We start from the raw sequence: 57,671 nt of genomic DNA on the forward strand, positions 1-57,671 counted from the left end.
GCCGCCGCCCGCCCCGGCCGCGACCCCGCCCGCCCCGGCCGCGACCCCGCCCGCGGGCACCGCCGCGGCTCCCGCGGCGTCGAGCACCGGCCGCACGGTCAGCCCGCCGCCCGGGCGGTCGAGCACCAGGACGCTGGAGACCGACCCCGCGGCGAGGTCGAGCGGGACCTCGGTCGGCTCCCCGCCGGCGGTGATCCGCAGCGACGTGGCCCCGGCCGGCACGGGAACGGGGGCGCCGGTGCCGCCGAGGGCCAGCCCGGTCGCCACCGCCCGGCCGGCGACCGCCACGTCCAGGAGCGGCGCGGTCGCGGCGGCGGCGACCACGCGGACGCGCGCGGTGCCGGGCGGCGGAGGCGACAGGTCGTCGTCGACGACGGTGAGGTCCAGATCGGCGAACCGGCCGGCCGTGGCGACGGTCCGCGCGCTCCCGGCGGCCACCTCGACGCGGGTGGACAGCGCCGGGGGGCCGCCCGCGCCGGCCCCGGCCCGGCGCACGGTCACGTCGTAGCTGCCCGGCGGCAGCTCGCCGTACTCGGTGACGGTGCCGTAGCGGACCCCGGACAGGGTGGTCACCGGGGGAGCGCCGCCGGCCGGGCTGACCGACAGGTCGACGGCGGGGCTGTCCGGGGACAGGTGCGCCAGCCGCAGCAGGCCGCCGTCGGCCGCCCGCGCCGGGCTCCCCAGCAGGGCGCACGCCGCGGCGAGGAGGACGGCCGCGGCCAGCCGAGCCCGCCGGCGCGGGGCCGGTGGTGGCGGGGTGGAGCGGGTCAGTGGCGGCCGTTCACCGGCTGGCTGCCGGTGTCCGCGTCGGGCTGGCCGACCGCGGGCTGGACGAGGGTGGGCGGTCCGCTGGCCGGCGAGGCGCCTCCGGCCGGGCCCGACGAGGACACGGGGCGGATCACCTGCGTCTGCTGCGGGGACGGGCCCTCGCGTCCGGCGTCACCGGTGCCCTCACCGGTCCGGGCCGGGGCCGGCTGCACGGCCGGCTGGGTGGGCGGTGCCGGCGGACGGGTGGGCTGGCGGGCCGCGGCCGCCTCCCCGCTGCCGGCCTCGGCCGGGCGGGAGACGGCCGGCTGCGGCGCGGTCGTCGGCGGCCGGACGGCGGGCTGCTGCGCCGTCTGCGGTCCCACGGCCGGCTGCTGCGCGGTCTGCGGCCCGACCGGCTTGGGCGCGCCCTGCTGCGAGCGGGCGACGGCCGGCTGCGACGCGGACTGGCCGGGCACCGGCGGCCGCTGGCCGGCCGCGGGCTCGGGGCGGTCGCTGAGCTCGGGCAGCTGCTCGAGCACCCGGCGGGCCTCGAACAGCCGCCCGGTGAGCTCGTCGCGCACGGCGCGGATCGCGGCCGCAGCCGCCTCGGCCTCGCTGACCATCTGGGCGGAGTGCTGCTCGGCCGCGGCGACCCGCTGGCGGGCGGCCTCGGTGGAGGCGCGCTCGCGCTCCTCCTCGCGCTGCGCGGCCTCGTGCCGGCGGGACCGCTGGGCGAGCTCGAAGTCCTCCTCGACCTTCGCCCGGCGCGCCTGCGACTCGGCGTCCAGCCGGGCGACCTTCTCCTGCGCCTTGCTGACCAGCTCGTCGGCGCGGATCTGGGCCTTGCTGGCGATCTGCTCGGCGTTGTGCCGCGCCTCGGAGATCATCCGCTCGACCTCGGCGCGCCCGGCGGCGTGCCGCTCGTGCATCGCCCGCTCCTCGGCGGCGGTCTGCTCGCGCAGCGCCATCGCCTCGGCCTCGGCGGCCTGCCGGATGTCGGCGGCCTCCTCCTCGGCGAGCCGGAGCATGTGCGAGATGCGCTCGCTCATGTTCTCGAAGGTCGCCGGCCCGGCCGCCGCGGCCTTGCGACGCAGCGCGTCGATCTCGCCGTGCAGCGCCGAGAGCTGACCGGCGAGGTCCGCCGACCGCCCCGCGGCCGCGTCCCGGTCGGCGAGGGCGACGCGGATGTCGGCCTCGAGCCGCTCGATCGTCTCGGCGACCTGGTGGCGGTCGTAGCCGCGCAGCACGACGTCGAACGAGTGCTGGGCCTCGCGCATCGGCAGCAGGTCGCGACGGGGATCGGTCATGCGGTCATCCTCGCAGAGTCGGCGGTGGAGGTCGGCGTGTTCCCGCGGACTCCCAGCAGGGTGCCAGTCCTACCCGGCAACGCGCCACGTCCACGCCCCGGTCCGCTCGGCCGCTCCGGGAGCGGCGGTCAGGAGCCGTCGGCGGCCGGTTCGACGAGCTCCACGAGCACCCCGCCGGCGTCCTTGGGGTGCACGAAGTTGATCCGGCTGCCCGCGGTGCCGCGCCGGGGCCTGTCGTAGAGCAGCCGCATCCCGCGGGCCCGCAGGGTGGCAGAGGCGGCGTCGACGTCCTCGACCCGGAAGGCCAGCTGCTGCAGGCCCGGCCCCGAGCGGCCGATGAACCGCGCGATCGCCGACTCGGGGGTCAGCGGGGCGAGCAACTGGATGCGCGTCTCGCCGTCCCCGACGGAGAGCATCGCCTCGTGCACGCCCTGCTCCTCGTTGATCTCCTCGTGCACTGACGTGATCCCGAAGGCCAGCTCGTAGAAGGCGATCGCCTCGCGCAGGTCCGGCACGGCGATGCCCACGTGGTCGATGGTGGTGAACAGGCCGGCGGGGAGGTCGGCGCTGTCGGCGGGGGTCGTCACAGCGGCATCCTCCCCGCCCGGGCGGCGCAGCCGACAGCCGGGTGTGACAGGGGTCACGTCCGGCGTCGCGCGGGGTGGTATGGCGCTCCGCCGTCCTATCCTGTGGGACAGCCCGACGCCGCGCGCTCCCGCGCGGCGCGCACCACGCACACCGGACCGCCACTCCCGGTGGCCCTGCTACTGGAGGCCCCGATGCCCCGTTCCGTCATCGTCAGCGGCGCCCGGACGCCGATGGGTCGGCTGCTCGGCTCCCTGAAGGACTTCTCCGCCGCCGATCTCGGCGGCATCGCGATCAAGGCCGCCCTCGAGCGGGCCGGGATCGCCGGGGACCAGGTCGACTACGTGATCATGGGCCAGGTGCTGCTGGCCGGCGCCGGGCAGAACCCGGCCCGCCCCGCGGCGGTGGCCGGCGGCATCCCGATGTCGGTGCCGTCGCTCACGCTGAACAAGGTCTGCCTGTCCGGCCTCGACGCGATCGCGCTGGCCGACCAGCTCATCCGCGCCGGCGAGTTCGACGTCGTCGTCGCCGGCGGCATGGAGTCGATGACCCGCGCCCCGCACCTGCTGCTGGACTCCCGCACCGGCACCAAGTACGGCGACGCGAAGCTCGTCGACGCCATGGCCCACGACGGCCTGTCCGACACCTTCGACCAGGTGGCGATGGGGCTGCTGACCGAGCAGGCCAACGGCCGCTACGACCTGACCCGCGAGGAGCAGGACGCCTTCGCCGCGGCCAGCCACCAGAGGGCCGCGTCGGCGGCGAAGAACGGCCTGTTCGACGACGAGATCACCCCGGTGCTCGTCCCGCAGCGCAAGGGCGACCCGATCGAGTTCCGCGAGGACGAGGGCGTCCGCCCCGACACCACCGCCGACACCCTGGCGCGGCTCAAGCCGGCCTTCGCGGAGGACGGCACGATCACCGCCGGCACCGCCTCGCAGATCTCCGACGGCGCCTGCGCGGTCGTGGTCATGTCCGCCGAGAAGGCCGCCGAGCTCGGGCTGACCCCGATCGCCGAGATCGGCGCCCACGGGGTCGTCGCCGGCCCGGACGCCACGCTGCAGAGCCAGCCGTCCCGCGCGATCGCCCGGGCCTGCGCCCGCGAGGGCATCGAGCCGGCCGATCTCGACCTGGTCGAGATCAACGAGGCCTTCGCCGCGGTGGGCATCGTCTCCACCCGCGAGCTCGGCGTCGACCCGGAGAAGGTCAACGTCAACGGCGGCGCGATCGCGCTGGGCCACCCGATCGGCATGAGCGGCGCCCGGATCGTGCTGCACCTCGCGCTGGAGCTCCGCCGTCGCGGCGGCGGCGTCGGCGCGGCCGCCCTGTGCGGCGGCGGGGGGCAGGGCGACGCGCTCGTCCTGCACGTGCCCGCTCCGGCGTGACCCGGCCGCCCGCGCCCCTCGCGCAGGTGGAACCGGGTGAGGGCAGGATGGCGGGGTGAACGGGAGACCGGACGCCGTCGTCGTCGGAGCCGGGCCGAACGGACTGGCCGCCGCCCTGCGGCTGGCCGCCGCCGGCCTGCGCGTGCAGGTGGTGGACGCAGCCGAGCGACCGGGCGGCGGGATGCGCACCGAGGAGCTGATGCGGCCGGGCTACCGGCACGACGTCTGCTCGATCGTGCAGCCGATGGCCGCCGCGGCGCCGTTCTTCCGGGAGTTCGACCTGGCCTCCCGCGGCGTCCGGCTGGTCCAGCCGGAGATCAACTACGCGCACCCCCTGGACGGCGGCGGCGCGGCGGTCGCGCACCGCTCGATCGGCGAGACCGCCGCCGGCCTGGGGCGTGACGGCGCGGCCTACCGCCGCCTGTTCGAACCGCTCGTCGAACACGGCACCGACGTCGTCGACTTCTTCCTGACCAGCCGGCTGCGCCGGCTGCCCACGCGCAGCGTCGGGGCGATCACGAAGTTCGGGCTCAACGGGCTGCCGAACGTGCGCTGGCTGGCCCACCGGTACTTCGAGACCGAGGAGGCCCGCGCGCTGCTCGGCGGGGCGGCCGCCCACGGCATGCTGGACCTGAGCCAGCCGCTGACCTCGGCGCTCGGGATGCTGCTCACCATGCTCGGCCACCACGTCGGGTGGCCGCTGGTCGAGGGCGGCTCGCAGAACCTGGCCGACGCGATGGTGACCGCACTCGAGCAGCAGGGCGGTGAGGTGGTGACCGGCCACCTGGTCACCGACCTGCGCGAGTTCGAGGGCGTGCCCGCCGTCCTGCTGGACACGACGCCGGAGGCGTTCGTCTCGATGGCCGGCGACCGCGTGCACGAGGGTTACCGCCGCTGGGTGCGGCGCTACAAGCACGGCGCCGGGGTCTTCAAGGTGGACTGGATCCTGTCCGAGCCGGTGCCCTGGACCAACCCCGACGTCCGGCGGGCCGGGACGATCCACATCGCCGGGACCCTCGAGGAGACCATCGCCGGCGAACGGGCGCCCAACAAGGGGCAGCTCACCGACCGGCCGTACGTCCTCGCCGTCCAGCCGACCGTCCCGGACCCGACCCGTGCGCCCGAGGGCGGGCACGTCTTCTGGGCCTACGTGCACGTGCCGCACGGTGCCGACGTCGACATGACGGAGGCCATCGAGAACCAGGTGGAGCGCTTCGCCCCCGGGTTCAAGGACACCGTCGTCGATCGGGTCACCAAGGACGCCGTCGCCATGGAGAAGTGGAACCCGGCCTACATCGGCGGCGACATCTCCAACGGTCAGGCGACGCTGCGACAGATGCTGGCCCGGCCGGTGCCGCGCTGGAACACCTACAAGACCCCGGTGCGGGGCGTCTACCTCGCCTCGTCGGCCACGCCGCCCGGGCCCGCCGTCCACGGGGCCTGCGGGGACAACGCGGCGCAGGTGGCCCTCCGCGAGGTGTTCGGCGTCCGGCACGTGCCGCCGCTGCGTCCCGCGCCCCCCGCCTGACCTCCGCTCCCCGCGCCGACCGGCGAGCGACCGTGGTTCCCACGTCCCGGTGGCCACGACGGCTCGCCACTCGGTGCTCGGCGGCCGGACCGTAACCTCGCATCCATGGTCCGACCGCTGGGGTTGCCCTTCGATCCCATCGAGCGCGCAGGGGAGTCGTGGGAGCAGCGCTTCGGCCCGGCCGCCACGATGCGGGCCGCGACGTCGGTGTTCCGGGTCCAGCAGATCCTGCTCGCCCGCTACGACGAGGCGCTGCGGCCGCACCGGCTGACCTTCGCCCGCTACGAGGTGCTGGTGCTGCTCACCTTCAGCCGCACCGGTGAGCTGCCCCTCAAGGTGATCGGCAGCCGGCTGATGGTGCACCCGACCAGCGTGACCAACGCCATCGACCGCCTGGTCGCCGCGGGCTACGTCGACCGCCGGCCCAACCCCGCCGACGGCCGCGGGGTGCTCGCCGGCATCACCGAGCGCGGGCGGTCGGTCGTCGAGGCGGCCACCGCCGCGCTGACCGGCCTGGACTTCGGGCTGGGCGACGTCCCGGCCGCCGAGCTGGCGACGTTGTTCGACATCCTCAAGCGCGTCCGCCTCGGCGCGGGGGACGTCGCGGAGGCGGCGCCGGCGGTCCGCTGAGCACCCCCGACACCGCTCGCGACACGGTGGGATGATCGAGGTCATGCAGCCCTCCCGTCCCGGACGTCCCGACCCGCGCGCACAGGCCCAGCAGGCGCAGATGGCCGCCGCGATGGCCGGCGCGGTGGACCTCGCCGCCGTCAAGGCCCGCTCGGAGGCGGCGGCACGGGCCCAGGCCGCACCTGCGCCGAGCGCCGCCGCGCCGGCCGGTGCGCCGGGTGCCGCCGTCATCGACGTCACCGAGGAGACCTTCCAGGCCGACGTCCTCGACCGCTCCTTCCAGGTGCCCGTCGTGCTCGACCTGTGGGCCGAGTGGTGCGGGCCGTGCAAGCAGCTCTCGCCGGTGCTCGAGCGGCTGGCCGCGGAGGGTGCCGGGTCCTGGGTGCTGGCCAAGGTGGACGTGGACGCGAACCCCGCGCTCGCCCAGGGCCTGCGGGTGCAGGGCATCCCGGCGGTCAAGGCAGTCTGGCAGGGACAGCTCGTCGCCGAGTTCACCGGCGCGATCCCGGAGGAGCAGGCCCGCCAGTTCGTCAGCGAGCTGGTGCGTGCCACCACCGGGGGTGCGGTGCCCGGAGCCGAGGCCGGCGCCGGGGCCGAGGACGAGGTCGAGGACCCGCGGCTCGACGCCGCCGAGGCGGCCCTGGAGCGCGGTGACCTCGTCGCCGCCGAGGCCGCCTACCAGGCGATCGTCGACGCGGAGCCCGACCACCCGGTCGCTGGGCTCGCGCTGCGACAGGTGCAGCTGTTCCGCCGTGCCGACGAGGCCGGCCCGGACGCGCTGGCCCGCGCGGACGCCGCCCCGGACGACATCCCCGCCCAGACCCGCGCCGCTGACTTCCTGCTGGGCACCGGCGACGTCGAGGGCGCCTTCGCCCGCCTGCTGGACGTCGTCCGCCGCACGACCGGGGAGGACCGCGACGGAGCCCGCAAGCACCTCGTGGAGCTGTTCTCGGTGGTGGGCGACCAGGACCCGCGGGTCGGTGCGGCCCGGCGCGAGCTCACCCTCGCCCTCTACTGAGCCGGCCCCAGCGCGGTCAGCCGACGTCGCAGGCGGCGGAGCCCTCCAGGAAGCCGCTGCGGAACAGGTCGACCAGCTGGAACCCCGACAGTTGGACGTCGCCGAGCACCTGCGGGTCGTTGCCGTACTCGAGGAGGAACTGCACGCTCTCGTCGATGTCGCCGGGGGAGACGCGCACGGTGCTCAGCGAGCCGTTGTAGACCTGCGCGCCGTACCAGCCGGTGAGGCAGACCGCGGAGCGCGCCGCCGCCTCGTCGTCGGTGGACAGCCCCAGCTGGTCGCGGGCGGCCAGGGCGTAGGGGATCGACACGGCCGTGGGGAACGCGAAGTCGCCCAGCTGCTCGACGACCGGGCCGGTGAGGTCGCGCTCGTCGTAGGCGACCAGCCCGTCGTCCCCGCCGTCCCCGTCGCCGGGCGGGCAGTACACGAGGTCGGCGTCCCCGGCGGCCGCGCAGCCGGGTGCGTCCCCCGCGAAGGCGGTCAGCTGCGGCGGGGTGAACTCGCCCTCCAGGACGTCGCTGAACGCGCGGGTCCAGAACTCCGGCAGTGACTCCTGGACCAGCTGCTCCACCACCCCGTACGGGGAGTTGCCGCCGCTGCGGAGGTCGTCGTCGGAGGTGAACTGGCCCTGGGTGAACACCCGGTCCGGGCCGAACCGGTCGCGGCACGCCGTCGGACCGTCGTCGAAGCCCTCCTGGAAGGCCGACACCCGGTCGAAGTAGGAGCCGTGCGCCTGCTGCTCGGCGCGGCTGGTGCCCACCGGGTCGCGCAGCAGCAGGTAGCCGCGCAGCAGCTCGTCCAGCTCGGGCGCCCGGATGGTGGAGTGGGCCGCCTCGCCGTCCGCCACCCACGCCGTCCACGCCCCGGCGAAGCAGTCGGCCTGCGTCTCGGTCGCGATGGAGCTGGCCGGTGCGCCGACCCGGGCCTGGACGGCGTGCCCGAACTCGTGGGCCATGACCAGCGCGGGGATGAACCGGCCGTACTGGCCGGCCAGGTCCTCCAGGAACGAGCGGTCGTAGGTGATCGAGTCGGAGTTGGGTGCCTGCGGCGCCTGGCAGTAGAAGGCGTTGCCCTCCACCTCGCTGGGGTCGGCGCCGCAGCCGACGCCCTGCGGGTAGACGGCGGGGTCCACGGAGGCCGGGTCGACGCTGAAGTAGCCGCCGGCGAGCGGGGTGAAGCGGTCGCCGTACACGTCCGGGAACTGCTCGGCCCAGTAGTCCTCGAGGTCGGCGAGGGCGTTGCGGGCCAGGAGGTCGATCGGTCCCTCGACCGCGCCGACGACGGTGACCCGGCCCGGGGCGGCGTCGTCCGGCGGCGGCTGCGCGGCCCGCGGGCGTCCGACGACCACCACCGAGCAGCCGGAGACCACGAGCAGGGCGACGGCGGCGAGCAGCGCCACGGCCGCTCGGCGCAGGCGCAGGTCAGGCATGTCGCGCCGATCGTCTCACCACCGTGGCCCCTCTGCAGGGTCCCGCCGCGAGCCTGCGAGCGGTGGGGGGCAGAGGGGCCCGTTCACTCGTGCACGAACCAGACGGTGCCCAGCGGGGGCGCCGACAGCGTGGCCGAGTACGGCTGGCCGTGCCACGGCTGCTCGACGGCCTCGATCCCGCCCAGGTTGCCCACACCCGACCCGCCGTAGCCCTCGGCGTCGCTGTTGAGCACCTCGCGCCAGGTCCCGGGCCGGGGGAGGCCGATGCGGTACCCGTGGTGCGGCTGCCCGGAGAAGTTGACGACGCAGGCGAGCGCCTCGCCGTCGGTCCCCGCCGCGCAGCCCTCCGCCGTGCCGAAGCGCAGGAACGACAGCACGTTGCCCGAGGCGTCGTTGGCGTCGATCCACTGGAAGCCGGCCGGGTCGACGTCCTGCGACCACAGCGCCGACAGCTCCTTGTACCGGGCGTTGAGGTCGGTGACCAGCGACAGCACGCCGCGGTGCGCGGGGTCGTCCAGGTGCCACCAGTCCAGCGAGCGGCTCTCGGCCCACTCGGCGTCCTGGCCGAACTCCGACCCCATGAACAGCAGCTGCTTGCCCGGGTGGGCCCACATGTAGGCCAGGTAGGCGCGCAGGTTGGCCAGCTGCTGCCACCGGTCACCGGGCATCTTCCGCAGCAGCGAGCCCTTGCCGTAGACGACCTCGTCGTGGCTGATCGGCAGCACGTAGTTCTCGGAGTACGCGTACATCATCGAGAACGTCAGCTGCCCGTGGTGGTAGCTGCGGTACACCGGCTCGCGCTGCACGTAGGCGAGCGAGTCGTGCATCCAGCCCATGTTCCACTTGAAGCCGAACCCGAGGCCGCCCAGGTGGGTGGGGCGCGTGACGCCGGGCCAGGCGGTCGACTCCTCGGCGATCGTGACCACCCCGGGGACCTCGCGGTACACGGTCGCGTTCATCTCCTGCAGGAACGCCACGGCCTCGAGGTTCTCCCGCCCGCCGTGCACGTTGGGCTCCCACTCGCTGCGCGAGTAGTCGAGGTAGAGCATCGAGGCGACCGCGTCGACGCGGACGCCGTCGACGTGGAACTCCTTGCACCAGAACAGCGCGTTGGCGACGAGGAAGTTGCGCACCTCGGAGCGGCCGAAGTCGAAGACGTAGGTGCCCCAGTCCAGCTGCTCGCCCCGGCGGGGGTCGCCGTGCTCGTAGAGCGGGGTGCCGTCGAAGCGGGCCAGCGCCCAGTCGTCCTTGGGGAAGTGCGCCGGCACCCAGTCCACGATGACGCCGATGCCGGCCTGGTGGGCCCGGTCGACCAGGTAGCGGAAGTCGTCCGGTGAGCCGTACCGCGCCGTCGGCGCGTAGTAGCTGGTGACCTGGTAGCCCCACGAGCCACCGAAGGGGTGCTCGGCGACCGGCATGAACTCGATGTGCGTGAAGCCCGCGTCCACCACGTAGTCGACCAGCTCGTCGGCCAGCTCGCGGTAGGACAGCCCCTGCCGCCAGGAGCCGATGTGCACCTCGTAGACGCTCATCGGCCGCTGGTGCCAGCCGGCGCGCGCCCGGTCGGTCAGCCACGTGTCGTCGTTCCACTCGTAGTCGGACTCGGTGACGACGGAGGCGTTCAGCGGCGGCACCTCGGTGGCGAAGGCCAGCGGGTCGGACTTGTGCCGCCAGACGCCGTCCCGGCCGAGCACGTGGTAGCGGTACCGCGCGCCGACCCGGACGCCGGGGATGAAGATCTCCCAGACGCCGGAGGAGCCCAGCGACCGCATCGGGTAGGCGCGGGCCTCCCAGTAGTCGAAGTCGCCGGTCACCTTGACGCCCTGGGCGCTCGGCGCCCAGACCGCGAAGGAGACGCCCTCGACCCGCCCGCGCGGGGTGTCGTAGCGCCGCACGTGCGCGCCCAGCACGTCCCACAGGCGCTCGTGCCGGCCCTCGCGGATGAGGTGCTGGTCCAGCTCGCCGACCGTCGGCAGCCAGCGGTAGGGGTCGTCGACGGTGAACGTGTCGGTGCCGCCCTGGCTGTTGTCGTAGGTGACCTCCACGCGGTAGTCACCGGGCTGCCGGGGGACGGCGGCCTCGAAGATGCCCCCGTCGTGCAGCTGCCGGGCGTCGTGGCGGGCGCCGTCCTCGTCGACGACGGCCACCGAGACCGCGTTGGGTCGCAGCGTGCGCACGACCCAGCCCTGCGCGGCCGGGTGGGCGCCCAGCACGCTGTGCGGCGAGTAGGACCAGCCGTCGACGATGGCGCGCAGCTGCTCCTCGGTGACCTCGTGCGCCGACCCGTGCCCGCCCATCCCGACCGACCCGCCCGCGGCGACCGCGCCGGGCAGCGCAGGGTCGCTGGCCAGCCCGCCCTCGGTGTCGGCGGGCGGCGCGTCCTCCTGCCCGCCGGGGGTGGTGCCGTCGGTGACCAGGCCCGCGACCACGGTGCCGGCCGCGCCGGTGCCGTGCCGGATGCCGGTGTCGTGGTCGTCGGGGGCCTGCGGGGTGCTCGTGGGCTCCGGAGTGCTCGGGGCCTGTGGGGTGCTCGGCGTCGCCGGGTCGGCGTCCGGTGGCTCCGGCTGCCCGGCGGGGGCGCCACTCGGGCTCCCCGGCTGCGCGATGGGCGCGGGGGCCACCACCGGGGCCGCGGTGCCGCCCTGCTCCAGGACGACGTCCTCCTGGGCCGCCCGCGTGCGGGGCGCCCGCTTGGCGGCGGCCTTCTTGGCCGCCTTCTTCGCCGGGGCGGCCGGCCCCGCCGCGACGTCGCCGGGTGCCGCGGTCTTCGCCGGGGCCTTCTTCGCCGCCGCCTTCTTGGCCGCGGGGGCCTTCTTCGCGGCGGCCCGCTTGCGGGCGGGGGCGGCGTTGATGACCGGCTCCTGCTCGGCGGCCTCGGCGTCGGCGGCCTTCTGCTCGACGACGGCCTGCAGCTCCTCCTTGGTCGCCGGTGCGCGGTCGCCGGCGTCGACGGTGCGCTCCGGCGTGCCGGTCGCCAGGTCCTCGGTCGTCCCGTCGGGGGTCGTCATCGCGTCGCCGTCCTCTTCGTGCCTGTCGTCGGTGGTCGGGATTGGCCGCGGGTCAGTCCGCTGCCGTGAGCCGGGACAGCGACTGCAGCGGGATCATCAGCCAGTGCGGGCGGTTGCGCGCCTCGTAGACGCACTCGTAGACGGCCTTGTCCGCCTCGAGCGCCCGCAGCAGCGGGGAGTCGCCGCACGGGTCCAGACCGCTCGCGGCCGAGTACCCGGCGCAGAACGCGCTGCGGTTGCGCTCTGCCCACTCCTGGGCCCGGTATGCGCGCTGGGGGTCCCCCGGCTGCTCGACGAGCATGTGACGTGCGGCGTAGTCGAAGCTGCGCAGCATCCCGGCGACGTCCCGCATGGGGCTGTCCAGCTCGCGCCGGGCGGCCAGCGGGCGGGCCGGCTCGCCCTCGAAGTCGAGCACGATCCAGCCGGTGGCGGTGCGCAGCACCTGCCCCAGGTGCAGGTCGCCGTGCACCCGCTGCCGGACGACGGTCTCCCGGCTGTCGGCCACCGCGGCGTAGACCGCGCGGAGCCCGTCGGCGTGCTCGGCCAGTTGCGGGACGACCTCGATGGCCGCCTCCAGCCGGGCGGTCATCTGCTCGGCCACCGTGGCGAACCAGGCCGGGTCGGCGGGCTCGGTGGGCAGCACCTTGGCCATGTCCGCGTGCACCAACGCGGTCGCCGCGCCCAGCCGCTCGCTCTCGGCGGCGAAGTCCCCGCCCACCTCGTCGGCGTGCAGGTCGCCCTCGGAGAAGAGGTCGCGGACGCTGGCCGTGGCCAGCCGCCACCCGTCGCTGGCGTTCGGGACGAACGTCTGCAGCATGGCCACCGTGGCCGGCTCGGCCGAGGGGTCGAGGTCGTCGATCTCGATGTGCCCGAGCAGCGGCGCGATGTGCGGGTTCTCCGTCTTGCGCAGCGCCTCGTGGACCTCCACGTCCGGGTTGAGCCCGGGCTCGAGCCGGCGGAACAGCTTGAGGATCGCCTCCTGGCCGTAGACCAGGGAGGTGTTGCTCTGCTCGGTGGACACGATGTCGCCGGGCACGCCCTCGGGGATGGGGGCCACCCCCGCCGGGTGGAAGTGCATCGGCCCGACGGTCGAGGCGTGGACCAGGTGGACCAGCCACGGCGGGCTCGCGTCGCGGTCGCGCATCGCGTCGTAGGCGTAGGTCTCCCGGTCACCCGAGGGCACCGCGCCGACGAACGCGGAGCTGAGGTCGTCGGACGGGTGCTCACGCCACGACAGCGGCACCAGGTAGGTCTCGGTGGCGCCGTCGGCGTAGGAGACGCGGACCCGGTGCACCGACAGGACCGGGCCGGCCTGGTCGAGCAGGAACCCCTCCTCGGTGACGTCGGACCACTCCCGGCCCTTGCCGCCGAACCAGCGCTGGTGCGGCATCCACTCGCGGAGCAGGTCGGTCAGCGCGCTCATCGGTCTCCTCCGGGGGCGTCGTCGCCGGTGCGGGTGTCGCTGTCGCCGGGGATCTCCTCGGCGGCGGACACCACCCCGGCGGCGAGCAGGGACTCCGCCAGCGCGCTGGACGCGCCGCTCTCCGGCTCGGCCACCGGCGCGGCCGGCTTGGCGAGCTCGAACCAGTAGAAGCCGTGCCCGGAGAGGGTGAGCATGTAGGGCAGGACGCCGATCTGCGGGAACTCCACCCGGCCGGTGAGCTCGATGGGCGTGTAGCCCTCGAAGCGGCGCAGGTCCAGCTCCACCGGCTGCGGGAAGCGGGACAGGTTGTTGACGCACAGCACCACGTCGTCGCCGAACTCGCGGACGAACGACAGCACGGTCGGGTTGCGGGAGCCGATCTCGGCGTAGCTGCCCAGACCGAACGTCGGGTGCTCCTTGCGGACCCGGATCATCTGCCGGATCCAGTGCAGCATCGAGTTGGTGTTGCGCAACTGTGACTCGACGTTGGTGACCTGGTAGCCGTAGACCGGGTCCTGGTTCAGCGGCAGGTACATCCGCTGCGGGTCGGCGGTGGAGAAGCCGCCGTTGCGGTCCGGCGTCCACTGCATCGGGGTGCGGACGCCGTCCCGGTCACCGAGCCAGATGTTGTCGCCCATGGCGATCTCGTCGCCGTAGTAGAGGACCGGCGAGCCCGGCAGCGACAGCAGCAGCGCGTTGAACAGCTCGAGGGTGTCCATGTCGTTGTCGAGCAGCGGCGCCAGCCGGCGACGGATGCCGATGTTGGCCTTCATGCGGGGGTCCTTGGCGTACTCCGCCCACATGTAGTCGCGCTCCTCGTCGGTGACCATCTCCAGGGTCAGCTCGTCGTGGTTGCGCAGGAAGATGCCCCACTGGCAGTTGTCCGGGATGTCCGGTGTCTGGGCCATGATCTCCGAGATCGGGAAGCGCTGCTCCCGCCGGACGGCCATGAACAGGCGCGGCATCACCGGGAAGTGGAAGGCCATCTGGCACTCGTCGCCGTTCTCGCCGAAGTACTCGACGACGTCGCCGGGCCACTGGTTGGCCTCGCACAGCAGCACCCGGTCCGGGTAGTCGGCGTCGACGACCTTCCGGACGTGCTTGAGGAACTCGTGGGTGCGCGGCAGGTTCTCGCCGTTGGTCCCCTCTTCCTCGAACAGGTAGGGGACGGCGTCGAGCCGGAAGCCGTCGATGCCGATGTCCAGCCAGAAGCGCAGGGCGTCGATGATCGCCTCCTGCACTCGCGGGTTCTCGAAGTTGAGGTCGGGCTGGTGGGAGAAGAACCGGTGCCAGAAGTACTGCTTGCGCACCGGGTCGAAGGTCCAGTTCGAGCTCTCGGTGTCGACGAAGATGATCCGCGCGTCGGCGTAGCCGGTGTCGTCGTCGGCCCACACGTAGAAGTCGCCGTAGGGGCCGTCGGGGTCGCTGCGGCTGGCCTGGAACCAGGGGTGCTGGTCCGAGGTGTGGTTCATGACGAAGTCGATGATCACGCGCATGCCCCGGGCGTGGGCGGCGTGGAGGAACTCCGTGAAGTCCTCGATGTCGCCGAACTCGGGCAGCACGGCGGTGTAGTCGCTGACGTCGTAGCCGCCGTCGCGCAGGGGCGAGGCGAAGAACGGCGGCAGCCAGAGGCAGTCGACGCCGAGCCACTGCAGGTAGTCGAGCTTGTCGAGCATGCCGCGCAGGTCACCGACGCCGTCGGCGTTGCTGTCGGCGAAGCCGCGGACGAGGACCTCGTAGAAGACGGCGCGCTTGTACCACTCGGGGTCGGTGCCCGGTGTCGGCAGCGCCGAGTCGCCGGCCTCGGGGCGGCCGTCGGGGAGGTCAGGGACGGAAACGGTCATCGGGGGTGACGCCCTCGGTTCTGCGGGGGGGAGCGGGTGGGGGATCAGGAGACCGGCGGCGGGACCCGGACCGGCCGGTGGTGGGTGATCGCGAAGACGTGCGCCGGCTCGCGGTAGGGGTTGAGCTCCACGTAGTTGAACTGGCCCCAGTCGTAGCTGGCGCCGGTCAGCTCGTCGGTCACGGTGAAGCGCTCATACCAGTCGAGGCCGAGCGTCGGCAGGTCCAGGGCCGTCGTCCCGATCTGGGTGTTGTGGCTGTCCAGCGACACGACGACCAGGACGGCGTCCTGCGAGCCGGGGTCGGTCTTGGTGAAGCAGAGCAGGTTCGGGTTGTCGACGGAGTGGAAGTGCAGCGTCCGCAGCTGCTGGAGGGCGGGGTGCGCGCGGCGGATCTCGTTGAGCCGGCGCAGGTAGGGGGCGAGGCTGCGCCCGGACGCCTCGGCCGCGGCGAGGTCCCGCGGTCGCAGCTGGTACTTCTCGCTGTCCAGGTACTCCTCGCTGCCCGGCCGCACCGCCACGTGCTCGAACAGCTCGAACCCGGAGTAGACGCCCCAGGTCGGGCTCATCATGGCGGCCAGGACGGCGCGGATCTTGAACATCTGCGGGCCGCCGAACTGCAGCGACGCGTGCAGGATGTCCGGGGTGTTCACGAAGAAGTTCGGCCGCATGTAGTGGCTGCTGGCGGCCAGCTCGCGGCCGTAGTCCTCGAGCTCGCCGCGCTCGGTCCGCCAGGTGAAGTACGTGTAGGACTGCGTGTACCCGATCCGGGCCAGCTGGTGCATCATCGCCGGCCGGGTGAAGGCCTCGGCGAGGAACAGCACGTCCGGGTCGGTCTCCTTGACCGTCCAGATCAGCCAGTGCCAGAAGCTCAGCGGCTTGGTGTGCGGGTTGTCGACCCGGAAGATGCGGACCCCGGCGTCCATCCACACCCGGATGACCCGCAGGCACTCGGCGTAGATGCCCTCGGGGTCGTTGTCGAAGTTGATCGGGTAGATGTCCTGGTACTTCTTCGGCGGGTTCTCCGCGTAGGCGATCGTCCCGTCGGGCTTGGTGGTGAACCACTCGGGGTGCTCCTCGACCCACGGGTGGTCGGGGGCGGCCTGCAGCGCGAAGTCCAGCGCCACCTCCATGCCGAGCTCGCGGGTGCGGTCGACGAAGGCCCGGAAGTCGTCCATGGTGCCCAGCTGCGGGTGGACGGCGTCGTGCCCGCCCTCCGCGCTGCCGATCGCCCACGGCGAGCCCGGGTCGTCCGACCCGATCTCGTACGGGTTGCCGCCGGGGTACTGCGCCGTGTTCGGGCCCTTGCGGTTGACCGTGCCGATCGGGTGGATCGGTGGCAGGTAGACCACGTCGAAACCCATGTCGGCGACCGTGGGCAGCAGTTCGGCCGAGGTGGCGAAGGTGCCGTGCGTGGGCCGCCCGTCGACGACCGGGCCGGTCGAGCGCGGGAAGAACTCGTACCAGGAGCCGAACAGCGCCCGGGGGCGGTCCACCCAGACCTCGTACCGCGGCCCGGGGGTGACCAGCTCGCGGACCGGGTGCTCGTGCAGGTACTCCTGCAGCGCCTCGACCAGGGCCGGGGCGACCCGGGCCGGCAGGTCGCGGGTGGCGTCGCGCAGCGCGGCGGCCGCGTCGGCGACCCGCTCCGCCCACGGCGCGTCGGCCTCGGCGGCGACCCGGTCGAGCAACCGGGCGCCCTCCTCGAGGTCGTTGGCGAGCTCCTCGGGTCCCTGGCCGGCCGCGATCTTCACCTCGACGGCGTGGTGCCAGGTGGCCAGCGGGTCGCTCCACGCCTCGACCCGGAAGGACCACCGACCCTCGCGGTCGGGCACGACGGTGGTGATCCAGCGGTCGGGCTCGTCGCCGAAGCGGGCCATCCGGCGCAGCGGCTGGCGCTTCTCGTCCTCCCCGGGCGGGGTCCAGACCACGTTGGCCGCCACGGCGTCGTGACCCTCGCGGAAGACGGTGGCGGTGATCGGCACGTGTTCGCCGACCACGGCGCGGGCCGAGAAGGACCCGCAGGACACGACGGGGGCGACATCGGTGATGCCGAGACGGAGGTCAGCGCGGCCAGTCATCCGGGCCACGCTATCCATCTCTCGTCCCGCTCACACATCGGCGTCGGGAGCGCTCCCCGGGGCGCCGCGCAGCCCGGTGCGGCGCCGGTGGGCACTACCGGCGACGCTCTGTGCACGGCCTCCGACCTGGTTAGTCTCGGGCGGTGCGCGCTCTCCGCCGGTTCACCGTCCGGGCCTCGCTCCCCGAGGAGCTGATGCCGCTGTCCCACCTGGTGACCAACCTCCGATGGTCCTGGCACCCGGACACCCGCGACCTGTTCGAGGCGCTGGACCCGGACCTCTGGCAGACCTGCAAGGGCGACCCGGTGAAGGTCCTCGGCGAGGTGTCGGCCGAGCGGCTGGCCACCCTGGCCCGCGACCGGCGGTTCCTGCGCCGGCTGCAGGACGTCGTCGACGACCTGGAGGACTACCTGTCGGCGCCGCACTGGTACCAGTCCCTGGGGGAGGGGGCGCCGGCCACGGTCGCCTACTTCTCCGCGGAGTTCGGGATCACCGAGGTGCTGCCGCAGTACTCCGGTGGGCTGGGGATCCTCGCCGGCGACCACCTCAAGGCGGCCTCCGACCTCGGCGTCCCGCTCATCGGCGTGGGGCTGCTGTACCGCGCCGGCTACTTCGAGCAGGGCCTGTCGGGCGACGGCTGGCAGCTCGAGCACTACCCGTCGCTGGACCCGCACGGCCTCCCGCTCAAGCTGCTGCGCCAGCCCGACGGGTCCGCCGTCGTCATCGCGGTGCCGCTGCCCGAGGGACGCACCCTCCACGCGCACGTCTGGCGCGCCCAGGTCGGCCGGGTCTCGCTGCTGCTGCTCGACAGCGACATCGAGGAGAACGCGCCGGCCGAGCGCGGCGTCACCGACCGGCTCTACGGCGGCGACGAGGACCACCGGCTGCGCCAGGAGATGCTGCTGGGCATCGGCGGCGTCCGGGCGCTGCGGGCCTACTGCCAGCTGACCGGCACGCCGGCGCCGGAGGTCTACCACGCCAACGAGGGCCACGCGGGCTTCCTCGGGATCGAGCGCATCCGCGAGCTGACCGAGTCCCACGGGCTGTCGTTCGCCGAGGCGCTGCAGGCCGTCCGCGCCGCGACGGTGTTCACCACGCACACGCCGGTGCCGGCCGGCATCGACCGCTTCCCGCGCGCCCTCATCGAGCGCTACTTCGCCGGCTTCGGCGTTCCGCTGGACCAGCTGATCCCGCTGGGCGCCGAGGACGACGCGAGCAAGTTCAACATGGCGCACATGGGGCTGCGGCTGGGGCAGCGGGCCAACGGCGTCAGCCGGCTGCACGGGCACGTCAGCCGGTCGATGTTCCGCGACCTGTGGCCGGGCTTCGACGAGGGTGACGTGCCGATCGGCTCGATCACCAACGGCGTGCACGCCCCCACGTGGACCGCCCGCGAGCTGGTCGAGCTGGGCACCCAGGCCTCCAGCCAGGGCGACCCGGTCGAGGTCGAGGGCCCGGTGCACTTCGACGGCGTCGACCGGATCCCGGCCGGGGAGCTGTGGAGCACCCGCCGGCTGCTGCGCGGCCGCCTGGTCGAGGAGGTGCGCCGCCGGCTGCGCGACACCGCCCTGTCCCGGGGCAACGCGGAGTCGGAGGTGGGGTGGACCGACACCGCCTTCGACCCCGACGTCCTCACCATCGGCTTCGCCCGGCGGGTGCCCTCGTACAAGCGCCTGACCCTCATGCTGCGGGACCCCGAGCGGCTCAAGGCCCTGCTGCTGGACCCGCAGCGGCCGGTGCAGCTGGTCATCGCCGGGAAGAGCCACCCCGCCGACGACGGCGGCAAGCAGCTCATCCAGCAGATGGTGAAGTTCGCCGACGACCCCGAGATCCGGCACCGGATCGCGTTCCTGCCCGGCTACGACATCGGCATGGCCCGCTACCTCTACTGGGGCTGCGACGTCTGGCTGAACAACCCGCTGCGGCCGCTGGAGGCCTGCGGGACCTCGGGCATGAAGGCCGCCCTCAACGGCGGGCTGAACCTCTCCATCCGCGACGGCTGGTGGGACGAGTGGTTCGACGGCCAGAACGGCTGGGCGATCCCCACCGCGGACGGGGTGGCCGACCACGACCGGCGCGACGAGCTCGAGGCGCGGGCCATCTACGACCTGCTGAGCAGCCAGGTGTTGCCGCGGTTCTACGAGACCGACCGCGACGGCATCCCCACGCGGTGGGTGGAGATGGTCCGCCACACCCTGCGCGAGACCGGCCCCAAGGTGCTGGCCACCCGGATGGTGCGCGACTACGTGCAGCAGCTCTACGTCCCCGCGGCCGGGTCGGCGCGGGCGATGGCCGAGGGTGGGTACACCGCGGCGCGCAGCGAGGCGTCGTGGCGCTCGCACCTGCTCGAGCACTGGAGTGCGGTGCGGGTCGCGCACGTGGAGGCCACCGGCGCCGGCGACACCCCCGAGATCGGGTCGACGCTGGCGCTGCGGGCCGAGGTGGAGCTGCCGGGCCTGGCGCCGTCCGACGTCCAGGTGCAGGCCGCCTACGGCCGGGTGGACGACGCCGACGGGCTGCACGAGGTGACCACGCTGCCCATGGCGCACGAGCACGCGGAGGGGTCCCGGCACTGGTTCACGGCCACGGTGCCGCTGGAGCGGACGGGTGCGTTCGGGTACACGGTGCGGGTGCTGCCGCACTCGCAGCACCTGGCCGACCCGGCGGAGCTGGGCGTCGTCGCGACGGCGTGAGAGGGGCGGCCGGCGGTCACCACTGGCACATCCGCACCGCGGGTCGCACGGGTACCGGCAGCGACCTGGGGTTCCGGCGTGGCGGTGTCGCCGGGCCGCCCACACCCGCTTGACAACATTAGGCTGGACGCCATGCCCGACCGCTGTGAAGTACTGCCCGGAGACTCCGTCGTCGCCCGACGGGGAGGCGGCCTGCTCTGGGTCGACGCGCCGGGGTCCCCGGCGCTCGTCGCCGCGCTGCACGCCTGCCTCGGGGTCGCCGGCCCCGGCGCCGAGCGCGTGCTCGGCGCGGTCGCCGGTCAGGTCGCGGCCCTCGGTGGCGGCTCGGCGTCCTTCGCCCTGGTGCTCGTCGACAGCGCGGGCGGCTCGGGCACCGGCGTCGCCCTGTGGGCCGGCAAGGGCCAGCCCGCGGTGGACGGCGTCCCGGTGTCCGGCTCCTCCGTCGACGGGTGCACCGTCGCCAGCGGCTTCCAGCTGGGTCAGACCCTGTACGTCGGCCCGGGCCAGCCCGTGCCCTCCATGCCGCCAGGGGTCGCCTACGACCTGGTCGAGGGCACCGTCCCCGGCTCCGGGGCGATGCTGCAGCTCGCGGCCGCCGCCCACGTCTCCTCCGCCGCCCACCCGCAGACCGCGGCCGCCCCGGCGTCGTTCACCGCGGCGTCCGACGCCGGCTTCGGCGGCTCCTCCGGCTACGGCGCCACCGCCGCCCCGGCCGCGCAGGAGCCCGAGAGCGGTGAGGCGACCGCCTTCTGGAAGCCCGAGCCGCCGGCCGCGCCGATCCTGCGCTTCGACGACGGCCTGGTCGTCACCGTCGACGAGGACCTCGTCCTGGGCCGGCGCCCCGACAACCACGAGCTGGTGACCGCCGGCACCGCGCGGCCGGTGCCGATAGCCGACACCCAGAACGTGCTGTCCTCGGCCCACGCCGCGATCCAGCGCAGCGGGCGCGAGGTGTCGCTGGTCGACCTCGGCTCGCTCAACGGCACCCACGTCGCCGGCCCCGAGGCCACCGAGTGGACGCAGCTCGAGCCGGGCGTCGCCCACCCGCTCTCCGACGGCGACCGGCTGCTGCTCGGCTGGACCGTCATCACCTTCGAGCAGCAGCCCGACTGAGTGCATCGTCGGCCTACCGGCCGACACCGCGGCCAGGCGCCGTCCCCGATCTGCGCTGAGCCCGACCCGTCCCGCGGCGGGGGAGCCTCCGGCCCCCCGCGCCGCGGGACCCGCTTCGCGGAGTTGGGCCCGTCGCGCCCGGCGGGGACCCTCCGGGCCCGCCACCGGTCACGACATCAGGGGCGGCGGTGGACGCGGAGCAGCCAGACGGTGCGGGGCGGCATCTCCAGCGGCCCGGGGGCGACCACCGCGGGGCGGGGCGGCACACCGGTCGGGTACTCGGTGGAGAGGACGAACTCGTAGCCGTCCGACCAGGGCGGCCCCGGCAGGTGCACGGTCACCGGCGCCGGCCCGGCGTGCAGCTGCACGAGGTAGGAGTCGTCGACGACCGGCCGCCCGCGCTGGTCGCGGTGCCGGATGCCGCGGCCGTCGAGGTACATCCCGACCGTCTGCAGGCCGGCGTCGAACCAGTCCCCGGTCGAGAGCTGGCGCCCCTCCGGGTGGAACCAGGCCAGGTCGCGGGTGCCACCGGTGCCGGGGATCTCATGGCCCTCGAAGAACGCCTCCTGCCGCAGCACCGGCGAGTTGCGGCGCAGCCGGACCAGCCGGGTGACGAAGGCGGACAGGTCCTCGTCGACGGACTTCCAGTCCAGCCAGGAGATCTCGTTGTCCTGGCAGTAGGCGTTGTTGTTGCCCTGCTGGGTGCGGCCGAGCTCGTCGCCGGCGGTCATCATCGGCACACCGGTCGACAGCAGCAGCGTGGCCAGGTGGTTGCGCACCTGCCGGGCCCGCAGCGCCCGCACGTCCGGGTCGTCGGTGGGCCCCTCCACGCCGCCGTTCCAGTTCCGGTTGTGGCTCTCGCCGTCCCGGTTGTCCTCCCCGTTGGCCTCGTTGCGCTTGCGCTCGTAGGTGACCAGGTCGGCGAGGGGGAAGCCGTCGTGGGCGGTGACGAAGTTGATGCTGGCGAACGGCCGCCGCCCGTCGGAGCGGTAGAGGTCCGAGGAGCCGGTCAGCCGGTAGGCGAGGTCGCGCACCCCGACGTGGGCGCCGGACCAGACGTCGCGGACGGTGTCGCGGTACTTGCCGTTCCACTCGGTCCACAGCGGCGGGAAGTTGCCCACCTGGTAGCCGCCCTCGCCGACGTCCCACGGCTCGGCGATCAGCTTCACCTGGCTGACCACCGGGTCCTGGTGGACGACGTCGAAGAAGGCCGACAGCCGGTCGACGTCGTGCATGGAGCGGGCCAGGGCCGAGGCGAGGTCGAACCGGAACCCGTCGACGTGCATCTCGGTGACCCAGTACCGCAGCGAGTCCATGAGCAGCGCCAGCACCGCCGGACGGCGGACGTCGAGGGTGTTCCCGCACCCGGTGTAGTCGGTGTAGCGGGAGGGGTCCCCGCCGCGCAGCCGGTAGTAGCCGCCGTTGTCGATGCCCTTGAACGACAGCGTCGGGCCGGTGTGGTCGCCCTCGGCGGTGTGGTTGTAGACCACGTCGAGGACCACCTCGATGCCCGCCGCGTGCAGCGCCTTGACCATGGCCTTGAACTCGGTGACCTGTCGGCCTCCGGAGCCGGCCGAGCTGTAGGCCGCGTGTGGGGCGAAGTAGCCGAGGGTGTTGTAGCCCCAGTAGTTGGTCAGGCCGCGGCGGAGCAGGTGCGGCTCGCTGACGAAGTGGTGCACCGGGAGCAGCTCGACCGCGGTGACCCCCAGCGACCGCAGGTGCTCGAGGAACGACGGGTGCGCCAGGCCCGCGTAGGTGCCGCGCAGGGCGGGCGGGACGTCGGGGTGGGTCATCGTGGCGCCCTTGACGTGCACCTCGTAGATGACGGTGTCCGCCCACGGGGTCCCCGGCCGGCGGTCGCCGTCCCAGGGGAAGGAGTCGTGGATGACCACGCCGCGAGGCACGTACGGCGCGGAGTCCCGCGGGTCGGGGTTCGCGCCGTCGGCCGCCCCCTCCGGGAACCCGAACAGCGCCGGGTGCAGGCTCAGGTCGCCGTCGACGGCCCGCGCGTAGGGGTCGAGCAGCAGCTTGGCCGGGTTGTAGCGGGCCCCGGCGGCGGGTTCGTAGCCCCCGTGCACCCGGTAGCCGTAGTGCTGGCCGGGGGCGACGCCGGGCAGCCGGCCGTGCCACACCTGGTGGGTGGTCTCCTGCAGCCGGTGGCGGTGCTCGGTGCCGTCGGGGTCGAACAGGCAGAGGTCGACGCCCGAGGCGCCGGCCGACCACAGGGCGAAGTTGGTGCCCGTGCCGTCCCAGTGGGCGCCCAGGGGCGTGGGGGAACCGGGCCAGACCTCGACGTCGTCCGGGCTGTTGCGCACGGTGTGATCCTGCCAACAGGCGGCCCGCTCGGGTGGCAGGACGGGGCCCGGCGGCGGGTGTTGGTTGGATGGGGGGGTGTCGAACCAGCCGGTCGTCGAGATGCACGGTGTGGATGTCGTCCGCGGGGAGACGTTCCTGCTGCGCGGCGTCGACTGGGTCGTCCAGGCCGACCAGCGCTGGGTCGTCCTCGGCCCGAACGGCGCCGGCAAGACCACGCTGCTGCAGCTGGCCGCCGCGCACCTGCACCCGACGCGGGGCACGGTGCAGCTGCTGGGGGAGACCCTCGGCGCGGTCGACGTCTTCGAGCTGCGGCCGCGGATCGGGCTGACCAGCGCCGCCCTGGCCCAGCGCATCCAGCCCGGTGAGCGCACCGGGGACATCGTGCTGTCGGCCGGGTACGCCGTCCTCGGCCGGTGGCGGGAGCGCTACGACGTCCACGACCTCACCCGCGCGGCGATGCTGATGCAGCAGTGGGGGGTCTCGCCGCTGGCGCACCGCCCGTTCGGCACGCTCAGCGAGGGCGAGCGCAAGCGGGTGCAGATCGCCCGCGCGCTCATGCCCGACCCCGAGCTGCTGCTGCTCGACGAGCCGGGCGCCGGCCTGGACCTCGGCGGGCGCGAGGACCTCGTGGGCCGGCTGTCCGACCTCGCCCGCTACCTCTACGCCCCGGCGCAGGTGCTGGTCACCCACCACGTGGAGGAGATCCCGCCCGGCTACACCCACGCGCTGCTGCTGCGCGGGGGCCGGGTCGTCGCGGCCGGCCCGCTGGAGCAGGTGCTCACCCAGGAGTCGCTCTCGGACACCTTCGGCCTGGCCCTCCAGGTCCAGCGGGCCGACGGCCGCTGGACCGCCCGCCGGGCCGCCTGAGCCGGAGCCGGTGCCCCCAGGTCCTCCCCGGCCGGCCGGGACGACCGTGCCCGCGACCGGCCGCCGGTGGGCCGCCGCGCTGCCGATCGTCCTGGTGCTGGGCGTGGCGGTGCAGCTGGTCCCGCTGGTCGCCTTCCCGACGGTGCTCACCCAGGACGGGCCGGCGCACGTCGCCGGGGCCTGGGTGCTGCTGCACGCCGGGGACGGCGGGGCCGTGGGCGAGGTCCTGCGCGAGCACTACCGGGTGGACCTCACGCCGGTGCCGAACATGCTGGCCACCCTCCTGCTCGCCGCCCTCACGCCCCTGCTGGGTCCCGACGGTGCCGAGCGGCTGCTCGTCGCGGCCGCCGTCATCGGGCTCGTGGCGGCCCTCGCCTACGCCGCCCGCGGCGTGTCGCCCCGGGCCGGGTGGCTGGGCGTCGTGGCGCTGCCCCTGGCCGGCAGCTACCTGGTGGCCTACGGGTTCTACAACTTCGTCCTCGGGGTCGTCGGCGCGCTGCTGGTCCTGGGCGTCGCCCTCCGGCGGCGGGAGGGCTGGCGCGCGGGTGCGGTCGCGGGCCTGACGGCGCTGCTCCTGCTGACCTGGACCGCCCACCTGCTGCCGTGGGTGCTGGCCGCCGGGAGCGTGCTGGGGCTCGGGCTGGTGCGCGGGGCGGCGGCCCTCCGCGAGGGGACACCGCTGCCGGCGGCGCTGCGCCGCGACGTCGTGCCGGTGCTGCTCGCCGTCGTCCCGAGCGGGGTGCTGACCGCGGCCTACCTCGCCACGGGGGAGGGCCCCTCGAGCGCCGCGCTCAGCGCGCCCACGTCGGACCGGGTCCTGGCCCTGCTCAGCGGGCAGCGGCCGTTCGCCACCGGCTGGGGTCCGGAGTCGGTCCCGGTGGCGGTCACCGTGGTCGCGCTCGCCGTCCTGGCCCTCGGCGGGGCGCGGCGGCGGGCGCCGGGTGCGAGCGCGGACGGGGTCGCGCTGGCGCTGCTCCTCGGCGGCGTCCTGCTGGCCTACCTGCTGACCCCGCAGCGCCTCGGCGCCGACTTCGGCTTCCTGGTCGACCGGCTGGCGTGGTTCCCGCCGCTGCTCCTGGCGCTCTGGGTCGCCGGCCGCCCCCCGCCCGGCCCCCGGACCACGGCGGTCCTGGTCGTGGTCCTGGTGACCGCGGCGTCGGCCGCGGCGCTGGTGCGGCTGCCGGCGCAGGCAGCGGCCGCCGACGAGGTCGCCGAGGTCCTCTCGGTGACCGGTGCGATCCCGCCCGGCTCCACCTCGGTCGTCCTCCGGTTCAGCCGCTCGGCGGCCGCCCCGCAGCACGGCATCCCCGATCCGCTGCGGCACGAGTCCAGCCGGATGGCGGTCCGCGCCGGGAGCGTCGACGTCGGCCACTACGAGGCGGTCCAGGCCTACTTCCAGGTGGAGTTCCGCGAGCCCTCCCTCCGTCGCCGGCTGGCCCCGGACCTCACCGGCCTGGAGCGCGTGCCGCCGGTCGTGCGGCTCGACGCCGTCCGGGGCGACCTGGACGTCGTCGTCCTGGTCGGGCTGGACCGGGCGAGCGAGCGGGTGCGGCGCTCGGGACCCACCCGGGCCCTGCTGGCCGAGCTCGGGGCCCACTACACGCGGGTGGCCCGCTCGACCCCGACCGGGCTGGCCGAGGTCTGGCGGGCCGACCCGGCGGGGGCGGGAGGTTCCGGGGCGCGGCCGCCGGGGTAGCCGGGCGGGCGGGGCCTGAAGACGACGGACCCCGCCGCAGGACCGGCGCCGGCGCGCCGGAGAGCTGGGAGGACCCTTGCCCGCACCTCCGCCGCACACCGTCGTCATCGGCGCCGGGCCGGCCGGTCTCACCGCGGCCTACGAGCTGACCGACCGGGGGCTGCCGGTCACGGTGCTCGAGGCCGACTCGGTCGTCGGCGGCATCAGCCGGACCGTCGAGCGGGACGGGTGGCGGTTCGACATCGGCGGCCACCGGTTCTTCACCAAGGTCCCGGCGGTCGAGCGCTGGTGGCACCAGATGCTCGACGACGACGAGTTCCTGTCCCGGCCGCGGCTGTCCCGCATCCACTACGGCGGCCGGCTCTTCGACTACCCGCTGCGCCCGGTGAACGCCCTGCGCGGCCTGGGCCCGGTCGAGGCCCTCCGCTGCCTGGCCTCCTACGCAGCGGCCCGCCTGCGTCCGCCGCGGGACCAGAGCCACTTCGAGGGGTGGGTCTCGGCGCGGTTCGGCCGCCGCCTCTACGGCATCTTCTTCAAGACCTACACCGAGAAGGTCTGGGGCATCCCGGCCACCGAGATCCAGTCGGACTGGGCGGCGCAGCGGATCAAGGACCTCGACCTCGGCCGCGCCGTCCTGCACGCCCTGCGCCCCCGGGCCGGCCGCCCGCAGATCACCACGCTCATCGACCGCTTCCAGTACCCGTGCACCGGCCCCGGCCTGATGTGGGAGCGCACCCTCGAGCGGGTCCTCGACGCCGGCGCGACCGTGCACCTGCGCACGTCCTGCGTCGCCGTCCACCGCGAGGACCGCGGCGCGGTCGCGGTGAGCGTGCGCGCCGAGACCGGGATCCCGGCGGGGCAGGTGCGGCGGATCCCGGCCGACCACGTCGTCTCCTCGATGCCGCTGCCCGACCTGGTGCTGGCGATGGACCCGCCGGCGCCCCCGCGGGTCCTCGAGGCGGCCGCCGGGCTGACCCACCGGGACTTCCTCACCGTGGCGGTGGTGGTGCCCGAGGACGCCGGCTTCCCCGACAACTGGATCTACGTCCACTCCCCGCAGGTCCGCGTCGGCCGGATCCAGAACTTCGGCAGCTGGTCGCCCCACCTGGTCAAGGACGGCCGCACCTGCCTCGGGCTGGAGTACTTCGTCGACGAGGGCGACGACACCTGGGCCGCCGACGACGACGCCCTCGTGACGCTCGCCACGGCCGAGCTCGAGACGCTGGGGCTGGTCTCCGCGGACCGGGTCGAGCGGGGCTTCGTCGTCCGCATGCCGAAGGCCTACCCCGTGTACGACGCCGGCTACGACGAGCGGGTCGAGGTCATCCGGGCCTGGCTGGCCGGGGCGGTGCCCAACGTGCACCCGGTCGGCCGCAACGGGATGCACAAGTACAACAACCAGGACCACTCCATGGTGACGGCCATGCTCACGGTGGAGAACATCGCCGAGGGGACCGGCCACGACGTCTGGGCGGTCAACGTGGAGGAGGACTACCACGAGGGGGCCGCCGCCTCCCCGGCCGGCACCGCGACGTCCAGCACCGCCGGGGGGACGGGGCGGACCGCCCCGGTCCTGCCCCGGCGGGGGCCGCGCGCCCCCCATGGCCCCCCGCGGGGGGCCCCCCGTCCCCCCCCCGGCGGGGGGGGGGCGGCACCGTCCGGGGATCGGCCCCCGGCTCGGCGAGCGGTCGGCCGGCGGCGTCCTCGTCGCCGGGATCCTGACCGCCGCCGTGCTCGCCGGCGGGGTCGCGCGCTTCCTCGCGCCGCCGGACCTGTGGCTGGACGAGGCCCAGAGCGTGGCGATCGCCCGGCTGCCGCTGCCGGACCTGTTCGAGGCGCTCCGGCAGGACGGCTCACCGCCGCTGTACTACCTGCTGCTCTCGGCGTGGACGGGTCTGGTGGGGACCGGCTCGGCAGCGGTGCGCAGCCTCTCGGGCCTGCTCGCCCTGGCGACCCTGCCGCTGGCCTGGCGGGGAACCCGCCAGCTGGCCGGCCGCCGCGCCGCGGTCGCGGTGGTGGTGCTGCTCGCGACGTCGCCCTTCGCGATCCGGTACGCCGCCGAGACACGGATGTACGCGCTGCTGGTCCTGCTCACCGTGCTGGGCGCGATGGCGCTGCGCGCGGTGGTGCGCCGGTCCGGGCCGTGGCCGGTCCTCGGCCTCGGGGCGGTCACCGGGGCGCTGCTGCTCACCCACGTGTGGGCCTTCCACCTGGTCGCCGTGGTGGGCCTGCTCGCCCTGGCCGGGCTGCCCGCGCGGCGGCGGACGGCGCTGCGCGTCCTGGTCGGGCTGGGGATCGGCCTGCTGGTCTTCCTCCCGTGGCTGCCGTCGCTGCTGGTCCAGCTCGCCTCCACCGGAACGCCCTGGGCCCAGGTGGGGGGCCTGGTCGCGCTGCCGGTCGCGCTCGACGCCTGGCAGGGCGGCGGCGGGCTCGTCGCGCGCGGGCTCGGGGCCCTCCTGCTGCTCCTGGCGGCCCTGGGCGTGGTCGTCGTCCCGGCCGCCCGCCGGGCCGGCGCGGCCGTCCTGCTCGTCTCGTTCCGGCCGCGGCCCTCGCGCGGGCAGCTGCTCGCCCTCTCCGCCGGCACCCTGGTCCTCGCGGGGCTGGTCAGCCGGCTCACCGGCAGCGCGGTCTCGGGCCGCTACACCAGCGTGGCGCTGCTGCCGTTCCTCGCCCTGGCCGGACTGGGGCTCGCCGCCCTGCCGACCCCGCGCACGCGGATCGTCGGGCTCGCGCTGGCGGCCGCCCTCGGGCTCGGCGCGGCGCTGCCGGTCGTGGGCGACCCGCGGACGCAGGCCGGTGAGGTGGCCCGGGCCCTGCGGTCGGCGCCGCCCGGGGACGTCGTCGTCTTCTGCCCGGACCAGCTCGGCCCCGCCGTCCACCGGCTGGTGCCGCCCGCCCAGGGGCTCGACCTCGTCGTGTACCCCGACCTGCGCCCGGCCGACCGGGTGGACTGGACCGACTACGTCGCCCGGGTGACGGGCCGCCCGTCGGCCGAGGTGGCGGCCGACGTCCTCGAGCGTGCCGAGGGGGCGGGCATCTGGGTGGTGACCGGGCGCGGCTTCACCGTGCCCTCGCCGCGGCGCTGCGGAGACCTGGTCGAGGCGCTGGCCGCCGCCCGCGGGGAGCCGCGGGTCGTCGTGCGTCCCGACGCCGCTGTCCCCGAGGCCCTCCGGCTACAGCACCTCCCGCCCGGTCCGGCGTGACCGGCGCGGATCCCCGCCCGGGCCGCCGCCGGGTCGGGGTCCCTGACTAGGGTGCGGCGACGACGTCGTCCACCCCGCTGGAGGCCCCCGCATGGCAGCCCCCGAGTTCGTGACCCTGCAGGTGGCCGACGGGGTGGGGACGATCCGCCTCGACCGGCCGAAGATGAACGCCATCGACGAGCAGCTGCACCTGGAGGTCCGGGCCGCGGCCCTCGAGGCCGGCGAGCGGGACGACGTCCGGGCGGTGGTGCTCTACGGCGGGGAGCGGGTGTTCGCCGCGGGGGCCGACATCAAGGCCATGTCCCAGCTCGACGGGCGCAGCATGGTGGCCTGGGGCCGGGAGCTGACCACCTCCTTCACCGCGGTGCAGCAGATCCCCAAGCCGGTCATCGCCGCGATCACCGGCTACGCGCTCGGCGGCGGGTACGAGCTGGCGCTCTGCGCCGACTTCCGGGTCATGGGCGCCGGCGCCAAGGTCGGCCAGCCGGAGATCCTGCTGGGGGTCATCCCCGGCGCCGGGGGCACGCAGCGGCTGGCCCGCCTGATCGGCCCCGCCCGCGCCAAGGACCTCGTGTTCACCGGCCGCCACGTCGGCGCCGAGGAGGCGCTCGAGATCGGGCTGGCCGACGCGGTCGTGCCCGACGTCGAGGTCGAGTCGACGGCGGTCGCCATGGCGCGCAAGTTCGCCGCCGGCCCGCCGCTGGCCCTGGCCGCCGCCAAGCGCGCCATCGACGAGGGGCTCGACCTGACCCTCGCCGAGGGGCTGGTGCTGGAGAGCCGGTTGTTCGCCGAGCTGTTCGACACCGAGGACCAGCGGACCGGCATGACGTCGTTCCTGGAGAGCGGCCCGGGCAAGGCCACCTTCACCGGTCGCTGACCGGCGTCGCCGGTCGTCCACCCGACGGCCATCTCCCGGCGAGGCCGCCGACCCCCCACGGTGGCCGCCCTCTGTCACCATCCCGACAGCCCGCCCGGCGCGGGTCCACCACCACGAGGAGAACCGTGCAGCTGCACACCCGGGGCGGACGCCCCACCCTGCGGACGACGGCGGCCCTCTCGGCCGCGGCGCTGGTCCTGGCCGCCTGCGGGGGCGGGGACGACGGCGGGTCGGGCGGGGGAGGGGGCACCAGCGAGGCCGCCTCCGCCACGTCGCTGGAGGACTTCGGCGACCTCGACGCGCTGGTCGAGGCCGCCCAGGCGGAGGGCACGCTCAACGTCATCGCGCTGCCGCCGGACTGGGCCAACTACGGCGAGATGATCGAGACCTTCGGCGAGAAGTACGGCATCGAGGTGGTCAGCACCCTGCCCGACGGGTCCAGCCAGGACGAGCTGAACGCCGTCACCAGCCAGCGCGGGCAGGACCGCGCGCCCGACGTCCTCGACCTCGGCACGCCGTTCCACCACCAGGCGCAGGCGCAGGACCTGCTGGCCCCCTACCAGGTGCAGACCTGGGACGAGATCCCCGAGGGCCAGAAGGACCCGGAGGGCCACTGGGTCAACGACTACGGCGGCTACGTCTCGATCGGCTGCAACGCGGCGACCGTCGCCGTGTGCCCGACGACCTTCGCCGAGCTCCTCGACCCGCAGTACGCCGGCCTGGTCGCCCTCAACGGCAACCCCACCCAGGCGACCGCGGCCTTCTCGGGTGTGTGGGCGGCCTCGCTGGCCAACGGCGGCAGCCTGGACGACATCGGCCCGGGCGTCGACTTCTTCCGCCAGGTCAAGGACGTCGGCAACTTCAACCCGGTCGAGATCACGCCGGCGACGATCCTCAGCGGGGAGACGCCGATCTCCATCGACTGGGACTACAACAACGCCGGCCTCACCGACGACCTCGCCGACCAGGGCGCGCAGTGGCAGGTCGCCGTCCCCAGCGACGGGCTGTTCGGCGGCTACTACAACCAGGGGATCAACGCCTTCGCCCCGCACCCGGCGGCGGCCCGGCTGTGGCAGGAGTTCCTCTACAGCGACGAGGGCCAGAACATCTGGCTGCGCGGCGGGGCGCGCCCGGTGCGGCTGGCCGCGATGGAGGACGCCGGGACCGCCGACGCCGAGGCGCTGGCGGCCCTGCCCCCGGTGGAGGGCACCGCGGAGTTCCCGACCGCGGAGCAGGAGACCGCCGCCCGCGACGTGGTCGCCGAGCGCTGGAACACGGAGATGTCCGGCTGAGCACCTCGACCAGCACGACGCCCGCGGTCCGGGCCGGCGACCGGGAGGTCGCCGGCCCGGGCCGGGCCCGCGGACGCCGGCGGGCCGGGCTGCTCGCCGCGCTCGGCGTCGTGCCCTTCTTCCTCTACGTCGCGGTCTTCCTGCTGCTGCCGATCGGCGTGGTCGCGGTCGAGGCCTTCCGCGCCACCGACCCGGTGACCTTCGAGGAGAGCTGGTCGACCGCGAGCATCTCGGCGATCACCGGGGGCGCCTACCGGCGGGCCTACGTGGGCAGCCTGCAGCTGTCGGCGATCACCGCGCTGCTGGGCGCCGCCATCGGGCTCGTCCTCGCGGTCGCGGTGCTGCGCGCCCGCCGCGGCCGGCTGCTGCGTCGGCTGGTGCTCACCGCGTCGGGGGTGCTGGCCAACTTCGGCGGGGTGCCGCTGGCCTTCGCCTTCATCGCCACCATCGGCAACGCGGGCGTGGTCACCGCGCTGCTCACCGACACGCTCGGCTGGAGCGGCTTCTCGCTCTACTCGATGACCGGCCTGGCGCTGGTCTACCTCTACTTCCTGGTGCCGCTGATGGTGCTCACCATCACGCCGGCCCTGGAGGCGCTGCGCCCGCAGTGGCGGGAGGCGGCCGACAACCTGGGCGCCAGCGGCTGGCAGTACTGGCGCCACGTCGGGGGGCCGGTGCTCGCGCCGCCGGTCATCGGCGCGACCATGCTGCTGTTCGCCTCCGCGTTCGCCGCCTACGCCACCGCCCGGGCGCTGGTCGGCAGCAGCGTCCCCCTGGTCACGCTGCAGATCGCCGACGCGCTGTCGAGCAACGTCGTGGTGGGCTCGGAGAACCTGGGCAAGGCGCTGGCGCTCGGGATGGTCGTGCTCATCGCGCTGGTCATGGCCTTCTACGCCTGGGTCCAGCGCCGCACCCGGCGGTGGCTGACGTGACGGCCCTGACCTCCGGGGTGGCCGGCGCCGGCAGCACCGGTGAGGTGAGTGGGGGCAACGTCGCCCCGGAGACCCCGGTGCGGGCCGGCCGGCGCGGCTCCAGGACCTGGCGCTGGGCCGTCCTGCTCCTGGCCGCCCTCTACTTCCTCGTGCCGATCGCGGCCTCGGTCTGGTTCACCATCCGTGACCGCGGCACCGGCGGGCTGACCGCCGAGCACTACACCGGCATCCCCGGCGCCGAGGGCTTCGCCGAGACCTTCGGCCGGTCGCTGACGATCGCCGTGCTCACCGTGGTGCTGGCGCTGCTGCTCATGGTGCCGACCGTCGTCCTCGTGGAGCTGCGCCTGCCCCGGCTGCGGACGACGGTGGAGCTGCTCACCCTCCTGCCTCTGGTGCTGCCGCCGATCGCGCTGGTGGTCGGCGTGCGCAGCGTGCTGGCCTGGGCGCCCGACTACTTCTTCGGCACCCCGCTGGCCGAGGCGTTCTTCGCCCTCCAGCGCCCGTCGCTGCCGTGGATCCTCGTCCTCGTCTACGTCGTCCTGGCGCTGCCGTTCGTCTACCGCGCCCTGGACGCCGGGCTGCGCGGCGCCGACCTGCGCACGCTCACCGAGGCTGCCCGGAGCCTCGGCGCCTCGTGGCCGCGGGTGCTCGCCTCGGTCGTGCTGCCCCTGCTGCGGACGTCGGTGCTCAACGCGTCGTTCCTCACCGTGGCCCTCGTGCTCGGCGAGTTCACCATCGCCCAGATCCTCGGCTTCCGGACCTTCCCCACCTGGATCCTGGAGATCTCCGGGAACCGGCCGCAGCTGTCGGTCGCGGTGTCGGTGCTCTCCCTGGCGATGACCTGGGCCCTGTTGCTGCTGATCTCCGCGCTGGACCGCCGGCGGGCGGGGGAGGAGTCCGCATGACCACCACTCCCGCGGCCCGGGCGGCCGCGGCGCCGGCCGACCTGCGCGAGCGCCCGGGCGTCGCCGTCCGCCTCGAGGGGCTGACCCGCCGCTACGGGTCGGTGCTGGCCCTGGACGGGCTGGACCTCGACGTGGCCGGGGGCGAGTTCCTGGCGCTGCTGGGCCCCTCCGGCTGCGGCAAGACGACGGCGCTGCGGGCGATCGCCGGCTTCGAGTTCCCGGACGCCGGCCGGGTGCTGCTCGACGGCCGCGACGTCACCGGGGTGCCGGCCAGCAAGCGCGACATGGGGATGGTCTTCCAGGCCTACAGCCTGTTCCCCAACCTGACCGTGGCCGACAACGTCGCCTTCGGGCTGCGGGTCCGCCGACGGGGGCGGGACGAGCAGCGCCGGCGGGCCGCGGAGCTGCTGGAGCTCGTGGGCCTGGCCGACCGCGCCGGTCGCTATCCGCACCAGCTCTCCGGCGGCCAGCAGCAGCGGGTGGCGCTGGCCCGCGCGCTGGCGGTCGCCCCGCAGGTGCTGCTGCTCGACGAGCCGCTGTCGGCCCTCGACGCCCAGGTGCGCGTGCAGCTGCGCGAGGAGATCCGCCGCATCCAGCTGGAGCTCGGCATCACCACCGTCTTCGTCACCCACGACCAGGCCGAGGCGCTGTCGGTGGCCGACCGGGTCGGTGTGCTGCGCGCCGGGCGGCTGGAGCAGATCGCCGCACCCGACCAGCTCTACGAGCGGCCGGCGACGGCGTTCGTGGCGGAGTTCGTCGGGACGATGAACCGGCTGCCGGCGCGACTGGTCGACGGTGCCGTGGAGCTGCTCGGCGTCCGCCGGCCGCTGGCCGGGTCGGCGCCGTCCACCGGGCCGGTCGTGGCCCTGGTCCGGCCCGAGGCGCTGGCCGTCGTCGCCGACCCGGCCGGCCGCGGCCGGGTGGTCACGCGCACCTTCTCCGGCGCGACCACGCGGCTGACGGTGGCCCTGCCCGACGGCGCCGAGGTGGCCGTGGACGTCGTGAGCGCCGGCAGCGGCGACCTCGTGCCGGGCGGCCCGGTCACGGTGACCCCGGCCGAGCGCCCGGTCCTGGTCGCGCCTGCCGGGTGAGGCCGGGGCACCCGTGACCGGGGTCACCCGGGACCGGGCCCGGGCGCTCCGTTACCCGGCGGTAACCTCCACTATCGGAGCACGCGGGCGAGGCCCGCACACGGCGACCCCAGCGCGGAGGTGGGTCTGGCGATGAACATCGTCGTCCTTGTCAAGCAGGTCCCCGATTCCGGGAGCGAGCGGAACCTGGACCCGGCGGACAACACCGTCGCCCGGGGGAGCGCGGACAACGTGGTCAACGAGATCGACGAGTACGCCATCGAGGAGGCCCTCACCCTCAAGGAGGCCTCCGGCGGTGAGGTGACCGTGCTGACCGTCGGCCCGGACTCGGCCGCCGACGCGATCCGCAAGGCGCTGTCGATGGGCGCGGACCGCGCGGTGCACGTGGTCGACGACGCCATCCACGGCGCCTGCGCGCCTCAGACGTCGGCGATCCTCGCGGCGGCGCTGTCGCAGCTGGAGTTCGACATCGTGCTGTGCGGCGCGGAGTCCACCGACGGGCAGCTGTCGGTGATGCCGGCGCTGCTGGCCGAGCGGCTGGGGCTGCCCCAGCTGTCCGGTGCCCGCAAGCTCACCGTCGAGAACGGCGTGGCGCGGGTCGAGCGGCAGACCGACGGCGGCTACTGGGCCCTGGAGGCGCCGCTGCCGGCGATCGTGTCCACCTGGGACACCATCAACGAGCCGCGGTACCCCTCCTTCAAGGGGATCATGGCCGCGAAGAAGAAGCCGGTGGAGAAGAAGACGCTGGCCGACCTGGGCATCGACCCGGCCACCGTGGGCCTGGCCACGGCCACCAGCCAGGTGCTCGACTTCGCCGGCCGCCCGCCCAAGGGCGAGGGCGTGAAGGTCCCCGACGAGGGCGACGGCGCGCAGCAGCTGGTCGACTACCTCGCCGGCCAGAAGATCGTCTGACCCGGACCGAATCGCAGAGGAGACGCAGCAGTCATGGCAGAGGTCCTGGTCCTCGTCGAGCTCAACCCGTCCGGCGACGGCGTCCGCAAGACCACGCTGGAGGCGCTGACCGCCGCCCGCGCGCTCGGGACGCCGTCCGCGGTCGTCGTCGGCGCCCCCGGCTCGGCGGCCGCCGCGCGCGAGCAGCTGGCCGAGTACGGCGCGGCGACGGTGTACGTGGCCGAGTCCCCGGAGGTCGAGGAGTTCCTCGTCGCCCCGAAGGCCGAGGTGCTCGCGGCCCTGGTCGCCGACAAGGCCCCGGCCGCCGTGGTCATCCCCTCCTCGCAGGAGGGCAAGGAGGTCGCCGCCCGGCTGGCGGTCAAGACCGGCAGCGGGTTCCTCACCGACGTCACCGACATCGCCGCCGACGGCACCGCCACCCAGGTGGCCTTCGCCGGCGCGACGATCGTGCACTCGAAGGTCACCGTCGGGACGCCGATCTACACCGTCCGCGGCAACTCGGTCACCCCCAGCCCGGCCCCGGCCGCCGCCGCCGAGGAGCAGGTGCCGGTCACGCTCTCCGACGCCGCCAAGGTGACCCGCGTGGTCGACCGCGTCGTGGAGCAGAAGTCCTCGCGGCCGGAGCTCACCGAGGCCTCGATCGTGGTCTCCGGTGGCCGCGGGGTCGCCTCGGCGGAGAACTTCGCCCTCATCGAGGCCCTGGCCGACTCCCTCGGCGCGGCCGTGGGCGCCTCCCGCGCGGCGGTCGACTCCGGCTACTACCCGCACACCTTCCAGGTCGGGCAGACCGGCAAGACCGTCTCGCCGCAGCTGTACATCGCCGTCGGCATCTCCGGGGCGATCCAGCACCGGGCCGGCATGCAGACCTCGAAGACGATCGTCGCGGTCAACAAGGACCCCGAGGCGCCGATCTTCGAGCTCGCCGACTTCGGCGTCGTCGGGGACCTCAACACCGTCGTCCCCCAGGCCACCGAGCTGATCACCGCCCGGAAGTAGGAGGAGGACCCCGTCCTCCTCACACCGCGCTCCGCGCGGCGCGAGCCTCGCGACGGGGCCACGCCGAGCGCCGGCCCCGTCCGACGGGGCCGGCGCTCGGCGCGTGTCCGGGAAGGTGCCGCCGGGTGCGGCGGTTGGCGGGGAGGTGGACGTGGGCGCGGGCATCTTCGACCGGCGGCACCGGCTGCCCACCGCGGGGCTGCTCCTGCTGGTCACCTTCATCGCGTTCGAGGCCATGGCGGTCGGGACGGCGATGCCGACCGCGGTCGCCGAGCTCGACGGGCTGGCCTGGTACGGCTGGCCGTTCAGCGCCTACCTGGTCGCCTCGGTCGTCGGGATGGTGGTCGGCGGCGACCTGGGGGACCGGCGCGGTCCCCGGACGGCGCTGCTGGCCGGGGTCACGGTCTTCGCGGCCGGGTTGCTCGCGGCGGGCCTGGCCGGCGACATGCTGCTGTTCGTCGCCGCGCGGGCCTTCCAGGGCCTCGGCGGCGGGCTGATCGCCGTCTCGCTGTACGTGGTGGCCGGGCAGGCCTACGAGGGGCCGCTGCGGCCGCGGCTGTTCGGGGCCATCTCCGCGGCCTGGGTGCTGCCCGCGCTGGTCGGCCCGCTCGTCGCCGGGCTGGTGACCACGCACGCGAGCTGGCGCTGGGTGTTCCTGGGCCTGCTCCCGCTGGTCGGGGTGAGCCTGCTGCTGGTGCTGCCGGCGCTGCGCGGGCTGACCCCGCCGGCGGCGTCCGGCGGTCGGTGGCGGCCCGCGCGGACCGGGTGGGCCGGCCTGGCCGGTCTGGGCATCGCCGCCCTGCAGGTGGCCGGCCAGCGGCTGGACGGGCCGGCCGTCGGGATCGCGGCCGGCGGGCTCGTGGCGCTGACCGCCGGCCTGCGCCGGCTGCTGCCGGGCGGCGTGGCCCGGGCGCGCGCCGGGCTGCCGGCCGTCGTCGCCTCCCGGGGGCTGCTGGCCGGCGCCTTCTTCGGCATGGACGTCCTGCTGCCGCTCGCGCTGACCCAGCTGCACGGCTACAGCCCCACCGCGGCCGGCATCCCGCTGACCGCCGGCGCGGTCGGCTGGGCGACCGCCTCGCAGCTGCAGGGCCGCAACCCCGCCTGGTCGCGCGCGTTCCTGCTGCGGATCGGCTTCGTCCTGCTGGCCGCCGGCGTCGTCGGCAGCGCGCTCGTCGCCGTCCCCGGGCTGGGCGGGTGGCCGGCCTACCTGACCTGGGCGGTGGCCGGCCTGGGCATGGGGCTGGGCATGCCGAGTGTCGGCGTCCTCCTGCTGGAGCAGTCGCCCGAGCACCGCCGCGGTGCGGACTCCGCTGCCTTCCAGATCGCCGACGTCACCGGCTCGGCGCTGTGCGTCGGCCTGGTGGGCGTGCTGGTCGCGGCGGCCGCGGCGTCGCTGCTCCCGCTGGCCGGTGCGGTCGCCCTCGCCGCCGTCGTCCTCGGCGGGTTGGCCGTGGTCGGGTCGCTCGTCGCCCCGCGGGCGGCCGCACCGGCCGGAGCGGAGGATGACCCGGTGCCCGCGACTACATTGGCGGCGTCATGAGTGCCTACCTGGACCACGCGGCGACCACGCCGGTGCTCCCCGAGGTGCTGGCTGCGATGACCGAGCAGCTGGCCCGCGTGGGCAACCCCTCGTCACTGCACGCGAGCGGCCGCGCCGCGCGCCGCGTGGCCGAGCAGTCGCGCGAGCGGCTGGCCGAGGCGCTGGGCGCCCGGCCGTCGGAGGTGCTGTTCACCGGCGGCGGCACCGAGAGCGACAACCTCGCGGTCAAGGGGCTGTTCTGGGCCCGGCGGGACGCCGACTCGCGCCGCCGGCGGATCGTGGTCAGCCCGGCCGAGCACCACGCCGTCCTCGACAGCGTCGAGTGGCTGGCCAAGCACGACGGGGCCGACGTCACCTGGCTGCCGGTGGAGCCGACCGGCCGGGTCACCCCGCAGGCGCTGGCGGCGGCCCTCGGCGAGGGCACGGACGTCGCCCTGGTCAGCGTCATGTGGGCCAACAACGAGATCGGCACGGTCAGCGACCTGGCCGCCCTGGCCGAGGTCGCCCACGCCGTCGGGGTGCCGCTGCACACCGACGCGGTGCAGGCGGTCGGCCAGGTGCCGGTGGACTTCGGCGCCAGCGGCGTCGACGCGCTGACGATGACCGGCCACAAGCTCGGCGGCCCGATGGGGGCCGGCGTCCTGCTGCTGCGCCGGGACGCCGAGTGCACGCCGCTGCTGCACGGCGGCGGCCAGGAGCGCGACGTGCGCTCAGGCACGCTCGACGTCGCCGCGATCGTCGGGCTCCAGGTCGCGACCACCGCGGCCGTGACCACCCGCGAGGACCGGGTGGCCCGGCTGAGGGCGCTGCGCGACCGGCTGGTCGCCGGGGTCATGGCGCAGGTGCCCGACGTCCAGCTCAACGGCCCGCCGCTGGACGACGTGGTGGCCGGTGGGCCGGGGCGGCTGCCGGGCAACGCGCACCTGTCCTTCCCCGGCGCCGAGGGCGACGCGCTGCTGATGCTGCTCGACGCCCGCGGGGTGGAGTGCTCGACGGGGTCCGCGTGCAGCGCCGGCGTCGCGCGGCCCAGCCACGTGCTGCTGGCCGTGGGCGCCGACACCGACCGGGCGCGCAGCTCGCTGCGGTTCTCCCTCGGGCACACGTCGGGGGACGCCGACGTCGACGCCGTCCTCGACGTGATCGGACCGGTCGTGGAGCGGGCGCGCCGCGCGGGTCTCGGGCGGGGGGACCGCTAGTGCGGCTGCTCGCCGCGATGAGCGGGGGCGTGGACTCGGCGGTCGCCGCGGCGCTGGCCGTCGACGCGGGGCACGACGTCACCGGCGTGCACCTGGCGCTCTCCCCGGACCGGCAGACCCTGCGCAGCGGCGCGCGCGGGTGCTGCAGCGTCGAGGACGCCCACGACGCCCGCCGGGTCGCCGACGAGCTGGGTATCCCGTTCTACGTCTGGGACCTCGCCGAGCGGTTCACCGAGGACGTCGTCGAGGACTTCGTCGCCGAGTACGCCGCCGGCCGCACCCCCAACCCCTGCCTGCGCTGCAACGAGCGGATCAAGTTCGCCGCCGTGCTCGACCGGGCGCAGGCGCTGGGCTTCGACGCGGTCGTCACCGGCCACCACGCGCGGCTGGCGGACGGTCAGCTGCGCCGGTCGGTGGACGCCGGCAAGGACCAGTCCTACGTGCTCGCCGTCCTCACGGCCGAGCAGCTGTCCGGCGCCGTCTTCCCGCTCGGGTCGATGACCAAGCAGCGAGTGCGCGAGATCGCGGCCGAGCGGGGCTTCGCCGTCGCCACCAAGGCCGACTCGCACGACATCTGCTTCATCCCCGACGGCGACACCCGCGGCTTCCTCGCCCGGCGGCTGGGCGAGCAGCCCGGCCCGGTGGTGGACGCGGCGACCGGCGCGACGGTGGGGGAGCACGCGGGCGCCTACGGCTTCACCGTCGGGCAGCGTCGCGGCCTGGGCGTCGCGGTCGGCGACTCCCGGCCCCGGTTCGTGTTGGGCATCGAGCCGGTCAGCCGGACGGTCACCATCGGCACCGCCGACCTGGCCGGCGTCTCCGAGGTGCGCACCGCCCTGCCCACCTGGACCGGCTCCGCGCCGCGGCTGCCGGTGCGCGCCGAGGTGCAGCTGCGCGCGCACGGCACCCCCGTCGCGTGCGAGGTGAGGGCGGGGGAGGACGGCGGCCTGCGGCTCGCGCTCGCCGACGCGCAGCGGGGCGTGGCCCCCGGCCAGTCGGCGGTGCTCTACGCGCCGGACGCCGAGCGCGGCGACCTGGTCCTGGGTCAGGGCACCGTGCTCGGCACCGCCCGCGCCTGACCCGGTGACGCGGCGACGACGTCCGCGGAACGCGGAGGCATCGGGGCGGCGACGACATCGGGACCGCCTCGCGGGCCCCCTCCCGCGCGGCTAGCGTGCGGAGCAGCCGGGCCGGCGAGTAGGACATCCGCCGCCCGGCCGACCGCCGCCGGGCTGCCACGGGCCCGGCGCCCGCGCGCACCTGGGGGACCCATGCGCCGAACGCCGCCCGTCCGCACCCGCCCGCTGGCCGTCGGCCTGGCCACCGCCGCCCTCGTGGCGTCCGGCGTGGCCGCCGCCGGACCGGCGGCCGCCCAGCCCGGCGACGGCGCCGTCCCGGTCCAGCTGCTGGCCATGAACGACTTCCACGGCCGGATCTCCCTGACCACCGGCGGGGACAGCGAGCTGGTCACCGCGCCGGGCCCGGACGGCGTCTACGGCGAGGACGCGGCGGGCGCCACCGACGACGTCGTCACCGAGGTCGGCGGTTCGGCGCACGTGGCCGCCACCGTGCAGCGCCTCGAGGCCGCGTTCCAGCAGGAGCACGGCGCGGACGCCGCCTCGTGGTTCGTCGGCGCCGGCGACCTGGTCAGCGCCTCGCCGTTCGAGTCCAGCGTGTTCAAGGACGAGCCGACCGTCGAGGTCCTCAACGCCATGGGCCTGGACGTCTCCGCGGTCGGCAACCACGAGTTCGACCGCGGCACCGACGAGCTGCGGCGGATCTCCGCGGCCACCGACGGGACCTGGTCGGACGACGTGACCGCCTGCGAGGGCATCACCCCGGGCGTCGACGGCTGCTTCGGCGAGGGCGAGCACGCCTTCACCGGCACCGACTTCCCGTACCTGGCGGCCAACGTGCTCGACCGGGCGACCGGGGACCCGATGCTGCCGCCGTTCCAGGTGTTCGAGACGCCGACCGGCCAGCGCGTCGCGCTGATCGGCGTGGTCACCGAGACCACCCCGACGATCGTGGCACCGACCGGCGTCCAGGACGTCGAGTTCACCGACGAGGCCGAGGCGGTCAACCGGTGGGTGCCGCGCCTGCAGCGGCTCGGCATCGAGGCGATCGGCGTCCTCATCCACGAGGGCGGCGAGGCCACCGGCCCCGCGGCGCTGGACCCCAACGGCTGCGACGCCCTGACCGGCCCGATCCTGGAGATCAACGACGCGGTCGACCCCGCCGTCGACCTCATCGTCAGCGCGCACACCCACCAGGCACACAACTGCCGGCTGCCCGTCGCCGGGGGCGAGCCACGGCTGGTGACGCAGGCCGGGTTCTACGGCCGGCTGGTCACCGACATCCGGCTGACCCTCGACGGCCGGACCGGGGACGTCGACCGGACGGCGACGTACGCGGCGACCAACGTCCCGGTCACGCGGGAGGCCGCCGACCCGGCCGTGCAGGCGATCGTCGACCACTGGAACGCCCGCGCTGCCGAGGCCGGGGACGTCGTCGTCGGCACGGTCACCGGCGACCTGCTGCGCGCCCGAGCGCCAGACGGCACCATCGTCCGCGACGACGAGTCCGTGCTCGGCACCTTCGTGGCCAACGCGCAGCTGGCCGGTGCGCAGGCGGTGCCGGAGCTCGGCGCCCCCGTCGTCGCGTTCATGAACCCCGGCGGCCTGCGCACCGACGTCGCGGCCGGGGAGGTCACCTACCGCGAGCTGTTCGACGTGCAGCCGTTCAGCAACACGGTCAACACCCTGACGCTGACGGGTGCCGGCATCGACGACGTGCTCGAGCAGCAGTTCCCGACGGCGGCCCGGTCGAGCACCCTGCTGCTGTCTACCTCCGACGGGTTCAGCTACGAGTACGACCCGGCCCGGGCCGAGGGCGACCGGGTGTTCGACTGCTCGATCCGGATCGGCGGCACCCCGGTGGACCCGGCGGCGGCCTACCGGGTGGCGGTGAACTCCTTCCTCGCCACCGGCGGCGACAGCTTCACCGCCTTCGCCGCCGGCACCGACCCGGTCACCGGGCCGGTGGACGTCGACACCGCGGTGGCGTACCTGACCGCGAACTCCCCGCTGACCCCGCCTCCCGGGGACCACGCGATCCCCGTCACCACGCCGACCTGCTGACCCGGGCGTCGAGCGGGGGCGGCGGGCTCCCGTCGTCCCCGCCGACTACCGTCGCTCCCGTGGCCCCGCCGATCGACCCCGCAGCGCCGGTCGACCCGTCCACCGGCGAGCACGCCGCGCCGACCCCGTACCCGTGGGGGCCGGCGACCGGCGTCGGCTCCCTCCCCGGCGCCGACCCCGCCGAGGCGCTGCGCACGGTGACCGGTGAGCTGCCGGACTTCCCGCACCTGCCCGAGCTCCCCGGCCGCGGTGCCGGCGCCGACCTGCTGGGGCGCAGCGCCGCGCTGCTCGTCGACCTCGCCGTCGACCTCACCCCGGCGGGGTGGCGGCTGGTTCCCCGCGCCGGCATCGACCAGCGGCGGGCCCAGGAGTTCCTCGCCCGGGACCTGGACGCGCTGCACGAGGTGGCCGGGTCCTACGCCGGGCCGTTCAAGCTGCAGGCCGCCGGACCGTGGACGCTGGCCGCCGGGCTGGAGCGCCCGCGCGGCGACCGGGCCGTCGTCGACCCCGGCGCCCGCCGGGACCTCGCCCAGTCGCTGGCCGAGGGGCTGGCCGCGCACGTCGCGGCGGTGACCGCGCGGGTGCCCGGGGCGCAGGTCGTGGTCCAGCTGGACGAGCCGTCGCTGCCCGCCGTCCTGCAGGGCGCGCTGCCCACGGCCAGCGGCTTCGGGAAGCTGCCGGCCGTCGAGGCGCCCGTCGTGCAGCAGGAGCTGGCCGCGGTCGTCGGTGCGCTCGGCGTGCCCGTGGTCGTGCACTGCTGTGCGAACCGGGCGCCGCTGGAGCTGTTCCGGGCCGCCGGCGCGGCCGGGGTCTCCTTCGACCTCGGGCTGGTGCAGGACCTCGACGCGATCGGCACGGCCGTGGACGCCGGCACGCACCTGCTGCCCGGCGTCGTCCCGGGGACCGACGCGGCCCTACCTGCGCCCCAGGCGATCGCGTCGCGGCTGCAGGCCTGGTGGCGGGAGCTGGGTTTCCCGGGCGAGCAGCTGCACACCGCCGTCACGCTCACCCCGGCCTGCGGCCTGGCCGGTGCCACCCCCGGCTACGCCCGCACGGCGATGACCGCCGTCCGCGAGGCGGCGAGGTACCTCCTGCCGGACTGAGCGTGCCCCCTCGGTGGCAGCCCGTAGGCGCGGCAGGTCGTCTCCGACGGGGTCGGCTCCTACGCTGCCGCGGTGCGTGAGCTCACCATCGACGGGATCCCCGCCTTCGTGGCCGACGGTCCGGCGCCCCTCTCCGCCGGCCTGGTCTTCGCCGTGGGCCGCCGGGACGAGTCGTTCGTGCGCGGTGGCCTGACCCACCTCGTCGAGCACCTGGCGATGAGCGCGCTGCCGCGGACCACCCTCGACGCCAACGCCTCCGTCGGCCTCTCGGTCACCGAGTTCACCGCCACGGGGTCCCCGGAGCAGGTCGCGGCCTTCCTGCGCGGGGTCTGCGCCGCGCTCGCCGACCCGCCCACCGACCGGCTGGCCGTCGAGGCCGGCGTCCTCCGCACCGAGGCGGGGACGACGACCCTCCCGGCCACCGCCGCGCTGCTGGGCCAGCGGTACGGATCGGCCGGCCTCGGGCTGGCGGCCATGCGCGAGCCCGCCCTCCGGTCGCTGACCGCCGAGGACGTGCGCAGCTGGGCGCGCGACTGGTTCGTCCGGGGCAACGCCGCGCTCTGGCTGTCCGGGCCCGTGCCGGAGGACCTCGTCCTCCCGCTCGCCGACGGCCCCCGGCCGGAGCGTCCGGCCCAGCACCGGCGCGAGCTGCCGACCCCGGCCTGGACCGAGCTCCCGTTCGACGGCTCCGTCGCCGTCGGGGCGGAGGTCCCGACGACGCCCGCGCTGGGCACCACGCTCGCGGTGCTCCGGGAGCGGGTCGAGGAGGAGCTCCGTCACCGGCGCGGCGTGGCCTACACCGTGGCGGCCGACCGGCTCGTGGTCGACGCCTGGACCGACTTCGCCGGCCTCGTCACCGACGCCCGGGCGGGCCAGGAGACCGTCGCCGCCCGGCTCGTGTGGCGGGAGCTGGACCGGCTCGCCACCGAGGGACCGCGGCCGGAGGAGCTCCACCGGGAGCGCGATCGCCTCGCGGCCTTCCTGGCGGACCCCCGATCGGGGGCGGAGACCGCGGCCGGGGCGGCGCGGTCGGCGGTCGGCGGCCTGCCCGTCATGACCGCCGCGACGCTGCGTGCCCAGGCCGACGCGGTGACGTCCGAGGAGGTCCGGGCGGCAGCGGCCGCCCTGCGCGGGGCCGCCGTGCTCGGCCTGCCCGGTGGTGCGGAACCGCCGGCCGGCCTGCCGCGGCTGCCCGAGGGGTCGGCCGACGTGGTGGCCGGCCGCGCGTTCCCGCCGCGCCGCGGGTCCGCCGTGCCGAGGGGTGCGGTGCTCGTCGTCGGCGAGGACGGCCTGAGCCTCTCCCTGGGCGAGGGCGGGCAGGCGACGGTCCGCTGGCCCGAGGTCGTGGGACTGGTGCGCTGCGGGTCCCGGGCCTGGACCCTGGTCGGGCGGGCCGGGCTCGACGTCCTCCTCGTGGCAGCCGACTGGCGGGACGGGGAGGAGGCGCTGGCGATGGTGCGCGCGGCCGTTCCCGCGGAGCTGCAGGTCGCGGACGACGACAGCGACGACGACGGCGTCCTCGTGGTGCGCGCGCCCGTGCACCGGGTCCGCGAGACCGTCGCCGTCTCCCGGGACAGCCTCCGTGTGGTCGGCGGCGAGGAGTGGACCGCCGTCGTCCCCGACGGGATCGGCACCGCGCTCGACCGGGCGGTCACGCTCGCCGGCGCCGCGGGGTTCCAGACGGTGGGGATCGTCCTGCGCCGCGACCTCGCCGACCTGGAGTACGTGCTCCTGCGCGGTGGCCGTGAGGTCGACCGGCACCGCTGGGGGGTGTCCTCCGGGGACCCGCGGCTGCTCGCCGAGGCGACCGGCCGGCCGCTGTCCGCCGTCGCCGACGTCCTGGCCGACGAGGGCGAGCCGGCCGAGGTGCTCGACCGGTTCGTCGCGCTGCTCGAGCTCCCTGCGGTCGTCCCCGCCCTGCTGGACGGGCAGGACGTCCCGGCCGATCGAGTCGACGGCCTCGGGATGGCCAGCGGGCTGCGCGCGGCCCTCCGCGGCGACTACGCCGCGCCCCGGGGGAGTGGCACGTGGGTGGACCGATGGGCGCGCCTGAGCTGGACCCGGCCGGGCTGGTACCGCGCTGCGCAGGCCGCCGCGGCACTGGTCTTCGCCCTGTGCGCGGTCGGGCTGCTCGCCGTCGACGGCCTCGGCTGGTGGGCCGACGTGCTGGGCTGGGTGAGCGTGCTCCTCGCCCTGGGCTCGCTGTGGGACGTCCGTCCGCCGCGCCGGGAGCCGGCTCCCGGCGACCAGCGGCCGGAGGTGCCGACACCGACCGGGTGACGTGCCGGTTCGTCGTCACACCCGCCGGATACCGTTTCGCTGTGAGCACGGACGCCGCCGAACTCGACGCCCCGGAGATCGCTGCCGCCACCGATCGGGAGGACCTCACCGAGGTCCCCGACGAGGCTCGCACCCGCCACCGGGACCTCTCCGAAGAGCTCGACCGCTACGCCTTCGCCTACTACGTGCAGGACGCGCCGCTGGTCAGCGACGCCCAGTACGACGAGCTCATGGGCGAGCTCAAGGGCATCGAGGCCGAGCACCCCGCCCTGGTCACGCCGGACTCGCCCAGCCAGAAGGTCAACGGCGGGTTCACCGCGACGTTCGCGCCGGTCCAGCACCGGGAGCGGATGCAGAGCCTGGACAACGCGTTCAGCAGCGACGAGCTGTCCGCCTGGGCCGCGCGGGTCGAGCGCGAGGTCGGCACCGCCGCCGCCTACCTGTGCGAGCTCAAGGTGGACGGTGTGGCGGTCGCGCTGCTCTACGAGCAGGGCCGGCTGGTCCGCGCGGCCACCCGCGGTGACGGGACGACGGGGGAGGACGTCACCGCCAACGTCCGGACGATGAACGACGTCCCGCAGCAGCTGACCGGGGACGACGTCCCGCCGCTGCTGGAGGTGCGCGGCGAGATCTACTTCCCGGTGGCCGCGTTCGCCGACGTCAACGCCGGCATGGTCGAGGCCGGCAAGGCGCCGTTCGCCAACCCGCGCAACGCCGCCGCCGGGTCGCTGCGGCAGAAGGACCCGCGGATCACCGCCTCCCGCCCGCTGCGGCTGGTGGTGCACGGCCTGGGCGCGCGGGAGGGGGTCACCCTGGAGCGCCAGTCGGCCGCCTACGAGCAGCTGCGCGCGCTGGGTCTGCCGGTGAGCGACCGCTACGAGGTCGTCGGGGACCTCGAGGGCGTGTGGGCCTACATCGAGCGCTACCGCGAGCAGCGGCACTCGGTGGAGCACGAGATCGACGGCGTCGTCGTCAAGGTCGACCAGATCGCGCTGCAGCGGCGGCTGGGCTCGACCTCGCGCGCCCCGCGCTGGGCGATCGCGTTCAAGTACCCGCCCGAGGAGGCCACGACCAAGCTCCTCGACATCCGGGTCAACGTCGGCCGCACCGGCCGGGTGACGCCGTTCGCCTACATGGAGCCGGTGAAGGTCGCCGGGTCGACCGTGCAGCTGGCCACCCTGCACAACGCGAGCGAGGTCAAGCGCAAGGGCGTGCTGATCGGCGACACGGTCGTCATCCGCAAGGCCGGCGACGTGATCCCCGAGGTCCTGGGCCCGGTGGCCGCGGCCCGCACCGGGGACGAGCGCGAGTTCGTCATGCCGTCGCAGTGCCCCGAGTGCGGCACCGAGCTGCGGCCGGAGAAGGAGGGGGACGCCGACATCCGCTGCCCCAACGCGCGGTCGTGTCCCGCGCAGCTGCGGGAGCGGGTGTTCCACGTCGCCGGGCGCGGGGCCTTCGACATCGAGGTGCTCGGCTACGAGGCGGCCATCGCGCTCCTGGAGAGCTCGCTCCTGCAGGACGAGGGCGACGTCTTCTCCCTCGACGAGGAGGCGCTGTGCCGCACCGCCTTTTTCACCAAGAAGGACGGCGCCCTGTCGGCCAACGGCCGCAAGCTGCTGGCCAACCTGCAGACCCGCAAGGACGTCCCGCTGTGGCGGGTGCTCGTCGCGCTCTCCATCCGCCACGTCGGCCCGACCGCCGCCCAGGCCCTGGCGCGCGACTTCCGGTCTCTCGACCGCATCGCCGAGGCATCCGAGGAGGAGCTGGCCGCCGCCGAGGGCGTGGGTCCGACGATCGCCCGGTCGGTCGTGGACTGGTTCGCCGTCGACTGGCACCGCGAGGTGGTCGAGAAGTGGCGGGCTGCCGGGGTGCGCATGGCCGACGAGGGCGAGGACGCCGGCCCGGGCCCGCTGACCGGCGTGACCGTCGTCGTCACCGGTTCGTTGCGGGACCACAGCCGGGACGAGGCGGTCGTGGCGATCCAGGAGCGCGGCGGCAAGGTGACCGGCTCGGTGAGCAAGAAGACCGGCTTCGTCGTCGTGGGCGCCGACCCGGGCAGCAAGTACGACAAGGCGGTGCAGGTCAAGGCCCCGGTCCTGGACGACGACGGCTTCCGGGTGCTGCTGGAGGAGGGGCCGGACGCGGCCCGCGCGGTGGCCACCATCGGCGACGGGAGCGGGCCGGCGGCGGAGTGAGCCGGCGGGGAGTGAGCCGTGCCGGCGGTGCTACGCCGGCCGCTGCCACACCGAGACGTGCGTGCGGCTGTCGCCGGTGAAGGGCCGGCGGTCCCAGCCGGCCCAGCGGGACACGGGGACCATCCCGGCCAGCCGGGCCATCAGGTCGAGCTCGGCCGGCCACACGTACCGGAACGGGATGGAGCGGGCGGAGACCCGCCCGGCCTCGACCGCGTAGTGGTGGGAGGTCAGCCGCTGCGTGGCGACGTCGTACTCGTCGAGGCCCAGCCGCGTCGCTGACACCGTGAACGGCCGGACCGTCTCACCGGGCGGGAGGCGCTGCAGGTCGGGGACGCCGACCTCGACGACGAACCGGCCCCCGGGCGCGAGGTGTCGCGCGGCGTTCTGGAAGCAGGCGACCTGCTCGTTCTGCGTGGTCAGGTTCATGATCGTGTTGAAGACCAGGTAGACGAGTCCGAACGTGCGGCCGACCGAGGTGCAGGCGAAGTCGCCGACGGTGACGGGGATCTGCTCGCCCCCGGGCTTGGCGCGCAGCCGCGCCACCATGTCGGGGGACAGGTCGATGCCGTGGACGCGGACCCCGCGGGCCTGGAGGGGGAGCGCGATGCGGCCGGTGCCGATGCCCAGTTCCAGGGCGGACCGGTCGCCCGCCAGTTCGGCGAGCAGGTCCACCGCGGGACCGACCACGGCGGGGTCGGACATCTCCGCGCTGTCGTCGTCGTAGCGGGCCGCGACGGCTCCGGCGAAGTGGTCGACGGGCATCCGCGCACTGTGGCGGCTGCTCCGCCCGGGCCGCCACCGGTTTGGCGAGCCGCCGGCGGCGCCACCCGTTCGTGGGGCGGCGTGGTCTGGCGGGGGGAGCTCCGTCGTGCGGGGGCAGGGGCGACGGGCAGCCCAGCGCCGGGGTGCTGTGCCGCCCCGGCGTGGTCTCAGTAGGGCGGTGGGGTGGTGGTCGCGGTCAGCCCGGTGGGGGTGGTGACGGTGAGGGTGCCGTCGGGGGTGAGGTGGTGGTGCCAGCCGGGGGCCTGGTGTTTGCCGCGGTGGTCGGTGGTGCAGTAGCCGGTGAGGTTGGCCGCGCTGGTGGGGCCGGCGGGCCAGGGCCGGTGGTGGTCCAGTTCGCCGCGGCGGGGCACCGGGCGGCGGCAGCCGGGGAAGCGGCAGCGGCGGTCGCGGGCGCGGAGGAACCGGTCGAGGGCGGCGCCGGGCCGGTAGTCGGCGGTGGGTGCCGGGGCGCCCAGGCCGGGGCGGCCGGTGAGGTCGTGGTGCAGTCGGTGGGGGAGCGGCGGCAGGCGGGAGCGCCGCAGGACGCGGTGCGCTGCAGGGTGGGCAGGTCGGTGAGCGCGCGCAGGGCGCCGGTGAGGGCGTCGGTGAGGGCCAGGCGGGGGCGGTCGGCCAGTCCGCCGCCGGCGGTGGCGGTGAGCAGGTCGGCCAGCTGGTCGCGTTGGGTGGTGGTGGCCGCGGCCAGCGCGGTGAGCGCGTCGGGTGCGGCGTCGATCCGGCCGTGCGGGCCGGCCCGCCAGGTGGTCTCGTCGGCGACATCGGCGGCCTGCGCGATGCGGACCAGCCGGCGGGCCCGGCCCAACGCCTGCGCCGCGGCGTGCACCGCCTCGCCCGCGTCGTGCACGGCGCGGTCGGCGGATGCCCACCAGCCGGCACCGGGCGCGGAGCAGCCGTCCGGGGTTGGGTCGTCCGGCGCGAGGGTGTCGGTTCGCGGCCAGGCGGCAGCCCGGGCGTCGACCGCGCTGCCGCCCGCGACGTCGGGAAGATCGGCGGCATCCGGTGGCCGGCACGTGGGGTCCGGTCCCGGATCGGGGCCGGGGCCGAGCTCGTCGGTGAGCACCCGACGTTCCATCTCGGCCCACCAGCGTTCCAGTTCGGCCTGCTCGGCCTGCTGCCAGGGAACGTCCCCGGCGTCCCCGTCCGGCGCGGTGGCCGCGGGCTCCGCCGCGGCGGGGTGATCGGCGTCGGCGGGGTGGTGGCCGGTGAGGGCGTGCAGCAGCCGGCGGATCATCTCCGCCGGCACCACCTGCCCCTCGACCTCACCCGGGGTGTCGCCGCCGAGCAGCGTGCCCAGCGAGGCGACCACGGTGAGCAGCACCTGCACCGGCGGCAGTTCGCTCTGCCCGGGGCGCAGCACCAGGTCCAGCAGGCAGTCCACCAGCTGCTGCCCGCGGGTCCGCGCCTCGCCGGGGATGGCGGGCAGGGCGTCGGCGCAGGCGCCCAGCGCCCGGTACAGCGCCTGTGCTTCGGGCATCGTGCACACCACGGTGAGGGCGGCCATCCCCTCGGCGCGGTCGGAGCGCAGGTGCACGCCGCGCTCGCGCAGCGCGGCGGCCAGCCGGCCGGCGGCGGCGCGGGCGTCGCGGCGGGCGAGCACGCGGCGGGCCTTGTCGCCCAGCTGCGCCGGGGTGGTCACCGTGGTCCGCCGGGCGAGCCAGGCCAGCAGCTCGGCCTCGACCTGCGCGCGCAGCCGCGGATCGTCGATCGGGGCGACCTTGTCCAGCAGGTGCCACAGGTGCCCGGCGTGCAGCCTTCCGGCCTCCAGCGCGGCCAGCGTGGCCGGCAGCCGGTGCACCAGGATCAGCGAGCGTTCCAGCAGCTCCTCGGCGGCCTGGACGCTGAGGTTGCAGGCGATCGACAGCTCGGGGGTGGCCCACTCACTCACCGACCGCAGCACCTCCGGGCGGGCCGCCCAGCGCTCGGCGCTCATCGCCCCGGGCTGCCCCGGCGCCCGGTCACCCGAGGCGGGCCGCGTGGCGGCGAACGCCGCCACCGCCCGGGCGCGTATCGCCATCTGCCGGGCGATCTCCCGATCCGCGGCCTGCACCGCACCCAACGGCCCCGCCGCCCACCCCACCGAAGGCGCAGCGGTGGCAGGCGGGCGGCCGGGCTCGTCCAGCCCCGGTGCCACCCCCGCCGCCATGCGTTCGATCATACGTTCGAACGAGGCCGCAGGCAAGACGTTCCGGCCTCGAAAGCCGTGGTCAGAGGCGCGATCGCCCCCGCGAGCGAGCCGGTGTCAGGCCGGGGCCGGGACCGGACAGCAGGCGATCCGCCGGTCCCGGCGACCGCGATGGCCGCCCGCGGCCACCGAGCAGTCGGCCGGTCATGCGACGTCCCGGCGCGCTCCGTGACAGCGGCCGAGTGGACGCGCGCTGCGGCCCAGACTCAGGCCGGAGGGAGGTGGGCGACGCTGGCCGCGATCCCGGTGAGGTGCACGAGGCGCAGCAACTCCGAACGGCGGTAGGCCGGCCCACCGGAGCGGCCGAGCACGACGGCCGTCCCGGAGCCACCGAAGGGGACGGCCATCATCTCGATGGCCATCTCCCGCCACCGCTCCGGCAGCCACTCGTCCTCGCTGGGCAAGAGTCGCGGCGTGGGCAGCGGGAGCCAGGGCAGCACCATGCCGTCGAACGTAGGGGCGGCATCGGAGGCGGCCAGCACCTCGCACGGCTCGCCGTCCCGGCCCTGCAGGACGGCGGCCCAGCCGCTGTGGAACACCCGGGGCAGCTCCGCGGCGAGCAGCTTGACCGCGAGCGTGGGGGGTCCGGGCGCGGCGGCCCGGGCCAGGGACTCCAGCAGCTCCAGCTCGCGGTGCGTGTCCAGCGGACCGGCGAACGGGCGCAGCGACTCCACCCGCACCCCCTCGACCGCCTGCGCGGCGGTGATGAGGCTGTCGGGGAGCCGGTCGGCGGGCAGGTCGACCACGATGTCGTCGACGGCGACCCCGAGGCCGCGTTCGAGCACGTCCACCGAGACGATGTCCACGCCGACGGTGCCGAGGGCGGTGGCGACCGCCCCGAGGGTGCCGGGGCGGTCGGGGACGACCAGCCGCAGGAGATAGGACACGGGTCCTCCGGGTCGAGGTACGGGCCGATCTCCGTCGATCGCGGGCGACACCAGTTTCCCGCATCCACCCGTGGCGGGTCGAGCACCCCCGGTGAGGCCGGGTGCGGCCTGCGCCTCCGGACCGGGGCCTCGTGGGCTCCACGTACAGTGGCTGGGTTGCAGACGTGGTGGACGCCCACCACCGAGAGCCGCCGAAGTGGAGCCCCGCCCAGACATGAGCACCCCGTCCCCGAAGGAACCCGAGACCCGCACGGCCACCGTCGGACTCGGGCGCGACGACGTCGCCCACCTGGCCCGGCTGGCCCGGCTGTCCCTCAGCGACGAGGAGCTCGACTCCTTCGCGGGGCAGCTGTCGGCGGTGCTCGACGCGGTGGCGCAGGTCGGCAAGGCCCAGGCCGAGGACGTCCCGCCGATGACCCACGCGGTGCCGCTGACCAACGTCACGCGCCCCGACGTCGTCACCCCGAGCCTGCCTCGGGACGTCGTCCTCGCCCAGGCCCCGGCCGCGGAGGACGACCGCTTCCGCGTGCCGCAGATCCTGGGGGAGGAGGAGTGACTCGCTCCGTGGAGGACCTGACCGGCCTGGACGCCGTCGAGATCGGCCGCCGCCTGACCGCCGGCGAGGTCGGCTCGGTGGAGGTGACCCAGGCCTACCTGGACCGCATCGCCGCCGACGACGGCGTCGTGGGCGCCTACCTGCACGTGGACGCCGAGGCCGCGCTCGCCCGCGCGGCCGAGATCGACGCCGCCCGCGCGAAGGGCGAGGAGCTGGGCCCGCTGGCCGGGGTGCCGGTCGCCCTCAAGGACGTCTTCGTGACCGAGGGCGTGCCCACCACGAGCGGCTCGAAGATCCTCGAGGGCTGGAGGCCGCCGTACGACGCCACCGTCGCCGCGCGGCTCAAGGACGCCGGCACGGTGCTGCTCGGCAAGACGAACATGGACGAGTTCGCGATGGGCTCCTCCACCGAGAACTCCGCGTACCGCCCGACCCGCAACCCCTGGGACCCCGACCGCATCCCCGGCGGCTCGTCGGGCGGCTCCTCCGCGGCGGTCGCCGGCGGTCTCGCGCCGTGGGCGCTGGGCACCGACACCGGCGGCTCCATCCGCCAGCCGGCCGCGGTCACCGGCCTGGTGGGGCACAAGCCCACCTACGGCTCGGTGTCCCGCTACGGCCTCATCGCGTTCTCCTCGAGCCTGGACCAGGCCGGCCCGATGGCGCGCACCGTCCTCGACGCCGCCGTCCTGCACGAGGCGATCGGCGGGCACGACCCCCGCGACTCCACCAGCATCGACGCCCCGGTCCCGGTGCTGGTGAAGGCCGCGACCGAGGGCGCCCGCGGCGAGCTGGCCGGGCTGCGCGTCGGCGTGGTCCACGAGCTGGGCGGGGACGGGCACACCGACGGCTACGAGGACGGCGTCCTGGCCCGGGTAGGGGAGACGGTGGCGCTGCTGGAGCGCATGGGCGCCGACGTGCGCGAGGTCTCCTGCCCGTCGTTCGACCTGGCGCTGCCGGCCTACTACCTGATCGCGCCCAGCGAGGCGTCGTCCAACCTGGCCCGCTTCGAGGGCATGCGCTTCGGGCTGCGCGCCGGCGACGACGGCAGCCGCTCCCTCGAGGAGGTCATGTCGCTGACCCGCGAGCAGGGCTTCGGGCCGGAGGTCAAGCGCCGCATCATCCTGGGCACCTACGCGCTGTCGGCGGGCTACTACGACGCCTACTACGGGCAGGCGCAGAAGGTCCGGACGCTGATCACCCGCGACTTCACCGCCGCCTGGGACGACGTCGACGTCCTGGTCAGCCCGACGAGCCCGACCGTGGCCTGGCCGATCGGCGCCCGGGTGGACGACCCGCTGGCGATGTACGCCGCCGACCTGTGCACGCTGCCGGCCAGCCTCGCCGGGCTGCCGGCCATCTCGGTGCCGTGCGGGCTGTCCGACGGCCTGCCGGTCGGCTTCCAGGTGATGGCGCCGGCGCTGGCCGACGACCGCTGCTACCGGGTCGCCGCCGCCGTCGAGGCCGCGCTGGACGCCGCCCGCGGGCACCGGTTCCTCGACGACCTCGGCACCCCGGCGGGTGCGGAGTGACCGGGGCACTCAAGGCCGCCTGGGCCCTCACCGCGTTCGTCGTCCTCGTCGGCCTGATCGGCTGGATCGTGACCGGCGAGGCGGTCTTCGCCGTCTTCATCGTCCTGGGCCTGCTGACCGCCGCCGGCGCCTGGTTCTCCGGCCGCACCGGCCCGAAGGAGGGCAACCCCTCATGAGCGACACCCTCGTCGACTACGACGAGCTCCTCACCCGCTACGAGCCGGTCATCGGCCTGGAGACCCACGTCGAGCTGGGCACCGCGTCGAAGATGTTCTGCGGCTGCGCGACCACCTTCGGCGCCCCGCCCAACACCCAGACCTGCCCGGTCTGCCTGGGCCTGCCCGGCTCCCTGCCGGTGGCCAACGCCGCCGCGATCGAGGCGACCATCCGCATCGGGCTGGCGCTGGGCTGCCGGATCGCCTCCTGGTGCCGCTTCGCCCGGAAGAACTACTTCTACCCGGACATCCCCAAGGGCTTCCAGACCAGCCAGTACGACGAGCCGCTGTGCACCGCGGGCCACCTCGACGTCGAGGTCGACGGCGAGATCCACCGGGTGGAGATCGAGCGGGTGCACCTGGAGGAGGACACCGGCAAGAACCTGCACGTCGGCGGCGCCACCGGGCGCATCCACGGCGCCGACCACTCCCTGGTCGACTTCAACCGGGCCGGCATCCCGCTGGTCGAGATCGTCACCCGGCCGATCCCCGGCACCGGCGCGAAGGCCCCCGAGGTGGCCCGCGCCTACGTCACCGAGCTGCGCGACATCATCCAGACCCTGGGCGCCTCCGACGTCCGGATGGAGCAGGGCAGCCTGCGCTGCGACGTCAACACCTCGCTGGCGCCGATCGGCAGCCTCGAGTGGGGCACCCGCACCGAGACCAAGAACGTCAACTCGCTGCGCTCGGTGGAGCGCTCGGTGCGCTACGAGATGCGCCGGCAGGCCGCCGTCCTGGACGGCGGCGGTCGGGTGCTGCAGGAGACCCGGCACTTCCACGAGGACACCGGCAGCACCTCGCCCGGGCGGAGCAAGGAGGAGGCCACCGACTACCGGTACTTCCCCGAGCCCGACCTGGTCCCGGTCGCGCCGGACGCCGAGTGGGTGGAGAAGCTGCGGGCCGGCCTGCCCGAGCTGCCCGCCGCCCGCCGGACCCGGCTGTCGCAGGAGTGGGGCCTGTCGGCCACCGAGATGGCCTGGATCGCCAACGCCGGTGCCGTGGACCTCGTCGACGCCACCGTCGCCGCCGGCGCGACGCCCGCGGACGCGCGCAAGTGGTGGCTGGGGGAGCTGGCCCGCCGCGCCAACGACGCCGGCGTCGAGCTCACCCAGCTGGCCGTGACGCCGCGGCAGGTCGCCGAGCTCACCGCCCTCGTCGCCGACGGCACGGTCAACGACCAGCTCGCCCGGCAGGCGCTGGACGGCGTGCTCGCCGGTGAGGGCGACCCGCGGCAGGTCGTCCAGGCCCGCGGACTGGCGGTCCTGGGGGAGTCCGACGAGCTGGTCGCCGCGGTCGAGGCCGCGATCGCCGGGGCGCCGGACGTCGTCGCCAAGGTGCAGGGCGGCAAGGTGCAGGCGCTCGGGGCGCTCGTCGGCGCGGTCATGAAGGCCACCCGCGGCAAGGCCGACGCCGCGACGGTGAAGCGGATGCTCGAGGAGCGCGTCCTCGCCGGCTGAGTCCGGCCGGTACCCGCGGGGACCGGCCGGTCACCGAGCGCGCGGCGTCAGAGCGGGGAGTCCGCCGAGCCGGCGGGCGCCAGGATCCGCAGCACGCGGTCGTCCTCCTCGACCGGGGTGCCGAGGCCGTCCCGGTTCGAGGTGGTGATCCACAGTGCGCCGTCGCCGTCCTGGACGACGGTGCGCAGCCGGCCGTAGCGGTCGGTGAGGAACTCGGTGGGCTCGCCGGTCGGGACGCCGCTGCCGTCCAGCTGGACGACGTGCACCCGCCGGCCGTCCATCGCGCCGAGGAACACCGTCCGGCCGGAGACCGCGCAGCCGCCCAGACCCCCGAGCTCCCCGGGGATCTCGACCACCGGGGCGGTGCCGCGGGGGCCGGAGTCGCCACCGGCGACCACCCGGTCCAGCGCGTCGGCGCCCTGGGACGCCTCGTCGGTGGCGAACAGCGCCTCGTCGCCGGCCGGGCACAGCGCGGTCACGTCGCTGTGGCCGCGGCTGTGCACCGGCCCCGCGCCGACGGGCTGGCCGAAGACGTCGACGTGCAGCACCTTGCCCGCCAGGGAGGCGGGGTCCTGGGCGAGGGCCGGGTTCCCGGTGTCCCCGGTGCCGACGTACAGGGTGCCGTCCGGGCCGAACACCAGCCCGCCGCCGTTGTGCACCTCGCCGCGCGGGATGCCGGTGAACACCGGGTTGGGAGTGCTGCCCAGGGGGAAGCGCACCACCCGGTTGTCGGTCGCGGTGGAGACGTAGGCGTAGAACAGCCCGTCCTCGTCGAAGGTCGGCGAGAGCGCCAGGCCCAGCAGGCCGCCGTCGCCGGCGGTGTCGATGCCGGGCACGGTCATCAGCTCCACGGCGGGGGAGCGGTCGGGGAACACCTGCAGCAGCCGGCCGCTGTCCCGCTCGCCGACGACCGCGGTCCCGTCGGGCAGCACGACCAGGCCGGTCGGCACGGTGAGACCGGAGGCCACGACGTTGGGGTCGCCGCCGTCCTCGCCGGAGTTCGGGTCGGCCGGGTCGCCGGGGGCCGGCGGCCGGCCCGACTCCGTGGGCGGGCCGACCTGCGGCGGCGGGTCCTCGGGCACCGGGCGGAACGGGCCCGCGGGCTCGTAGCCGTCCTCGCCGCAGCCGGCGAGGAGGACGCCGAGCAGGAGTGCGCCGGTCGCCGCGCCCGTCCGCCGCCCGCGCCGCCTCACCCCCAGCACAGTACGTGCGGAGTCTGGGAGGGGGCCTACGGTCGGCCCGTGCCCCCCGAGATCACCGGCGCCTCCGTCGTGGGCCATGACGAGACCCTGCACGTCCTGGTCCCCTCCACCGCGCTGGCGACCGCGGTCGAGGCCGTCTCGCCGCGGGTCCGGGCGCACCGCGTCCCGCCGGAGGACGGCCCGCCCTCCGGTGCGGCCGCGCAGGCGCAGGTGTGGGTGCCCGGCGGCGGCACCGGGCCGCGCGCGGGGTTCCTCGAGGCGCTGCCCCGATTGCGGCTCGTGCAGCTGCTCAGCGCCGGCGCGGAGCGCTTCGCCGGCCGGCTGCCCGACGGCGTCGTCCTGTGCAACGCCCGGGGCGCGCACACACCGGCCACCGCCGAGTGGGTGCTGACCGCCGTCCTGGCCGCGCAGCGCGGCATCCCCGACCTGGTGCGTTCGCAGGCGGCCGGGCGCTGGGTCCCGCGGACGTACTCCTCCCTGCACGGCGCCCGCGTCCTCGTCGTCGGGGCGGGCGACATCGGGCGCACCGTCGGCGCGATGATGGCGCCGTTCGGCGTGCAGCTCACCCACGTCGCCCGCACCGCGCGGACCGGCGTGTCGGCGGTGGCCGACCTGCCGCGGCTGCTGCCCTCCGCCGACGTCGTCGTGGTCGTCGTGCCGGTGACCCCCGAGACCACCGGCCTGGTGGACGCCGGCTTCCTCGCCGCGATGCCGGACGGTGCGCTGCTGGTCAACGCCGCCCGCGGTGTCGTCGTGGACACCGCGGCCCTGCTGGCCGAGCTGCAGGCGGGCCGGCTGCGGGCGGCGCTGGACGTCACCGACCCCGAACCGCTGCCCGAGGGGCACCCGCTGTGGTCGGCGCCCGGTCTGCTGCTCACCCCGCACGTCGCCGGGATGGTGCCGGGGACCAACGAGCGGGCAGCGGCCGCGGTGGTCGACCAGCTGACCCGCGTGCTCGCCGGCCGGCCGCTGGTCAACGTCGTCGACGCCTACTGAGCCCCCTCAGGCCGGGTCGGGGATCCGCCCGCCGGAGAGCGCGGCCAGCCGGGGCAGGTCCCGGGCGCGCAGCACCGGCAGCCGCACCTCGGTGCCGGCGGTGGTGACCAGCCAGAGCGCGCCCCGTGTGCCGACGCGGATGCCGGCCAACTCCGGCCACGGCACCCGCCGCGCGCCGGCCAGGGAGCGGGCGGTGATCCCGCCGTCGTCGACGTCGACGCCGACGCGGAGCACCCAGGCCCCGGCGAGCAGGGGCACGAGCAGGAGCACCGGCGTCCAGGGCGCGGCGAAGGCCAGCGGAACCGCGCAGAGGAACAGCACGAGCACCGGGAGCAGCGCCGTCCGGCCCATCCGCATGCGAGCAGCCACGTCTGCCGATCCTCCCAGACCGGCTCAGGCGCTCAGCCGCGCCAGCTTGCCGGCGGCGTCGCTGCCGGCCGCGGCGGTGTAGACGACCAGCTGCAGGTGCGGGGCGTCGGCGGGCGTGAGCTGGTGGTGCTCGAGCAGCAGCTCACCGACCTCCGGGTGGGTGAACCGG

At 75.3% G+C, this 57,671-nt stretch carries 43 protein-coding genes and 1 pseudogene (1 of these 44 running past the window's edge); 29 read left to right on the forward strand and 15 right to left on the reverse strand.

Translation table 11 applies throughout. The features are described 5' to 3' along the window. The 3 genes from PGN05_RS05110 to mce form a co-directional block, all read right to left on the reverse strand. Positions 1 to 771 (reverse strand): DUF4397 domain-containing protein (locus tag PGN05_RS05110; protein WP_419751494.1); only part of this gene is annotated, 771 nt, incomplete at its 3' end. Beyond that, positions 768 to 2,054, reverse strand: a complete 1,287-nt coding sequence (locus tag PGN05_RS05115) for a hypothetical protein (protein WP_419751447.1) — start codon at positions 2,052 to 2,054, stop codon at positions 768 to 770. The genes PGN05_RS05110 and PGN05_RS05115, both read right to left, overlap by 4 nt. Positions 2,055 to 2,182: 128 nt before the next feature. Continuing rightward, entirely contained in the window at positions 2,183 to 2,641 is a 459-nt protein-coding gene (gene mce, locus PGN05_RS05120) for a methylmalonyl-CoA epimerase (RefSeq protein ID WP_419751448.1), read from the reverse strand. A 192-nt stretch (positions 2,642 to 2,833) separates the two neighbouring features. On the opposite strand from mce, the gene PGN05_RS05125 reads away from it, so the two are divergent. From PGN05_RS05125 to PGN05_RS05140, 4 genes are all read left to right on the forward strand, one after another. Next, positions 2,834 to 4,024, forward strand: coding sequence for an acetyl-CoA C-acetyltransferase (locus PGN05_RS05125; protein WP_419751449.1), 1,191 nt, complete (start codon positions 2,834 to 2,836; stop codon positions 4,022 to 4,024). A 55-nt stretch (positions 4,025 to 4,079) separates the two neighbouring features. Continuing rightward, positions 4,080 to 5,552: a phytoene desaturase family protein gene (locus tag PGN05_RS05130; RefSeq protein WP_419751450.1), complete on the forward strand. Its 1,473-nt coding sequence runs from the start codon at positions 4,080 to 4,082 to the stop codon at positions 5,550 to 5,552. A gap of 105 nt (positions 5,553 to 5,657) precedes the next feature. Beyond that, the gene (locus PGN05_RS05135; protein ID WP_419751451.1) at positions 5,658 to 6,182 is read left to right on the forward strand and encodes a MarR family winged helix-turn-helix transcriptional regulator; all 525 of its coding nucleotides are present in this window, start codon (positions 5,658 to 5,660) and stop codon (positions 6,180 to 6,182) included. Between the two features lie 43 nt (positions 6,183 to 6,225). After that, positions 6,226 to 7,200, forward strand: coding sequence for a tetratricopeptide repeat protein (locus PGN05_RS05140; RefSeq protein ID WP_419751452.1), 975 nt, complete (start codon positions 6,226 to 6,228; stop codon positions 7,198 to 7,200). Between the two features lie 16 nt (positions 7,201 to 7,216). Here PGN05_RS05140 and PGN05_RS05145 read toward each other — a convergent pair whose 3' ends face one another. The 5 genes from PGN05_RS05145 to PGN05_RS05165 form a co-directional block, all read right to left on the reverse strand. Continuing rightward, positions 7,217 to 8,629 (reverse strand): neutral zinc metallopeptidase, encoded by a 1,413-nt coding sequence (locus tag PGN05_RS05145; protein ID WP_419751453.1) that lies wholly within the window; start codon positions 8,627 to 8,629, stop codon positions 7,217 to 7,219. Positions 8,630 to 8,712: 83 nt separating this feature from the next. Next, positions 8,713 to 11,637 carry a 1,4-alpha-glucan branching protein GlgB gene (glgB, locus tag PGN05_RS05150; protein WP_419751454.1) on the reverse strand — a complete coding sequence of 975 codons (2,925 nt, stop codon included), beginning with the start codon at positions 11,635 to 11,637 and terminating at the stop codon, positions 8,713 to 8,715. 52 nt (positions 11,638 to 11,689) lie between these two features. Continuing rightward, a complete protein-coding gene (locus PGN05_RS05155) occupies positions 11,690 to 13,060 on the reverse strand; it encodes a maltokinase N-terminal cap-like domain-containing protein (protein ID WP_419751455.1) in 1,371 nt (456 codons plus the stop codon). Next, complete coding sequence (gene treS, locus PGN05_RS05160; RefSeq protein ID WP_419751456.1) at positions 13,057 to 14,904, reverse strand: maltose alpha-D-glucosyltransferase; 1,848 nt, start codon at positions 14,902 to 14,904, stop codon at positions 13,057 to 13,059. The genes PGN05_RS05155 and treS overlap by 4 nt, the downstream gene beginning before the upstream one ends. A gap of 44 nt (positions 14,905 to 14,948) precedes the next feature. Continuing rightward, positions 14,949 to 16,982 (reverse strand): alpha-1,4-glucan--maltose-1-phosphate maltosyltransferase, encoded by a 2,034-nt coding sequence (locus tag PGN05_RS05165; RefSeq protein WP_419751457.1) that lies wholly within the window; start codon positions 16,980 to 16,982, stop codon positions 14,949 to 14,951. A 143-nt stretch (positions 16,983 to 17,125) separates the two neighbouring features. On the opposite strand from PGN05_RS05165, the gene glgP reads away from it, so the two are divergent. Together glgP and PGN05_RS05175 are read left to right on the forward strand one after the other, a co-directional pair. Then, positions 17,126 to 19,675 (forward strand): alpha-glucan family phosphorylase, encoded by a 2,550-nt coding sequence (glgP, locus tag PGN05_RS05170; protein WP_419751458.1) that lies wholly within the window; start codon positions 17,126 to 17,128, stop codon positions 19,673 to 19,675. A 132-nt stretch (positions 19,676 to 19,807) separates the two neighbouring features. Then, entirely contained in the window at positions 19,808 to 20,788 is a 981-nt protein-coding gene (locus PGN05_RS05175) for an FHA domain-containing protein (protein ID WP_419751459.1), read from the forward strand. A gap of 176 nt (positions 20,789 to 20,964) precedes the next feature. Here the strand turns inward: PGN05_RS05175 and glgX are convergent, their stop codons facing one another. Then, positions 20,965 to 23,103 (reverse strand): glycogen debranching protein GlgX, encoded by a 2,139-nt coding sequence (gene glgX, locus PGN05_RS05180; protein ID WP_419751460.1) that lies wholly within the window; start codon positions 23,101 to 23,103, stop codon positions 20,965 to 20,967. A gap of 76 nt (positions 23,104 to 23,179) precedes the next feature. On the opposite strand from glgX, the gene PGN05_RS05185 reads away from it, so the two are divergent. The 18 genes and pseudogenes from PGN05_RS05185 (at position 23,180) to ligA (ending at position 47,329) form a co-directional block, all read left to right on the forward strand. Next, on the forward strand, positions 23,180 to 23,971 hold the full coding sequence (locus PGN05_RS05185; RefSeq protein ID WP_419751461.1) for an ABC transporter ATP-binding protein: 792 nt from the start codon (positions 23,180 to 23,182) through the stop codon (positions 23,969 to 23,971). 46 nt (positions 23,972 to 24,017) lie between these two features. After that, on the forward strand, positions 24,018 to 25,667 hold the full coding sequence (locus PGN05_RS05190; RefSeq protein WP_419751462.1) for a hypothetical protein: 1,650 nt from the start codon (positions 24,018 to 24,020) through the stop codon (positions 25,665 to 25,667). A 76-nt stretch (positions 25,668 to 25,743) separates the two neighbouring features. Beyond that, positions 25,744 to 27,192 (forward strand): annotated as a pseudogene (locus PGN05_RS05195) (NAD(P)/FAD-dependent oxidoreductase); the annotation flags it as partial. 205 nt (positions 27,193 to 27,397) lie between these two features. Next, entirely contained in the window at positions 27,398 to 28,870 is a 1,473-nt protein-coding gene (locus tag PGN05_RS05200) for a glycosyltransferase family 39 protein (protein WP_419751463.1), read from the forward strand. 91 nt (positions 28,871 to 28,961) lie between these two features. After that, a complete protein-coding gene (locus PGN05_RS05205) occupies positions 28,962 to 29,747 on the forward strand; it encodes an enoyl-CoA hydratase/isomerase family protein (protein WP_419751464.1) in 786 nt (261 codons plus the stop codon). 125 nt (positions 29,748 to 29,872) lie between these two features. Further along, positions 29,873 to 31,039 carry an ABC transporter substrate-binding protein gene (locus PGN05_RS05210; protein ID WP_419751465.1) on the forward strand — a complete coding sequence of 389 codons (1,167 nt, stop codon included), beginning with the start codon at positions 29,873 to 29,875 and terminating at the stop codon, positions 31,037 to 31,039. 110 nt (positions 31,040 to 31,149) lie between these two features. Then, entirely contained in the window at positions 31,150 to 31,971 is an 822-nt protein-coding gene (locus tag PGN05_RS05215) for an ABC transporter permease (RefSeq protein ID WP_419751466.1), read from the forward strand. Beyond that, complete coding sequence (locus PGN05_RS05220; RefSeq protein WP_419751467.1) at positions 31,968 to 32,876, forward strand: ABC transporter permease; 909 nt, start codon at positions 31,968 to 31,970, stop codon at positions 32,874 to 32,876. The genes PGN05_RS05215 and PGN05_RS05220 overlap by 4 nt, the downstream gene beginning before the upstream one ends. Beyond that, a complete protein-coding gene (locus PGN05_RS05225; protein WP_419751468.1) occupies positions 32,873 to 33,967 on the forward strand; it encodes an ABC transporter ATP-binding protein in 1,095 nt (364 codons plus the stop codon). Before PGN05_RS05220 ends, PGN05_RS05225 begins: the two co-directional genes overlap by 4 nt. 132 nt (positions 33,968 to 34,099) lie before the next feature. Beyond that, a complete protein-coding gene (locus PGN05_RS05230) occupies positions 34,100 to 34,879 on the forward strand; it encodes an electron transfer flavoprotein subunit beta/FixA family protein (protein WP_419751469.1) in 780 nt (259 codons plus the stop codon). A gap of 33 nt (positions 34,880 to 34,912) precedes the next feature. After that, on the forward strand, positions 34,913 to 35,875 hold the full coding sequence (locus PGN05_RS05235) for an electron transfer flavoprotein subunit alpha/FixB family protein (protein ID WP_419751470.1): 963 nt from the start codon (positions 34,913 to 34,915) through the stop codon (positions 35,873 to 35,875). A 151-nt stretch (positions 35,876 to 36,026) separates the two neighbouring features. Next, positions 36,027 to 37,415 carry an MFS transporter gene (locus tag PGN05_RS05240; protein WP_419751471.1) on the forward strand — a complete coding sequence of 463 codons (1,389 nt, stop codon included), beginning with the start codon at positions 36,027 to 36,029 and terminating at the stop codon, positions 37,413 to 37,415. After that, positions 37,412 to 38,611, forward strand: coding sequence for a cysteine desulfurase family protein (locus tag PGN05_RS05245; protein WP_419751472.1), 1,200 nt, complete (start codon positions 37,412 to 37,414; stop codon positions 38,609 to 38,611). Before PGN05_RS05240 ends, PGN05_RS05245 begins: the two co-directional genes overlap by 4 nt. Then, a complete protein-coding gene (gene mnmA, locus PGN05_RS05250) occupies positions 38,611 to 39,690 on the forward strand; it encodes a tRNA 2-thiouridine(34) synthase MnmA (RefSeq protein ID WP_419751473.1) in 1,080 nt (359 codons plus the stop codon). The genes PGN05_RS05245 and mnmA overlap by 1 nt, the downstream gene beginning before the upstream one ends. A gap of 192 nt (positions 39,691 to 39,882) precedes the next feature. Continuing rightward, positions 39,883 to 41,751 (forward strand): bifunctional metallophosphatase/5'-nucleotidase, encoded by a 1,869-nt coding sequence (locus PGN05_RS05255; RefSeq protein ID WP_419751474.1) that lies wholly within the window; start codon positions 39,883 to 39,885, stop codon positions 41,749 to 41,751. Between the two features lie 59 nt (positions 41,752 to 41,810). After that, complete coding sequence (locus PGN05_RS05260; RefSeq protein WP_419751475.1) at positions 41,811 to 42,854, forward strand: methionine synthase; 1,044 nt, start codon at positions 41,811 to 41,813, stop codon at positions 42,852 to 42,854. A gap of 72 nt (positions 42,855 to 42,926) precedes the next feature. Further along, on the forward strand, positions 42,927 to 45,134 hold the full coding sequence (locus PGN05_RS05265) for a hypothetical protein (RefSeq protein WP_419751476.1): 2,208 nt from the start codon (positions 42,927 to 42,929) through the stop codon (positions 45,132 to 45,134). Between the two features lie 41 nt (positions 45,135 to 45,175). Next, positions 45,176 to 47,329, forward strand: coding sequence for an NAD-dependent DNA ligase LigA (gene ligA, locus PGN05_RS05270; protein WP_419751477.1), 2,154 nt, complete (start codon positions 45,176 to 45,178; stop codon positions 47,327 to 47,329). Between the two features lie 30 nt (positions 47,330 to 47,359). Here ligA and PGN05_RS05275 read toward each other — a convergent pair whose 3' ends face one another. The 3 genes from PGN05_RS05275 to PGN05_RS05285 all read right to left on the reverse strand — a co-directional run bounded on the left by PGN05_RS05275 (position 47,360) and on the right by PGN05_RS05285 (position 51,178). Continuing rightward, a complete protein-coding gene (locus PGN05_RS05275) occupies positions 47,360 to 48,091 on the reverse strand; it encodes a class I SAM-dependent DNA methyltransferase (protein ID WP_419751478.1) in 732 nt (243 codons plus the stop codon). Between the two features lie 196 nt (positions 48,092 to 48,287). Then, positions 48,288 to 50,123 (reverse strand): DUF222 domain-containing protein, encoded by a 1,836-nt coding sequence (locus PGN05_RS05280; RefSeq protein ID WP_419751479.1) that lies wholly within the window; start codon positions 50,121 to 50,123, stop codon positions 48,288 to 48,290. 374 nt (positions 50,124 to 50,497) lie between these two features. Next, a complete protein-coding gene (locus PGN05_RS05285; protein ID WP_419751480.1) occupies positions 50,498 to 51,178 on the reverse strand; it encodes an ACT domain-containing protein in 681 nt (226 codons plus the stop codon). Between the two features lie 214 nt (positions 51,179 to 51,392). Here PGN05_RS05285 and gatC point away from each other — a divergent pair, with 214 nt between their 5' ends. From gatC to gatB, 4 genes are read left to right on the forward strand one after another with little or no spacing between them, the layout of a single operon-like run. Further along, the gene (gene gatC, locus PGN05_RS05290; RefSeq protein WP_419751481.1) at positions 51,393 to 51,734 is read left to right on the forward strand and encodes an Asp-tRNA(Asn)/Glu-tRNA(Gln) amidotransferase subunit GatC; all 342 of its coding nucleotides are present in this window, start codon (positions 51,393 to 51,395) and stop codon (positions 51,732 to 51,734) included. Between the two features lie 8 nt (positions 51,735 to 51,742). Beyond that, the gene (gatA, locus tag PGN05_RS05295) at positions 51,743 to 53,263 is read left to right on the forward strand and encodes an Asp-tRNA(Asn)/Glu-tRNA(Gln) amidotransferase subunit GatA (protein ID WP_419751495.1); all 1,521 of its coding nucleotides are present in this window, start codon (positions 51,743 to 51,745) and stop codon (positions 53,261 to 53,263) included. Continuing rightward, positions 53,260 to 53,439, forward strand: a complete 180-nt coding sequence (locus PGN05_RS05300) for a hypothetical protein (protein ID WP_419751482.1) — start codon at positions 53,260 to 53,262, stop codon at positions 53,437 to 53,439. The genes gatA and PGN05_RS05300 overlap by 4 nt, the downstream gene beginning before the upstream one ends. After that, positions 53,436 to 54,935: an Asp-tRNA(Asn)/Glu-tRNA(Gln) amidotransferase subunit GatB gene (gatB, locus tag PGN05_RS05305; RefSeq protein WP_419751483.1), complete on the forward strand. Its 1,500-nt coding sequence runs from the start codon at positions 53,436 to 53,438 to the stop codon at positions 54,933 to 54,935. The genes PGN05_RS05300 and gatB overlap by 4 nt, the downstream gene beginning before the upstream one ends. Before the next feature lie 47 nt (positions 54,936 to 54,982). On the opposite strand, the gene PGN05_RS05310 is transcribed toward gatB, so the two are convergent. After that, positions 54,983 to 56,128 (reverse strand): PQQ-dependent sugar dehydrogenase, encoded by a 1,146-nt coding sequence (locus PGN05_RS05310; RefSeq protein WP_419751484.1) that lies wholly within the window; start codon positions 56,126 to 56,128, stop codon positions 54,983 to 54,985. Between the two features lie 48 nt (positions 56,129 to 56,176). Between PGN05_RS05310 and PGN05_RS05315 the strand changes: the two genes are divergently transcribed. Then, positions 56,177 to 57,133 (forward strand): 2-hydroxyacid dehydrogenase, encoded by a 957-nt coding sequence (locus PGN05_RS05315; protein WP_419751485.1) that lies wholly within the window; start codon positions 56,177 to 56,179, stop codon positions 57,131 to 57,133. A 6-nt stretch (positions 57,134 to 57,139) separates the two neighbouring features. Here PGN05_RS05315 and PGN05_RS05320 read toward each other — a convergent pair whose 3' ends face one another. Continuing rightward, positions 57,140 to 57,502 carry a PH domain-containing protein gene (locus PGN05_RS05320; RefSeq protein WP_419751486.1) on the reverse strand — a complete coding sequence of 121 codons (363 nt, stop codon included), beginning with the start codon at positions 57,500 to 57,502 and terminating at the stop codon, positions 57,140 to 57,142. A 24-nt stretch (positions 57,503 to 57,526) separates the two neighbouring features. After that, on the reverse strand, positions 57,527 to 57,671 hold the final stretch of the coding sequence (locus PGN05_RS05325) for a helix-turn-helix transcriptional regulator (RefSeq protein WP_419751487.1). 677 nt of this gene lie beyond the right edge of the window; 145 of the gene's 822 nt are visible here — the last part of the coding sequence; its start codon lies beyond the right edge, outside the window; its stop codon occupies positions 57,527 to 57,529.

It is taken from the genome of Geodermatophilus sp. CPCC 206100 (genome assembly GCF_048569675.1).
In the GTDB taxonomy this organism is placed as follows: domain Bacteria; phylum Actinomycetota; class Actinomycetes; order Mycobacteriales; family Geodermatophilaceae; genus Geodermatophilus.

Bases quoted from the DNA above. Each gene is read 5' to 3' on its own strand.
- PGN05_RS05115 (WP_419751447.1), bottom strand. From the start codon at position 2,054: ATGACCGATCCCCGTCGCGACCTGCTGCCGATGCGCGAGGCCCAGCAC.
- PGN05_RS05125 (WP_419751449.1), top strand. From the start codon at position 2,834: ATGCCCCGTTCCGTCATCGTCAGCGGCGCCCGGACGCCGATGGGTCGG.
- PGN05_RS05135 (WP_419751451.1), top strand. From the start codon at position 5,658: ATGGTCCGACCGCTGGGGTTGCCCTTCGATCCCATCGAGCGCGCAGGG.
- PGN05_RS05140 (WP_419751452.1), top strand. From the start codon at position 6,226: ATGCAGCCCTCCCGTCCCGGACGTCCCGACCCGCGCGCACAGGCCCAG.
- PGN05_RS05145 (WP_419751453.1), bottom strand. From the start codon at position 8,629: ATGCCTGACCTGCGCCTGCGCCGAGCGGCCGTGGCGCTGCTCGCCGCC.
- glgB (WP_419751454.1), bottom strand. From the start codon at position 11,637: ATGACGACCCCCGACGGGACGACCGAGGACCTGGCGACCGGCACGCCG.
- PGN05_RS05155 (WP_419751455.1), bottom strand. From the start codon at position 13,060: ATGAGCGCGCTGACCGACCTGCTCCGCGAGTGGATGCCGCACCAGCGC.
- treS (WP_419751456.1), bottom strand. From the start codon at position 14,904: ATGACCGTTTCCGTCCCTGACCTCCCCGACGGCCGCCCCGAGGCCGGC.
- PGN05_RS05165 (WP_419751457.1), bottom strand. From the start codon at position 16,982: ATGACTGGCCGCGCTGACCTCCGTCTCGGCATCACCGATGTCGCCCCC.
- PGN05_RS05175 (WP_419751459.1), top strand. From the start codon at position 19,808: ATGCCCGACCGCTGTGAAGTACTGCCCGGAGACTCCGTCGTCGCCCGA.
- PGN05_RS05205 (WP_419751464.1), top strand. From the start codon at position 28,962: ATGGCAGCCCCCGAGTTCGTGACCCTGCAGGTGGCCGACGGGGTGGGG.
- PGN05_RS05225 (WP_419751468.1), top strand. From the start codon at position 32,873: ATGACCACCACTCCCGCGGCCCGGGCGGCCGCGGCGCCGGCCGACCTG.
- PGN05_RS05230 (WP_419751469.1), top strand. From the start codon at position 34,100: ATGAACATCGTCGTCCTTGTCAAGCAGGTCCCCGATTCCGGGAGCGAG.
- PGN05_RS05235 (WP_419751470.1), top strand. From the start codon at position 34,913: ATGGCAGAGGTCCTGGTCCTCGTCGAGCTCAACCCGTCCGGCGACGGC.
- PGN05_RS05245 (WP_419751472.1), top strand. From the start codon at position 37,412: ATGAGTGCCTACCTGGACCACGCGGCGACCACGCCGGTGCTCCCCGAG.
- PGN05_RS05255 (WP_419751474.1), top strand. From the start codon at position 39,883: ATGCGCCGAACGCCGCCCGTCCGCACCCGCCCGCTGGCCGTCGGCCTG.
- PGN05_RS05275 (WP_419751478.1), bottom strand. From the start codon at position 48,091: ATGCCCGTCGACCACTTCGCCGGAGCCGTCGCGGCCCGCTACGACGAC.
- PGN05_RS05280 (WP_419751479.1), bottom strand. From the start codon at position 50,123: ATGGCGATACGCGCCCGGGCGGTGGCGGCGTTCGCCGCCACGCGGCCC.
- gatC (WP_419751481.1), top strand. From the start codon at position 51,393: ATGAGCACCCCGTCCCCGAAGGAACCCGAGACCCGCACGGCCACCGTC.
- gatB (WP_419751483.1), top strand. From the start codon at position 53,436: ATGAGCGACACCCTCGTCGACTACGACGAGCTCCTCACCCGCTACGAG.